This window comes from Mycobacterium sp. Soil_C_30, from assembly GCF_057656995.1.
This window is the reverse complement of record NZ_JBDGJH010000011.1, coordinates 115,344-172,718: the sequence shown is the minus strand read 5'-3', so window position 1 is coordinate 172,718 and position 57,375 is coordinate 115,344. Positions and strand designations below refer to the sequence as shown.

Sequence of the window (57,375 nt, the reverse complement as noted above, 5' to 3'; positions counted from 1 at the left end):
CAGCCGTTCGATCACCGCCGCCTCCGCCTGCGGTACCAGCGCGACTGATTTGGCCACGATGATGACGGCCAGCAGGACCAGAACGGCCAGCAGGACCAGGCCGGCGATCGCACCGTCCATAGCGGATTCTCCTTAGGTCAGGCGTTTTTCCAGACGACCGCGGTGGCACCGTCGATGTGCATGACGGTCACGTGGTCGCCGGGTTCGTAGACATCGTGGTCGTTGAGCGGGCGCGCGGTCCAGATCTCGCCTTCCAGCTTGACCTGACCTTCGTGCTGACTCACCCGGTCGAGTACCAGGGCGGACTTGCCCTCGAGGGCCGCCATTCCGGACTCAAGTGGGGGGCCTGAGGTGAAGCGCTTGCGCAAAGCCGGCCGGACGAGCACCAGCAAGAGGACCGACACGACGAGGAACACCACCCCGTCGGCCCAGATCGGCCAGTCGAACACCGCGGCCGAGCCCGCCGCGGCCAGCGCACCACCACCGAGCATCAGCAGGAACAGGTCACCGGTCAGCGCTTCGGCACCGGCTAGCCCCAAGGCGACGATGAGCCAGATCAGGGCCGCAGGCATACCGCCAGCCTACTGTCTCCGCCCCGACTTGCCCCGAACCTTGCGCGCAGAGATTCAGAACCCGCAAACCGCGGCCGGGCCCCGGGCGCCGCGCCGTCGCCGCTGCGGCGGGCCACCTCCCCGGCGAGCTATTACACTGCGTGCATCATGTGGTGCCCTAGTGTTTCTCTGGCGTTGTGGGCCAATGCCTGGCTTGCCGGCAAGGCCGCGCCCGACGATGTCCTCGATGCGTTATCCCAATGGGCGCCAACACATTCAGTGACGGCCTATGATTCCGTGGCGGCCGCCGGCACCGGACTGCCCTGGCCGGATGTGAACGACGCGGGCGCGGTCTCGATGCTGCAGACACTGCGCACCGCCGCCGGTGTCCGGACGGTCCCGCAACCCTCGCTCAGCCTGGCGCTGCCGGTGCCGGGTGATGTGCGCGGACTGCCCGCCGGTACGACGTTCCAGCGCGACGCCCTGGAAGCCGGCGAGGCGGTGATCGTGACGTCCGAACGCGGCACCCCGGTGGGGCTGGTGCCCGATTTCGAGTACGACGACACCGATGACGTGTTCAATTTCGGTGGCGACGACGACGGTTTCGACGAGAGCGCCGAACCGCGCCGGCTGGCCTGGACCGTGTACTCGCTACCCGCCCCGCCCGTGGCGCAGTACATCGATCTGGGCGAAGCCGAATACGAGCTGCGCTCCGCGGTGCGGGCGGCGGCAGATGCCCTGTCGGCGCTGCGGGCCGGGGGCACCGGAGTCGACATCGAGGATCCCCGCGGCATGGTCGAACAGCTGCTGGAGGCCGACCGCCACCACAGCGCACCCGACCACGCGCCCACCCGGGCGCTGCGCGTGCTGGACAACGCCGCCCATGTGGACGCCATCATGACCGTCAGCGCCGGCCTGATGCCCATCTCGACACAGTCGTCGTCGGAGGTTCAGATCGCCAGTGACGCCCTGCGCCCGCTGGGGCAGGTGGTGCGGTCAGCGCGACTGGCTGCGGTCAGCGCGATCCTGCATTCGGCGTGGGAGCACTGACCGGTTCGCAGGCGGGTGTGCAGAACGCCCCGTCGACGCTGCAGCCGTAACCCGGAACCGGATCGGAGCCAACGACTCTGGAGGGCTCGCGGCCCTGCCGCAGTTCGTCGACCAGATCGATCACCAGCTCGGCGAAGCGTTTCTGCGCGTTGGGTGTGCTGGCCCGCGCCAGCGCGATCCCCGCCTCGTCGGCCTGCTCCTTGAGCTCGTTGTCGAGGTCCCAGATCACCTCGATGTGGTCGGCGACGAACCCCACCGGGCACACGATCACCGCCTTGACGCCGCGGGACACCAATGCCTCGAGGTGATCGCCCACATCGGGCTCCAGCCACGGCACCTGCGGCGGGCCCGAGCGTGACTGCCACACCAGATCGAACTCGTCATGACCTGCGGCGGCGGCCACCAGGCGGGAGGCGTATCCGACCTGACGCTCGTAGAGGTCGGGGCCACAGCGGGATGCCGCGCGCAGCGGAATCGAATGCGCGGTGAACACCAGCCGGGCCTGCCCGCGCAGCGACGCGGGCAGGGTGGTGGCGGCCTCGGTGATGGCGTCGGCGAACATCGCGACGAAGAGCGGGTGGTCGAAGTACTGGCGTAGCTTCACCAGCTCGGGTGCGGACTCCCCGGCGGCGGCCCGGGCCCGGGCGATGTCCTCCTGGTACTGCGCGCACCCCGAGTAGCCGCCCCAGGCCGAGGTGGCGAACACCGCGGCTCGCCGAACACCGTTGTCGCGCATGGCTGCAACAGTGTCCTCGGCGAACGGCTCCCAGTTCCGGTTGCCGAAGTACACGGGCAGGTCGGTGACGGTGCGCAGCTGCTCGATCAGCGCCCGGTTGATGCCGTTGATCGGTGAGACACCACCGAAGTGGTAGTAGTGCTCCGCGACGGCCTCCAGGCGCTCGCGCGGGATGCCGCGGCCCCGGGTGACGTTCTCCAGGAAGGGCATCACCTGCTCCGGGCCCTCTGGACCACCGAAGGACAGGAGCAGCAGCGCGTCGAAGTCCATTCTCGGGTCCGATGTCAAAGGAGCTGGGTGTGTGCGCCGCCGTCGGCGTAGACCACAGTGCCCGTGGTGGCCGGCAGCCAGTCGGACAGCAGGGCGCACACCGTCTTGGCGACCGGCGTCGGGTCCTTCATGTTCCACCCGATCGGCGCGCGCTGATCCCAGCCCTCTTCCAGCAGCTTCATCTGGTCACCCGCTTCGGCGCCCAGCGCACCGCCCACGATGGCACTCATGGCCAGCGTCCGGATGGGGCCTGCGGCAACAAGATTCGAGCGCACACCGACCTTGCCCGCCTCCCGGGCCACGAACCGGTTGACCGACTCCAGTGCGCTCTTGGCCACCGTCATCCAGTTGTAGGCCGGCATCGCCCTGGTGGGGTCGAAGTCCATGCCCACGATGCCACCACCGGGGTTCATGATCGGCAGCACGGCCTTGGCCAGGGAGGCATACGAGTACGCGGAGATGTGGATGCCCTTGGCGACGTCCTCGTACGGGGCGTCGAAGAACGGGTTGATACCCATCCCGGTCTGCGGCATGAAGCCGATGGAGTGCACCACACCGTCGAGCTTGTTGCCCTCACCGATCTCGGCGGTGACGCGGTCGGCCAGCGAGTCGAGGTGCTCCTGGTTCTGCACGTCCAGTTCGATCAGCGGCGCCGGTTTGGGCAGCCGGTCGGCGATGCGCCGGATCAACTTCATCCGGTCGAACCCGGTGAGCACCAGTTCGGCACCCGCTTCCTGGGCGACCTTGGCGATGTAGAACGCGATCGAGCTGTCGGTGATGATCCCCGTGACGAGGATCCGCTTGCCTTCCAGAAAACCTGTCATGTGAAAGTCCTTATCTTTCGTTAGTGGCCCATGCCCATGCCGCCGTCGACCGGGATCACCGCGCCGGCGATGTAGCTCGCGTCCTCGGACGCCAGGAAGCTGACCGCGCCGGCCACCTCCTCGGCCGTGCCGACCCGCTTCGCCGGGATGAACTCCAGCGCCCCGGCCTGGATCCGCTCGTCCAGCGAGCGGGTCATCTCAGTGTCGATGTAGCCGGGGGCGACGACATTGGCGGTGACACCGGCCTTGGACAGTTCGCGGGAGATCGAGCGGGCCATGCCGATCAGACCGGCCTTGGCGGCCGCGTAGTTGGCCTGGTTGCCGATACCCCACATGCCCGAGACGGAGCCGATGTAGATGATCCGGCCGAACCGCTTGCGCTGCATGCTGCGCGACGCCCGCTGCGTCACCCGGAACGCGCCGGTGAGGTTGGCGTTGATGACCTCTTGAAAACGCTCCTCGGTCATCCGCATGAGGAACGCGTCCTTGGAGATACCGGCGTTGGACACCAGCACCTCGACAGGTCCCTGGTGCTCCTCGACTTCGGTGAAGGCGCGGTCGACCGCGGCGTTGTCGGTGACATCACATTCGACGGCGAACAGACCTTCGGGGGCACCGGAGCCGCGGTGGGTCACCGCCACCTTGTGCCCGTCGGCGGCCAGCCGCTGCGCGATCGCCAGGCCGATACCGCGGTTACCGCCGGTCACCAGCACGGATCGGGAGACGAAGGCGGGTTTGCCACCCGCCGGCTGACTTTCTGCGTCGGTCACCGCGATTTCGGTCATGGCGTCAACTTAACGTGTGTCGGTTCCATCGCCGAAATCGACGGTCAGCCCGGCAGTCGGCGGTTGATCACCAGTGCCGCCACCGCCGCCAGCGCCAGCGCCAGCGCACCGAGTCGCAGCCAGCCGACGCTGGCGTCACCCTTGATGGTCTCGTAGCCGATCTGCTCCTGCAGCGAGGTGAACACCTCTTTGAGCTGCTCCAGGCTGGACGCGGTGTAGGCGCTACCGCCGGAGAGATCGGCGATCTTCTTGAGCATCTCGTCGTCGACGGGCACCGGCTGGCGCTGGTCGTTGATCTCGACGTAGCCGTAGGGCGTGCCGAACGACACCGTGGAGATCGGCACACCCTGATCCTTGGCGGTGCGCGCGGCGGTGTAGGCGCCCTTGGGATTGTCCGGGTTCGACGGCACCGTCTCCTTGCCGTCGGACATCAGCACCACCCGCGCCGGCGGCGGCTCGTCACCGCCGCCGATGACGGCGCCGACGGTGGCGATGGACTGCAACGCGGTGAAGATGCCTTCACCGGTGGCTGTCCGGTCGGCCAGCTGCAATTTGTCGATGGCGTTCTTGGTGGCCTCGCGATTGGTGGTCGGCGAGGTCAACACCGTGGCGGTGCCCGCATAGGCGATCAGGCCCAGGTTGATACCCGGGGTGAGCTGATCGGCGAACTGTTTGGCGGCTTCCTGCGCGGCGGCCAGGCGGCTGGGCGCGACGTCGGTGGCCCGCATCGACTGGGACACGTCGATCACCAGCATCACCACGGCGCGGTTGCGCGGGATCCGGACGTCATGGGTGGGGCCGGCCATCGCGATGGTCAGCAGCGTCAGCGACATGATCAGCGCGATCGCAGGAAGATGCCGCCAGCGGGTGGGCCGCTTGGGCGCCACCGTCTCCAGCAGTTCCATGTTGGCGAACCGCAGGACCCGCTTCTCCCGGGCTCGCTGCACCACGACGTAGAACGCGACCAACGCCGCGATCACGATGAAGAACAGGAAGAACCAGGGGTGTTCGAAGCCGGACAGCGACATCGGTCCCAGGAGCGGCAACGTCATGAGTGGTCAGTCATCTCGTTTCGTATGTCAGAGCCCGGCCAGGGCACCCCGCCGCCGTGACGCGACGAATCGGACGATGTCGGCGATCCAGTCGCGGTCGGTGCGCAGTGTCATCAGCGGTGCGCCGCAGCGCCGCATGGTGCGCGCCACCTCGGCGCGGTGCGCGGCGGCGGCCTTGCCGAAGTCGTCGCGCAACTGGGCATCGATGGTGAATTCGCGGGTCACCCCGGATTCGGTGTCCTGCAGGATGACGTCGCCCACGTCCGGCAACTCCACGTCGCGGGGGTCCAGCACCTCGACACCGAGCACCTCGTGCCGGGCCGCGATGGCCCGCAGCTGGCGCATCCAGTTGATCGGGCCCAGGAAGTCGCTGATCACCACCGCCATCCCGCGCCGCCGCTCGGGCCGGCGCAGTGCGTCGATGGCCGCCGACAGGTCCCCGCGGACCCCCTGGGGTGCGCGGGGTGCGGTGGCGATGGCCCGCAGCAGGCTCTGCTCGTGCTGGCGCCCGGACAGGGCGGGTACCCGGATGATGCTGTCGCCGTTGGCGATGATGGCGCCCAGCCGGTTGCCGCCACCGCTGTTGAGATAGGTGATGGCCGCCGCCGCGGCGACCGCCAGGTCACGTTTCTCACAGCCGGTGGTGCCGAAATCCAGGCTGGCCGACATGTCGATCACCAGCCAGGTCTCGAGTTCCCGGTCGGCGATCATCTGGCGGACGTGCGGATGGGTGGTGCGCGCGGTCACCGACCAGTCCATCCGGCGCACGTCGTCGCCGGGCTGGTACATCCGCGACTCCCCCGGCTCCGAACCCGGTCCGGGGATGAGGCCGAGGTGGTCACCGTGCAGCACACCGTCGAGCTTGCGCTTGACGGTGAGCTCCAGCGTGCGCAGTGCCGCAGCGAGTTTCGGGTCGCCGATCTCGCCGCGCTGGAACGACGGCGGTGCGGCGGGGTTCGGCTCGGTCACCGACTGTTGGCCGCCACGGACGGCTGCGCCCCGGCAGGAACCGCGTTCTGCCCCATGGGCGGTACCGAATGCCCTTGCTGCGGAACGGCATTGACCTGCGGCAGCGCCACGGTCTGCAGGATCCGGTTGATCACCGTCTCCGGCGAGATCTCGTCGGCCAGCGCGTCGTAGGTGAGCACCAGCCGGTGCCGCAGCACGTCGGGGATGACCTCGATGACGTCCTGCGGGATCACGTAGTCGCGGCCCCGTACCAGCGCCAGGGCGCGGGCGGCGGCGATGATGCCCAGCGAGGCACGCGGTGAGGCGCCGAACGCGATCCAGGATTTCACGTCACCGAGGCCGAACTGCTCGGGGTGGCGCGTGGCGGTGATGACCCGAACCACGTAGTCGACCAGCGCGTGGTGCACGAAGTTGTTGGCCGCCAGGTCCTGCAGGCGCAGCAGGTCACCGGGATTGAGGATGCCCTTCGGCGTGGGCGGGGTGATGCCCATCCGGTAGATGATCTCGCGCTCTTCCTCCGGCGACGGGTAGTCGACGTTGATCTTGAACAGGAAGCGGTCGCGCTGCGCCTCGGGCAGCGGGTACACACCTTCGTTCTCGATCGGGTTCTGCGTGGCCATCACCAGGAACGGCTTGGGCAGCGGGTAGGTCTTGCCGCCGATGGAGATCTTGCGCTCGGCCATGACCTCCAGCAACGCGGACTGCACCTTGGCCGGTGCGCGGTTGATCTCGTCGGCCAGCAGGAAGTTGACCACGACGGGGCCCAGTTCGATGTCGAACTCCTCGCGGCCCTGGCGGTAGATGCGGGTACCGATGATGTCGGTGGGCACCAGGTCGGGAGTGAACTGGATACGCGCGAAGGTGCCGCCCACCACTTTGGCGAAGGTCTCGACGGCCAGGGTCTTGGCGACACCGGGCACACCTTCGAGCAGCACGTGCCCCTTGGCGAGCAGGCCCACCAGGATGCGCTCCACCAGCTGGTCCTGGCCGACGATGATGCGCTTGACCTCGAAGATGGCGCGTTCGAGGGTGTGCACCTCGGCGGCCAGGCCGTTCGGAGCGGGCTGCCCCGAAGACACAGCACCACCGGACGGCGGGGCCGCATGAGCGCCGGGCGCACTTCCCGGCGTGTAGTTGGGCGACCCACCTGGTGACGTCATCGACAATCCTCCACAGCTGATACATGAAAACGGTGCTACCGGCGGCGGTGCCCTTCAGCGGGCGACCGCGCTCGCCTCAACTATTCCAGGCACTTCGGATTACGTCGACGTGCCCACCGGCAAGCGCGGGCTCAGGACTCGATGATGCGGGCCAGGTACGGCTGCAAACCGGCGGTGCGCAGCGGGCTGACCTTGACCTGCCCGGCACTGCCGGAGGACTCCAGCATCTGGCCGTTGCCCAGGAAGATCGCCACGTGCTGGCTGCCGCCGGGGCCCCAGAACAGCAGATCGCCGCGCTTGGCTTGTGACTGCGGCACCTTGCGTCCGGTGTTGTACTGGTCGCCGGAGTACTTGGGGATCAGCACCCCGACGCCGGCGAAGGCGAACTGGGTGAACCCCGAGCAGTCGAAGCCGACGGTGCCCGCGCCGGAGTCCACGCCGGTGCTCGGGCCGGTCGGCTTACCGCCGCCCCAGGAGTACGGCACGCCGATCTGGGTGGCGCCGCGGCGGATGACGTATTCGATGGCCTGGGGGCCGCGAACCCGGCCCGGAGCGACGCCGGCGGGTGCGTCGCTGGGCGCCAGGCCGAGCTTCTGCAGGAAGCTGCGCCCGAGGTTCATGGTGGCTTCGGTGGCCTGCGCCGTGACCGCCAGCGAGGCGTTGGCGATGGCCAGCGGGTCACCCGGGGCGCCGGCGCTGATCAGTTTGGGCAGCGTGGGATCCCACTGCCCCGGATCCGGCTCCGCCGCCGCGGGTGTGGCCGCACCCACTGCGAGCAGAATCGCCACCGCCGCGGCCAACACCGGGCGGAGAAAACGAAAGAGCCACTGGCGCATGCTTTTTGAACCCAATTCAGAAACCCATCAGTATTCGATGTAGCGGACGACGTGGGGCGTCATACCGCTCGTACGCACCGGGGAGATCTTCACGTGTGAGCCGGTGTAGGGCGCCTCGATCATCTGCCCGTTGCCCAGGTAGATCGTGACGTGCTGGCTGCCGCCGGGGCCGTAGAAGATGACGTCACCGCGGCGCATCTGCGACGACGGGATCTTGCGGCCCATGTTGTACTGCGAACCGGAGTAGTGCGGCAGCTTGATACCGACACCGGCGAAGGCGTGCAGCACCAGACCGGAGCAGTCGAATCCCACAGTGCCTGCGCCGGAATCGATTCCGCGGCTGGCGCCGGCGGCGTTACCGCCGCCCCAGGAGTACGGCACCCCGATCTGTTTCATGGCGCGCTGGATGACGTACTCCGAGGCCTGCCGGCCGTAGACGCGGGGAATGACACCACCGTTGGTGATGCCGGTGTCCGCGGGCTTGAGGATGCCGAGCTTCTCCAGGAAGCCGCGGCCCAGATCCGCGGTCACCTGCGCCGAGGTGGCGCCGATCTTGAGCACTTCGTTGATGATCGCGATGGGGTCACCCGAGACGAATGCGCTGGGCACCATCGGCAGCGTCATGTCCCACTGGCTGGCGTCACCGAACGGCGGCGGCGTGGCCCCGGCCGGTGCCCGGTCCCAGTCCGCCGACGGCGCAGCGGCATTGGCGGGCGCCGGGTTCGACGCGGCGGCCTGCGGGCGGATGACGGCCGCGCTGCCCGCCGGCGCCGCAGCGACCCGGGCCTCGGCGAGTTTGGCCTGGGCGGCGTCGCGCTGGGCCCCGAGTTGCTGGATCTCGGACTGCTGTTCGGCGAACTTCTTCTGCGCCGCGGTGAGCGCGGCCACCGCGTTGTCCTGGCTGGCCTGCGCCGCGCCTGCGGCCTCGTCGGCTTTCTGTTTGGCCGACCGGGCCAGCGACTCCTGGTTGAGCTGTTCGGCGCGGGCGCGCTGGAGGTCGGCCATCACCTTCTGCGAGCTGAGCGCGAGGGTGTGTTCGGTGCTGGCGTTGGCGATGATCTCACCGGGATCCAGGGCGGTCAGGTACGACGCCGACGGACCGTTGACGTACGACGCGACGGCGAACTCGTCGAACTTGCGCTGCGCGTCGGCGATGGCGGCGTCGGCATCCCGCACGCCCTGCTGCTTCAGGTCCAGATCATGTTGTGCCGCAGCGACGTTGTCGCGGGCGGCCTGGACGTCGAGGATGGCCTTGTTGACCCCCTCTTGTTCGCTCTGCACCGAGGCACCGAGATCTTGCAGTCGCTGATTGGCCTCGGCGACGTCGGCGATGAGAGCGGCCAGGCTGCTGGGGGCGGGCGGCTCCGCATGCGCCAGGCCGGGCGTGCCGAGCAGCAGCGCCAGTGTCAGCAATGGAGATGCGCCGTGGATGGGTCTCATGCGACTCACGTCTCCTCATGGCTCAACTCGACCGGATCACCCTGCCGCAACACAGCAATCACTAGTCACTCGAAGCACACCTACAACAATAGGTGCCTCCAGAACCGTACGTCACAATTGTCCCTGAAGAAACTTTCGTTACAAATTACAGGAATGTAATTAGCGCGCTGTTATCGAACAGTGACAATTCGAGTTCGCCATAAAGGCGATGAAAGCTCAGAAATCGCTGGTAGAAGCGGTTTCGTCGGCCAATGCACGCTTCCCCTTTACCTGAAGGATGCGCGTCACAACAACGGCCAGGAATACCGCGCCGGTGAGCCCAATCGTGAGGCCAGTCCAGGGAAAGTCCGGGGTATTCAACTGGCTCACGAAATTCTGCGAGGACTGCACCGGGTTGCCGGTCTTGGCGAGGTCCTCACCGGCTTCCAGGGTCACCCTGTCGTACTCGCTGCTGTAGGTCCCGGCGAAGGAGGGACTCAGCACCAGCACCGTCGATCCGGGGTTGGCCTGACCGACCTCGGTGGCGATATCGCGCAGGGGTGTATCGATGTGCGGGTTGCGGTCGATCACGACGATCTTGAGATCGATTCCGTCCTGTTCGGCCTCCCGGACCACCTGTAGCAGCCCGGGTTCATCGGCCGGCGGGGCGCTCACGCCGTCGCGGGCCACGTCGGCCTGAACGGCGGGCATGTCGACTTCGGGGGGGATGAAGGCGGGGATGGTGGGCGGGCTGACAAAAGTGGGGATGGGCCCGACGAATGGCAGCACCTGAGGACCTTGATCCCAACCCGACATGTGCGCGTCAACCTTTCTCAGGCGCCAACGTTCACCCGCACGGTACGCGACGGTCATTCAACCCGGTGGCATCACGCGCCCGCCGCGACCAGACTGAGACCCACAGCCACGCCGGGTCCGGATGGATTACAGGACAAGCGTACTGTTAGAGTTGCAGCCGATCGCCGGCACAGCCCGCCGGCGAGGAAATCGAAACGCCGGGAGTTGACGTGACCAGCAAGAATTCATTCGCAGCGCATGACACCCTTGAGGTCGGTGACAAGAAGTACGAGATCTACCGCCTCGACGCGGTACCCGGCACCGAGAAACTCCCCTACAGCCTGAAGGTCCTGGCCGAGAATCTGCTGCGCACCGAAGACGGCGCCAACATCACCAAAGAACACATCGAGGCCATCGCCAACTGGGACGCCGACGCCGACCCCAGCATCGAGATCCAGTTCACCCCCGCCCGCGTGATCATGCAGGACTTCACCGGGGTGCCCTGTGTCGTCGACCTGGCCACCATGCGCGAGGCGGTCTCCGCCCTGGGCGGTGACCCCGAGAAGGTGAACCCGCTGGCGCCCGCCGAACTGGTCATCGACCACTCGGTGATCCTGGACGTCTTCGGCCGCGCCGACGCCTTCGAGCGCAACGTCGAACTCGAATACCAGCGCAACGGCGAGCGCTACCAGTTCCTGCGCTGGGGCCAGGGCGCGTTCGACGACTTCAAGGTCGTCCCCCCGGGCACCGGCATCGTGCACCAGGTCAACATCGAGTACCTGGCCCGCACCGTGATGGTCCGTGACGGGGTGGCCTACCCCGACACCTGTGTGGGCACCGACAGTCACACCACGATGGTCAACGGCCTCGGCGTCCTGGGCTGGGGCGTCGGCGGTATCGAGGCCGAGGCCGCCATGCTGGGCCAGCCGGTCTCGATGCTCATCCCCCGCGTCGTCGGCTTCAAACTGACCGGCGAGATCAAGCCGGGCGTCACCGCCACCGACGTCGTGCTCACCGTCACCGACATGCTGCGCAAGCACGGTGTGGTCGGCAAGTTCGTCGAGTTCTACGGAGCCGGCGTGGCCGAGGTGCCGCTGGCCAACCGCGCCACCCTGGGCAACATGAGCCCCGAATTCGGTTCCACCGCAGCGATGTTCCCCATCGACGAGGAGACCATCAACTACCTGCGGCTGACCGGGCGCACCGACGAGCAGCTCGCGCTGGTCGAGGCCTACGCCAAGGAACAGGGCATGTGGCACGACCCGGAGAAGGAACCCGTCTTCTCCGAGTACCTCGAGCTCGACCTGTCCACCGTGGTGCCGTCCATCTCCGGGCCGAAGCGCCCGCAGGACCGCATCGAGCTGACCGACGCCAAGAACGCCTTCCGCAAGGACATCCACAACTACGTCGAGGAGCACCACCCGGCGCCCGAGACCAAGCTCGACGAAGCCATCGACGAGTCCTTCCCGGCCAGCGACTCCGCGTCGCTGTCGTTCGCCGACGACGGCGCCGTCGATGTCCGGCCCTCGGCAGCCAACGGGTCGGAGGGCCGGCCGAGCAAGCCGGTGACCGTGCGCTCCGACGAGCGCGGCGAATTCGTGCTCGACCACGGCGCGGTGGTGGTCGCGGGCATCACGTCCTGCACCAACACCTCCAACCCGACGGTCATGCTCGGCGCCGCGCTGCTGGCCAAGAAGGCCGTCGACAAGGGCCTGACCACCAAACCGTGGGTCAAGACCAACATGGCCCCGGGATCGCAGGTCGTCACCGACTACTACAACAAGGCCGGCCTGTGGCCGTACCTGGAGAAGCTCGGCTACTACCTGGGCGGCTACGGCTGCACCACCTGCATCGGCAACACCGGGCCGCTGGCCGACGAGATCTCCGCGGCCATCAACGACAACGACCTGTCGGTGACGGCCGTGCTGTCGGGCAACCGCAACTTCGAAGGCCGCATCTCCCCCGACGTCAAGATGAACTACCTGGCCTCGCCGCCGTTGGTGATCGCCTACGGTCTCGCCGGCACCATGGACTTCGACTTCGAGTCCGATCCGCTGGGCCAGGACACCGAGGGCAACGACGTCTTCCTGAAGGACATCTGGCCCTCGGCCCAAGAGATCCAGGAGACCATCGCCAGCTCGATCGACCGGAAGATGTTCACCGACAGCTACGCCGACGTGTTCAAGGGCGATGACCGCTGGCGCTCGCTGCCGACGCCGGAGGGCAACACCTTCGAGTGGGACGAGAACTCGACCTACGTGCGCAAGGCGCCGTACTTCGACGGCATGCCCGCCGAGCCGGAGCCCGTCTCCGATATCAAGGGCGCCAGAGTGCTTGCGTTGCTGGGAGATTCGGTGACCACCGACCACATCTCCCCGGCCGGCGCCATCAAGAAGGGCACCCCCGCCGCGCAGTACCTCGAAGAGCACGGTGTCGAGCCCAAGGATTTCAACTCGCTGGGGTCGCGTCGCGGCAACCACGAGGTGATGATCCGCGGCACCTTCGCCAACATCCGGCTGAAGAACCAATTGCTCGACGATGTGTCCGGCGGCTACACCCGCGACTTCACCCAGCCGGACGGCCCCCAGGCCTTCATCTACGACGCCTCGCAGAACTACCAGAAGCAAGGCATCCCGCTGGTGGTGCTGGGCGGCAAGGAGTACGGGTCCGGTTCGTCGCGCGACTGGGCGGCCAAGGGCACCACGCTGCTGGGTGTGCGCGCGGTGATCACCGAGTCGTTCGAGCGCATCCACCGGTCCAACCTGATCGGCATGGGAGTCATCCCGCTGCAGTTCCCCGCCGGCGAGTCGGCGGCCTCGCTGAAGCTGGACGGCACCGAGACCTTCGACATCGAGGGCATCACGGAGCTCAACAACGGCAAGACGCCCAAGACGGTGCACGTGACGGCCACCAAGGAGGACGGTTCGAAGGTGGAGTTCGACGCGGTGGTCCGCATCGACACCCCCGGTGAGGCCGACTACTACCGCAACGGCGGCATCTTGCAGTACGTGCTGCGCAACATGCTGAAGACCAGCTAGCCAGACGCCGTAGATGCCGAGAGTCAGCGAGGACCATCTGGCGGCTCGCCGCCGCCAGATCCTCGACGGCGCCAGGCGGTGCTTCGCCGAATTTGGTTACGACAAAGCGACGGTGCGCCGCCTGGAGCAGTCGATCGGGTTGTCACGGGGGGCGATCTTTCACCATTTCCGCGACAAGGATTCGTTGTTCTTCGAGCTGGCACGCGAAGACGCCGAACGGATGGCCGAGGTGGCCTCCCGCGAGGGGCTGATCCAGGTGATGCGGGACATGTTGGCCACTCCGGAGCAATTCGACTGGCTGGCAACACGTTTGGAGATCGCGCGCAAGTTACGGCACGATCCGGCATTCAACCGCGGCTGGGCGGAGCGGTCGCATGAGTTGTCGGCGGCAACCACCGACCGGCTGCGCCGCCAGACCGAGGCCGGTCGGGTACGCGACGACGTCCCCAGCGACGTGCTGCACGTGTACCTCGACCTGGTGCTCGACGGGCTGGTGGCGCGACTGGCTTCCGGCGAGGACCCGAAACGGCTGTCCGCCGTGCTCGACCTGGTGGAGGCCTCCGTGCGCCACGCCAGCCCGGGGGCGGTCGACGGAAACCGGGCATCGCTGGGATAAGTGTAGTTAGGGCACCCTCACCGCAAACTCCGGGTGAGGGCGCCCCTCAGCTCACCCGACTGCGATGGTTGGGCCCGCCGCGACTGCGCATCGTGGTACCCGACTCGACCAGCATGCTGTGGATGGATCCGTACGATCGCCCGGTGGTGGCCGCCAGCGCGCGAATGCTCGCGCCTTTCTCGTATTCGAACCGAAGCTCGTCCAACAGTTGCTCGCGTGCCTTGTCTGTCTTCCGCATCGACGCCTCCCCCAGTAGATCAGGACCCCGACGACAGCTACAGAGTAGGAACCGCGACGCCGGATGTGGGGAGAATCACCGAAAATGGTCGACCGAAACCAGCGTCTGTCAGGCTAGTTCGATCAGTTCCCGGTACTCCGCGGACCAGAAATCCTCCGTGCCGTCGGGAAGCAGCACCACCCGTTGGGGGTTGAGAGCCTCGGCGGCGCCCGGATCGTGGGTCACCAGCACCACCGCGCCGACGTAGCTGCGAAGCGCGTCGAGCACCTGTTCGCGCGAAGCCGGGTCCAGGTTGTTGGTGGGCTCGTCGAGCAGGAGCACATTCGCGGTGGAGGCGACCAGCCCCGCGAGTGCCAGCCGGGTCTTCTCACCGCCGGACAGCGTGCCTGCCGGCTGGTCGAGCTGCGGGCCGGTGAACATGAACGCACCCAGCAAACCGCGGAGGTCTTGTTCGCCGGTATCGGGCGCGGCGTGGCGGATGTTCTCCCACACCGAAGCCTGGTCATCGAGAGTGTCGTGCTCCTGGGCGAAGTACCCGATCTTGAGGCCGTGCCCAGGCTCCAGGCCGCCCGCATCGGAGGTCTCGACCCCGGCGAGCATCCGCAGCAGCGTCGTCTTGCCCGCACCGTTGAGCCCGAGAATGACCACCCGGGAACCACGGTCGATCGCCAGATCCACTCCGGTGAACACCTCGAGTGAACCGTAGTTCTTCGTCAGCCCCTTGGCCACCAACGGTGTGCGCCCGCACGGCGCAGGTGTCGGGAACTTGATCCGGGCCACCTTGTCGGCCACGCGCTCGTCGTCGAGCTCGGCGATCATCCGCTCGGCCCGACGCAGCATGTTCTGCGCCGCAACGGCTTTCGTGGCTTTGGCGCCCATCTTGGCAGCCTGTGCGCGCAGCGCGGATGCCTTCTTCTCGGCGTTGGCGCGTTCCCGGCGCCGGCGTTGTTCGTCGGTGGCACGCGCATCGAGGTACTTCTGCCAGCCCATGTTGTAGACATCGGCTTCTCCGCGCACCGCGTCCAGGAACCACACGCGGTTCACCACATCGGCCAGCAGGTCGACGTCGTGGCTGATCACGATCAGTCCCCCGGGATGGTTCTTGAGGAAGTCGCGCAGCCAGACGATCGAGTCGGCGTCGAGGTGGTTGGTGGGTTCGTCGAGCAGCAACGTGGTGGCGTTACCGGAACCCGAGTCCGAGGCAGCAAACAGGATGCGCGCCAGCTCGACGCGCCGGCGCTGACCGCCGGACAGGGTTCGCAGCGGCTGGGTGAGCACCCGGTCCGGCAGACCCAGGCTGGCACAGATGCGGCCGGCCTCACTCTCGGCGGCGTACCCGCCGAGTGCGGCGAAGCGTTCCTCCAGTTGCCCGTAGCGGCGCACCGCCTTGTCGCGGGCGGCGTCGTCGGCCACCTCGGCCATCAACACCTGTTGTTTTTCCAGGTCTGACATCAGCTGATCGAGACCACGGGCGGACAGCACGCGGTCCCGGGCCAGCACATCGAGGTCGCCCTCTTTGGGGTCCTGCGGCAGGTAACCGATCTCCCCGGTGCGGGTCACGGTGCCCGCATACGGCTCGCCCTCACCGGCGAGGATGCGCAGCGTGGTGGTCTTGCCCGCCCCGTTTCGCCCGACCAGCCCGATCCGGTCACCCGGTTGGACCCGCAGCGCGGGCCCGTCGGCGGCCAACAGCGTGCGTGCGCCGGCCCGAACCTCCAGGTCCGTTGCGGTGATCACCGGTCAAACTCCTCGTCGCTGATGACACCTGCGGTGTCATTTGTCGTCGGTGAAGACCGGTGGACGCTGCTCGGCGCGCGCCGCTACCGCTTCTTCGAAGTTGGAGGTGAGCAGGCGAACGTAGAGCTGGCCCAGGCCTTCTGCCTGCATGTGCCCCTCTAGGGTACCGGCGTCCAGCCCACTCCATAGCGTGCGTTTGGTCAACTCAATTCCGGGCCGCGAGAACCCGGCGATCCGCTCGGCCATCTCGTAACAGGTGTCCAGCAGCTGACCGTCGGCGACCTGGCGCGATACCAGGCCGATCCGCTCGGCTTCGCCGGCGTCGACATCGCGGCCGGTCAGCATGAGTTCGAAGGCGCGCGAAGTGCCGATCGCCCGCGGCAACAGATAGGACAAGCCCAGCTCACTGGCCGTCAGACCGTTGTTGATCCCGGCGGCCCGGAAATATGCCGCCGCCCCCGCGACCCGGATGTCGCAGGCCAGCGCCAGGCACAGACCGCCGCCGATGGCCGCACCGTTGACCGCGGCGATCACCGGCTGGTGCAGGCGGCGCAACCCCAGGATCACGTCGTCGAGCACCTGCATGGACCGCAGCGCGAAACCGGGCCGCGTCAGCCCGTCGACGTGCGGGACACTGCCGGCGGACTTGTGGTCGGCGCCGGAGGAAAACCCACGACCGGCTCCGGTCAGCACCACCGCACGCACGCTGTTGTCGTGGGTGAGGTCGTCGAGCACCCGCTTCAGCGGCACCATGACATCGAAGGCCATGGAATTCATCCGCTCGGGGCGGTTCAGCGTCACCAAGGCGACGTGGTCGCGGGGCCGCTCGACGAGGACGAAGCTGTCACTGCTCACGGGATGGCACGTTAGTGCGTGTCATCCCGTCAGGACCGTCTTATTCGGCGGGGGTGTTGCCCTGCGCCGCGATGGCGGCGTCGACGTCGAAGTCCTTCACCTGCTGGATCAGGTCCTCCAGCGCCGCGGGCGGCAGGGCACCGGCCTGGTTGAACACCAGCTTGCCCTTCTTGAACGCCATCAGCGTGGGAATGGACCGGATCTGCGCGGCCGCGGCGAGCTGCTGCTCGGCCTCGGTGTCGACCTTCGCGTAGACGACGTCCGGATGCTGCTCCGACGACTTGGCGAAAGTAGGCGCGAACGACCGGCACGGGCCGCACCACGACGCCCAGAAGTCGACCAACACGATGTCGTTGTCGTTGATGGTGTCGTTGAACTCTTCGGCTGTGATATCTCGAGTTGCCACGTCGAGTTCAACGCGGTGTGGCATGGGTGTGTTCCCCGCACCCGACAAACCGGTCGGATCAGAGCTGGTAGACCTTCACCCAATCGATCGTCATCTCCATCGGAAAAACCGAGGTACCGTCCGGATCGCCGGTCCACGGGTTGCCGACCGCGTTGTTGAGGATCAGATAGTGCGGCCAGGCGCCCGAGAACGGGGTCCAGTCGCCGCCCAGCGCCTCGTACTGCTGCTGGGTGATGCTGCCGACCTCCTGCCCGTCGACGTGCCAGATGATCCGGTCCGCGTACCAATCGATCCCGTACTCGTGGAATCCCTGGGACAGGTCGACACCCATGTCCGCGTCGTTGCCGTGCAGCTTCACGTCGACGGTGTTGTTGCCCGCGGCCGGCCCGTGGATGTTGCCGGTCCAGTGCCTGCTGCCGTCCACACCGCCGAACCCAGGCAGTTCCACGATGTCGATCTCACCCTGGCGGGGCCAGTCGAACTCGTGCCCGGGTTCCAAACCGACCGTCCAGAACGCCGGCAGGCTGCCCTGGGTGTAGGGCATCTGGATGCGGGCCACGATGCGCTGTCCCACCGAAACCGAGGTCTTGCCGTAGGTGACCAGGCGGGTTGACGTGTAGTTGTTAGGCGCGCCCAGGCCGTCCGGTGCGGTCTCCTGCCGGGTCACGATGACGACGTGTCCTTCGTCGTTGAGGTACACGTTGCCGAAGTCGGTGTAGTACTGGTTCTCCCCGGCGGACTGGCCCCAGCGGCCGGTCTGCACGCCCCAGTACTTCAGCGCTTCCTCGATGCTGGTGAAGTTGGTTTCCCACACCAGCGGAAGGTCGCCGCTGTCCGGCAACTCCGGCTGCTCCGGTTCCTGCGGCTGACCCGGTTCTTCGGGTTGCGCGGGCTGCTGGCCGTCCCGATAGATCTGCGTACGAACGGTGAACCACCACGACTCGATGAAGCCCGGAACGTTGATCGGCAACAGCCGCGCGCTGGCCGGCGGCGGCGCCAGGCCGATCCACGTCATGATGTCGACCAGGATGGTGCCCACCGTGACCCGGCCCGAAACCAGCGAACCCTCGCCGGCCGCGGGAGTGGCCGCCGTGGTGGTGGCCGCCAGCGACTGCGGTGCCGACGCGGCTGGTGCGGAAGGTGCGGCCTCCACCGGCGCCTCCGTGGGTTTGGCCTGCGGCTCGGCGTCGGTGCCGGGGGTGATCACCGAGTCGGCGCGGGTCTGGCCATGGTTCCTGTCGTTCTTCGAGACCGGTTGCACCACAACCACGTCGGCCTCGGGTTCCGTTTCCCCGCCGGATTCTGCGGGATCGCCGTCGTCGGATGACGGACTCTCCGACGTCGGGTCGGGCTCGGCTTCTTCGTCGTCGGCTACTTCATCGTCTGCTTCAGCGCCGTCTTCAGCTTCGTCGTCTGCAGCTTCTTCGTCTTCGGCCGCTTCGTCTTCTTCGGCCGCTTCGTTGTCTTCGGCCGCTTCGTCGTCTTCGTCAGCGTCGTCCTCGGCCCCCGCGCTGGTCCGGCCGGGCTTGTCGTCGTCGTTGGGGTCGTCGGGCTTGTCATCGCCCTTGTCAGACGGCGCATCGGCCGACGATGACAGTGACGACGACACCGACGATGTCCGGCCCGAGTCGGTGCCATCGCCGGTGGTGGCGGCTGCGATACCCGCGCCGGCACTCAACGCGGCACCCAGCCCCGCTGTCACCACTCCCACGCCAAGCCAATAAGTGCACGGCAGCGGTTGGCCACGACGGCCTTGCCTGCGCTTCTTCGCGTTTGTTGTGGCGCGCGACCGACCAGCCATTGCAGTCAACCTCTGTTCGCGGACTACTGCGCGCAACTTCGCCGCCGGCGCCTCCGGACAGCCATCAACCCAACCACCACAAAGAGTTCGCTGGATCGACTGCCCGTATCGCGCCGGCCGGACCAAGCTGACCGCAGTGACGGGTAGTAGGAATGTCTTTCAAATACCGGACCGGGCCGCCGTTGAACCGGTCCTGTAGCAGGTGGAGCCGTCGCCCCACGGTTGTTTCTCTCGCCGTTGCCAGCGAGCGATGCGCAAGCAGAAATGTATAGGAGATTTTGCAGGTACGTTAGTTAAAACTCAAAGTTCATTTGCTCGTCGCCCGCGTTGCCAGACCACGCCACGGCCTCGCCATTCAAGGATCAGGTCCATTGTGTCTGCCCCATTACGAATTCAGCAGATGCGGTTCCATTTGCAGAAAGGCGTTGACCGCGCACCAAAACTGCATCTCCTGAGCAGTTTGCCAAGCGCTTGCACAGCGCACTCGCGTACCCCGCCGGCGTTTGCCGGCGGTCCGCCGACATTCGTGCGGCCGCCACCTGAGATCGGCCACCACCGTTCTGGCCATTATGAATTCAACGCGAAGAGGCGATTGATGGCGAAGGACGAGGACACTCCGCAAATTTGCCACAGTCCGTGGTCTGCGTCGGCGGCCCAGTTACCCGCCTCGGGTGGGTTGAGCCTCGGTTTCCGCCGCTCACCAGCGAAGATGTTGGCTGGATTGTCGTCGGCAAGTACTACGAGCCGAGGCAGATCAAGCCAGCTCGCCCGCGTGCTGCGTTACCCGCCTGTGGCGTAGAGCAAACACTGCGGCGGCGTGTCGCACGACAATCAGGGAGCGTGTCGCAGCCGCGCGAAGTCTGCCGGGGCCTCGGCCCAGGACAGTTCGGGGTGGATCAGACGGTGAAGCCGAGGGCGCGCAGTTGCTCGCGGCCGTCCTCGGTGATCTTGTCCGGACCCCACGGCGGGTTCCACACCCAGTTGATCTTGATGTCGTTGACCAGGCCGGCACCCACCAGGGCGGTGCGGGACTGGTCCTCGATGACGTCGGTCAGCGGGCAGGCCGCAGACGTGAGCGTCATGTCGATCAACGCCACCCTGCCGGAATCGGCCTCTTCGACGTTCAAGCCGTAGACCAGACCCAGATCGACGACGTTGATACCGAGTTCGGGGTCCACGACGTCGCGCATCGCCTCTTCGACGTCCGCGAGGAGCTCATCGTTGATCGGGGTGTCGCTCACGTCATCTTCTCCTCTTCGCGATCACTGGCCTGCGCCAACGCGTCCTTGAAAGCCAACCAGCCGAGCAGGGCGCATTTCACCCGAGCCGGGTACTTGGCCACGCCGGCGAAGGCGATTCCGTCGCCCAGCACGTCCTCGTCACCGTCGATCTTGCCGCGTGACGAGACCATCTCGGAGAACGCCGCCACGGTCTTCAGCGCATCCCCCACCGTCTGGCCGATCACCTGATCGGTGAGCACCGACGTCGCCGCCTGGCTGATCGAACAGCCCTGCCCGTCATACGAGATGTCGGCGACATGTTCCCCGTCAGACGACAGCGCCACCCGCAGTGTCACCTCGTCACCACACGTCGGGTTGACGTGACGCACCTCCGCGCCGAACGGTTCACGCAGACCGCGGTGATGCGGGTGCTTGTAATGATCCAGGATCACTTCCTGGTACATCTGTTCCAGCCTCATGCGAAGAACTCAACCGCCCGCTTGATACCCGACACCAGCCGGTCCACCTCGTCGAGGGTGTTGTACACCGCAAAGGACGCGCGCGCGGTCGCGGCGATGCCGAAGCGCCGGTGCAGCGGCCATGCGCAGTGGTGACCCACCCGCACCGCGACACCGTCGTCGTCGAGCACCTGCCCGACGTCGTGCGCGTGGATGCCGTCGACCACGAACGCCACGGGCGAGCCGCGCAGCTCCCCCGTCTGGGGGCCGATGATCCGCACGCCGGGGATCCCGGCCAGTCCGTCCAGCGCCGCGGCCACCAGGGCCTCCTCGTGCGCTTCCACCGCACTCATGCCAATGGCGTCGAGATAGCGTGCGGCAGCGGCCAATCCGACCACCTGCGAGGTCATCGGCGTGCCGGCCTCGAAGCGCTGCGGCGCCGGAGCGTAGGTGGTGGCTTCCATGGTCACCGTCTCGATCATCGACCCGCCGGTGATGAACGGCGGCAGCGCGCCCAGCAGTTCGCGCCGTCCGTAGAGGACGCCGATCCCGTTGGGGCCGAGCATCTTGTGACCGGAGAACGCTGCGAAGTCCACGTCGAGGGCGTGGAAGTCCACCGGTTGGTGCGGCACCGACTGGCAGGCGTCGAGCAGGGTCAGCGCACCGACAGCCTTGGCCCGGGCCACCAGTTCGGCGACCGGGGCGATGGCGCCGGTGACATTGGAGTGGTGCGTGAAGGTGACCAGCTTGACGTTGCCGTCGAGCTCCAACGAGTCCAGGTCGATGCGCCCGTCGTCGGTCACCGAGTACCACTTCAGGGTGGCGCCGGTGCGCCGGGCCAACTCCTGCCACGGAATCAGATTGGCGTGGTGCTCGAGTTCGGTGGTGACGATGACGTCCCCGGGGCCGATGGCACGCTCGAACCTGTTGTCTCCCAACGCGTACGACACCAGGTTGATCGACTCGGTGGCGTTCTTGGTGAACACCAGCTCGTCGTCGTCGGCCCCGACGAACGCGGCGATGTCGGCGCGGCCCTGCTCGTAGGCATCGGTGGACTCCTCCATCAGCTGGTGGGCCCCGCGGTGCACCGCGCCGTTGGAGTTCAACAGGAACTCCCGCTCGGCGTCGAGCACCTGCAGGGGTCGCTGCGAGGTGGCACCCGAATCGAGGTACGCCAGCTGGTTCCCGCCCCGCATGACGCGAGACAGGATCGGGAAGTCGGCTCTGATCCTGCTGAGATCAGCCGCAGTCAGAGGCGTGCCGACCGACGTCGTCATGGTTGCCTCCTAGGCCCCGGCGGCAGCCTGGGTGAATCGCACGTAACCGCTGGCTTCGAGTTCGTCGGCCAGTTCCGGACCACCGGACTCGACGATCCGGCCGCCGACGAACACATGCACGAACTGCGGCTGGATGTAGCGCAGGATGCGGGTGTAGTGCGTGATCAGCAGGACGCCACCGTTTTCGGTTTCCTTGTAGCGGTTCACACCTTCGCTGACCACCCGCAGCGCGTCGACGTCCAGACCCGAGTCGGTTTCGTCGAGGATCGCGATCTTCGGCTTGAGCAGACCGAGCTGCAGGATCTCATGGCGCTTCTTCTCACCGCCGGAGAAACCCTCGTTGACGCTGCGCTCCCCGAAGGCGGCGTCGATGTCGAGGTCGCTCATGGCGCCCTTGACCTCTTTGACCCAGTGCCGCAGCTTGGGCGCCTCACCCCGCACCGCGGTGGCCGCGGTCCGCAGGAAGTTCGACATCGACACGCCGGGTACCTCAACGGGGTACTGCATCGCCAGGAACAGTCCGGCCCGCGCGCGCTCGTCGACGCTCATCTCCAGCACGTCCTCACCGTCGAGGGTGATCGACCCCGAGGTGACGGTGTACTTGGGATGGCCCGCGATGGCGTACGACAGGGTGGACTTGCCGGATCCGTTGGGGCCCATGACGGCATGGGTCTCACCGGATTTCACGGTGAGGTCGACGCCCTTGAGAATGGGCACCTCGTCGTTTTCCGGGGTGAAGACCGATGCGTGCAGGTCCTTGATTTCCAGAGTGGTCATGGTTAGGCGGTTCTCGATTCCGTTATCGCTAGTTCTCGTTCGATGGCTTCGGTGAGGCGCTCGCGGACGGCGGGCACGGCGATCTTCGCGATGATCTCGTTGAAGAAGCCACGCACCACCAGCCGGCGGGCCTGGTTTTCGGGGATGCCCCGGGCGCGCAGGTAGAACAGCTGCTCATCGTCGAAACGTCCGGTGGCACTGGCGTGTCCGGCGCCGACGATCTCACCGGTCTCGATCTCCAGGTTGGGCACCGAGTCGGCGCGGGCGCCGTCGGTGAGCACCAGGTTGCGGTTCGCCTCGTAGGTGTCGGTGCCGGTGGCCTCGGCGCGGATCAGCACATCGCCGATCCACACGGTGTGGGCATCGGGCTTCTTGGAATCCGGATCCCCTTGCAGCGCACCCTTGTACAGCACATCGGACTTGCAGTTCGGGAACGCGTGATCGACCAACAGCCGCGACTCGAAGAACTGGCCGTCGTCGGCGAAGTACGTCCCCAGCAGCTTCGCGTCGCCGCCCGGGGCGGTGAAGCGGACAGTGGCCGATGTACGTACCACGTCACCGCCGAGGGTGACGTTGACGTGCCCCAGTACCGCGTCCTTGCCCAGCGTGGCGTGGTGCGCGCTGACGTGCACGGTGTCGTCGGCCCAGTCGGCGATCCAGATGACGCCCACCCCGGCGGAGTCACCGACGATGATCTCGACATTGTCGGCCAGGATTCCGCTGCCGCGCAGGTCCACCACCACGATGGCCCGCGACAGTTCCTCGACGCGGATCTGCAGATGACCGTAGGCCACCACGTCCGCGCCGGGCCCGTCGATGACGATCTCGATGGGCTCCTCGACCTCGGTGTCGCGTGCCACGGTGACCACCGTCGCCGACTCGAATGACGAGAATGCTTGTGCGGCAACGCGATCGGTAGGGGTACCGCCCTGGCCCAGACGTGGGTCGTCGCGCCCGACGGTCTCCACCGTCACGCCCGGATTCTCCGACACGGTGACGGTCGCATGACCGGAGGCTCCGCCGTGCGATCCTGCCGTGCCGTCGTGCAGGCCGCGCAGCCGCTTCAGCGGCGTGAACCGCCACAGCTCGTCACGGCCGCCGGGCACCTCGAAGGCGTTGACGTCGAACGAGGCGAACAACTCCCCCTTGTTCTTGACGATTCCCTCGACAGAGTTCGTGAGGTTTTGGGTCATTTAACCGACAGCACCTTCCATCTGCAGCTCGATGAGGCGGTTGAGCTCCAGCGCGTACTCCATCGGCAGTTCCTTGGCGATGGGCTCGACGAAGCCGCGCACCACCATGGCCATGGCCTCGTCCTCGGTCAGGCCGCGGCTCATCAGATAGAACATCTGGTCCTCGCTGACCTTGGAGACAGTGGCCTCGTGGCCCATCGTCACGTCGTCCTCGCGGATGTCGACGTAGGGGTAGGTGTCGGAGCGGCTGATCGTGTCCACCAACAGCGCATCACATTTCACGCTGGACCTGGAACCGTGGGCACCCTTGTTCACCTGCACCAGCCCGCGGTAGGAGGCGCGGCCACCGCCGCGAGCCACCGACTTGGAGATGATGTTGGACGACGTGTTGGGCGCCAGGTGCAGCATCTTGGCGCCGGTGTCCTGGTGCTGCCCCTCGCCGGCGAAGGCCACCGAGAGCACCTCACCCTTGGCATGCTCACCGGTCATCCACACGGCCGGGTACTTCATGGTGACCTTGGAGCCGATGTTGCCGTCGATCCACTCCATGGTGGCCCCGGCCTCGGCGCGGGCCCGCTTGGTCACCAGGTTGTAGACGTTGTTCGACCAGTTCTGGATGGTGGTGTACCGAACGCGCGCGCCGGGCTTGACGACGATCTCGACGACGGCCGAGTGCAGCGAGTCCGACTTGTAGATCGGCGCGGTACAACCCTCGACGTAGTGCACGTAGGAGTCCTCGTCGGCGATGATCAGCGTCCGCTCGAACTGGCCCATGTTCTCGGTGTTGATCCGGAAGTAGGCCTGCAGCGGGATGTCGACGTGCACACCCTTCGGCACGTAGATGAACGAACCGCCCGACCACACCGCGGTGTTGAGGGCGGAGAACTTGTTGTCGCCGGCCGGGATCACGGTGCCGAAGTACTGCTTGAACAGCTCCGGGTGTTCCTTGAGGGCGGTGTCGGTGTCCAGGAAGATGACACCCTGCTTCTCCAGATCCTCGCGGATGGAGTGGTAGACCACCTCGGACTCGTACTGCGCGGCGACGCCCGAGACGAGGCGCTGCTTCTCCGCTTCCGGGATGCCGAGCTTGTCGTAGGTGTTCTTGATGTCCGCGGGCAGGTCATCCCAGGTGGCCGCCTGCTTCTCGCTGGAGCGCACGAAGTACTTGATGTTGTCGAAGTCGATGCCGTCGAGCTGAGATCCCCAGTTGGGCATCGGCTTCTTGTCGAAGGTGCGCAGCGCCTTCAGGCGGACGTCGAGCATCCACTCGGGCTCGCTCTTCTTCGACGAGATGTCACGGACCACCGCTTCGGACAGCCCACGCTGGGCGCTGGCGCCTGCGACATCGGAGTCGGCCCAGCCGTAGCCGTACTTACCCAGCGAGGCGATGGTCTCCTCTTGGGTCAGTGGCGTCTCCGGTGTGAGTGTCATCGCGACACACTCCTTAGCTCTTTCGTTGGGCTTCGGCGCGGGCTGTGTGCCGAAGGTTGGTGCAGTGCGTGGTGGGGCGCTGGTCAGGTGCCCAGCGGAACGTGCGTGGTGCAGGCGCAGTCGCCGTTGACGATGGTCGCCAGTCGTTGCACATGAGTACCCAGTACCTCGGCCATGGCTTTCGCCTCTGCGTCACACAGTTCCGGGAACTCTTCGGCGACGTGCGATACGGGACAGTGGTGCTGGCAGATCTGTACACCGCGGGCGGCGCCACCGACCCGGGTGGTGGTGGTGACGTATCCAGCCTTGGTGAGCGCGCCGGCAATCCCTTCGGCGGCAGCTTCGACCTGCTGCTCGTCGTCCCCGGCCTTGGTGACCCCGGCGAGAATGCTGTCGATGCGCCGGCGGGCGAAGGTCTGCACGGCTTCGTCACCGCCGATCTCGCGCAGCTGCCGCATGGCGGCTGAGGCCAGGTCGTCGTAGGCGTGCTCCAGTTTGGCGCGGCCGGCAGGCGTGAGCCGGTAGCGTTTGGCGGGTCGGCCCCGGCCTTCCTGCTGCCAGGCGGCAGCGGCATTGGCTTCGGCGTCACCCGCGTCGATCAGTGCGTCGAGGTGACGACGCACCCCGGCCGCGGACAGACCGAGCCGGTCGCCGATCGCACTGGCGGTGATGGAACCCGACTCCAACAGCAGGCGGATGATCGCCTTCCTGGTGTGCCCGTCCTGAGTGGCCGGCATGGCGTCATGCGCACGCGGAACCTCAGAATGGATTTTCACAACACCAGTGTGACGCAATTACACAGGCCGGTCTAGCAAGGTAACCCTTAGCTCGTGGTCTGAATAGTCACACCCCAGTTCGGGAATAGGAGCTCCTTCACCTGCTCGTGCCTCGCAGCCTCGGACTCCGGCCCCACCCTCCGGCCGGAGCTCCTTCACCTGCTCGTGCCTCGCAGCCTCGGACTCCGGCCCCGATAGTCTGCTGTGGTGGCCGACCGTCGACGTTCGTGGAGTTCGTCGATCGCGCGTTGGCATGGCGACGAACGCCCCGTCGGCTCGCCGCTGAACGACGCCGAACTCGTCGCCATGCGCCGCACACGGCTCTTCGGGGCCACCGGCACCGTCCTGATGGCCATCGGTGCGCTCGGTGCGGGTGCGCGCCCCGTGGTGCAGGACCCGACGTTCGGGGTGCGGCTGCTCAACCTCCCGTCGCGCATCCAGACCGTCTCGCTGACCATGACCACCACCGGCGCGGTCATGATGGCGCTGGCGTGGCTGATGCTGGGCCGCTACGCCCTGGGCCGCCGGCGGATGTCGCGCAGCCAGCTCGACCGCACCCTGATGCTGTGGATGGTGCCGCTGCTGGTGGCACCACCGATGTACAGCAAGGACGTCTATTCGTATCTGGCGCAGAGCCAAATCGCCCGGATCGGCCAGGACCCCTACAGCGTCGGGCCGGCGCCGGGACTCGGGCTCGACCACGTGTTCACGCTGTCGGTGCCCAGTCTCTGGCGCGAAACACCCGCCCCCTATGGCCCCCTGTTCCTGTGGATCGGCGAAGGCATCTCGGCCCTGACCGGCGAGAACATCGTCTGGGCGGTGCTGTGTCACCGGCTGGTGGTGCTGCTCGGCGTGGGGTTGATCGTCTGGGCCACTCCGCGGCTGGCGCGGCGCTGCGGCGTCGCCGAGGTCTCGGCATTGTGGCTGGGGCCCACCAACCCGCTGCTGTTCATGCATCTGGTCGCCGGAATTCACAACGAGGCCCTGATGCTGGGGCTGATGCTGGCCGGCACCGAATTCGCGCTGCGGGGTATCGAAGGCACCCACCGGCTCATCCCCCAGCCGCTGCATTGGCCGCACGGCCGCGCCCAGTGGAGTGCGTGGGCCCCCCTGGGCATGCTCGTCGCCGGTACCGTGCTGATCGCCATGTCGTCCCAGGTGAAGCTGCCCTCGCTGCTGGCCCTTGGTTTCGTCGCGATGGCATTGGCCTGCAGGTGGGGCGGCACCATCAAGGCGTTCCTGATGGCCAGCTGCAGTCTGGGCGCAGTGTCCCTGGCGGTGATGGCGGTCATCGGTTGGGCCAGTGGTTTGGGGTTCGGCTGGTTGTTCACCCTCGGCACCGCCAACGTGGTGCGCAGCTGGATGTCCCCGCCGACACTGGTGGCCCTGGGCACCGGCCAGGTCGGCATCCTGCTCGGCCTCGGTGACCACACCACCGCCGTCCTCGGCCTGACCCGTGGCATCGGTGTGCTCATCATCACGGTGGTGGTCAGCTGGCTGCTGCTGTCGGTGCTCCGGGGCCGGCTGCATCCGGTCGGCGGTCTCGGTGTCGCGCTGGGCGCCACCGTGCTGCTGTTCCCCGTCGTGCAGCCCTGGTACCTGCTGTGGGCCATCATCCCGCTGGCGGCGTGGGCCACCCGCCCCGGCTTCCGGACCGCGGCCATCATCGCCACCCTGACCGTCGGCATCTTCGGCCCCACCGCCAACGGCGATCGGTTCGCCCTGTTCCAGATCGTCGATGCCACCCTGGCCAGCACGGTGATCGTGCTGATCCTGATCGGAATCACCTACCGGCGCCTGCCGTGGCGGGCCCTGCCGCCGCCGGTCACCGAAACCGACCCACCCGAGCCCGCCGACCCACGACCGACAGCGCCCAGCGGCACCACACCTCCACCGGCAGCACCCCGCGTCACGCCCGACGCCTACGCTGACTCTCCGTGAGCTCGACTGCACCCGTACCCCTGCGACTTCACGGGGTCACCAAACGCTACGGCGCGGTCACGGCCGTCTCCGGCCTGGACCTGGAGGTGCAGCCCGCCGAGGTGCTGGCCCTGTTGGGCCCCAACGGCGCGGGCAAGACCACCACCGTCGAGATGTGTGAGGGGTTCCTGCGGCCCGATGCGGGCAGCATCGAGGTACTCGGACTCGACCCGTTCACCGACAACGCACGGTTGCGGGCCCGCATCGGGGTGATGCTCCAGGGCGGCGGCGGGTACCCGGCCGCGCGCGCCGGCGAGATGCTGCATCTGGTGGCCGCCTACGCCGCCAACCCACTCGATCCGCAGTGGTTGCTCGACACCCTGGGCCTCACCGAGGCCGCACGCACCACTTACCGCCGGCTTTCCGGCGGACAGCAGCAGCGCCTGGCCCTGGCGTGCGCGTTGGTCGGGCGTCCCGAGCTGGTGTTCCTCGACGAACCGACAGCCGGGATGGACGCCCACGCCCGCCTGGTGGTCTGGGAGCTGATCGACGGCTTGCGCCGCGACGGCGTCACGGTCGTCCTGACCACCCACCAACTCAAAGAAGCCGAAGAGCTCGCCGACCGGCTGGTCATCATCGATCGCGGGGTGGCGGTCGCCGAAGGCACCCCGGCCGAACTGATGCGCTCCGGCACCGAGGACCAACTGCGTTTCACCGCGCCCCGCAAGCTCGACCTGGCCTTGCTGATCAGCGCCCTGCCCGAGAACTACCGGGCCGCTGAGATCGCCCCCGGTGAGTACCTGGTGGAGGGGCACATCGACCCGCAGGTACTGGCCACCGTGACGGCCTGGTGCGCGCGGCTGGATGTGCTGGCCACAGACATGCGGGTGGAGCAGCGCAGCCTCGAAGATGTGTTCCTGGATCTGACCGGACGGGAGTTGCGGTGAGCAAGGTCTTGTTTCCCGAGGGGACATTCACCCCGGACGCGCGGCCCAACACCGTGCAGAAGATGCTGGCCGCACAGTTCGGCCTCGAACTGAAGTTGTTGCTGCGCAACGGCGAACAGTTGCTGTTGACGATGTTCATCCCGATCACCTTGCTGGTGGGGCTGACGCTGTTGCCGCTGGGATCGTTCGGCGAGAACCGGGCGGCGACGTTTGTTCCCGCCATCATGGCGTTGGCCGTGATCTCCACCGCCTTCACCGGCCAGGCCATCGCCGTGGCGTTCGACCGGCGCTACGGAGCGCTGAAACGCCTGGGCGCCACCGCATTACCGGTGTGGGGCATCATCGTCGGCAAGTCGCTGGCGGTGGTGGCCGTCGTGTTCCTGCAGGCCATCATTCTCGGGGCGATCGGCCTGGCACTGGGCTGGCGGCCCAGCCCGGTCGGCCTGCTCGTCGGGGCGGTGATCATCGCCCTGGGCACCGCCGGGTTCGCCGCGCTGGGACTGCTGCTGGGCGGCACCTTGAAAGCCGAGATCGTGCTGGCGCTGGCCAACCTGCTGTGGTTCGTCTTCGCCGGACTCGGTGCACTGACGCTGGAGTCGGAGGCGGTTCCGAGCGCGGTTCACTGGGTGGCCCGCCTCACGCCGTCCGGCGCACTCACCGAGGCGCTGACGCAGGCCATGACGATGTCGGTGGACTGGTTCGGTATCGCGGTCCTGGCGGTATGGGGTGCGCTGGCCGCGGTGTGCGCGTTGCGGTGGTTCCGCTTCACGTGAGCGGCCGCTGCTAGATGAGCACCGTGCTCGGTGTCGACGGCTACAAATCGGGGTGGGTCGGCGTCGAGTTGCACGACGGGCGCTTTGTGGCCGCGCACATCCATCCGACGCTGGCCGGGGTACTGGCCGCGGTCCCCGGCGCCGACGCCGTGGGCGTGGACATGCCCCTGGGCCTGATGGCCGGCGAGGTGCGCGCCTCCGACCGGCTGGCGCAGCGTCTGCTTGCGGGCCGGTCCTCCAGCATCTTCGTGATGCCGCCGCGACCGGTTTTCGACGCACCGGATCACGCGACGGGAACCGCCCTGGCTGTCGCGCTGACGGGCAGAGGTATCAGCATCCAGGCGTGGGGACTGAAGGCCAAACTGTTGGAAGCCGAAGCCCTGCACGAGCTTTCGTTGCCGCTGTTCGAAGTACACCCCGAGCTGTCGTTTCGCCAGATGGGGCTGTTGCCCACCGACGGCAAGAAGAAGAGCTGGCGCGGCCAGCGAGCGCGGTTACGGATGCTGGCCACCCATGGCATCGATCTCCCCGAAGATCTGGGCCCCGTGGATGCGGTGCCCGCCGATGACGTGCTCGACGCTGCCGCGGCGGCCTGGAGCGCCCACCGCATCGCGGCCGGTACCGCGTTCTGTCTGCCGGATCCCCCACAGGTCAACGAGACGGGGCAGCAGCTGGCGATCTGGTGCTGAGCGTGGGCAACAGGAATTCCAGCTGGCCGACCTCCTCGATGTTGTGTTTTACCCAGGCGCGGACCATCTCGTCGGGGAACTTGCGGGCGAGCGCGTAGTTCACGGGCGTGAGCAGCGGCGATCGCGCGCCGATGTCCAACACGGTGACGTAGTGCGCCCCCGCGGCGAGATCCGCGCGGACATTGCCGTCGACATCATCCGGGAACTGGCTCAGAGCGTGCTGTGGCACCGGCTGCTGGTCACCGGTGACCCGATCGACGACGCGCTGGCGGTCCGACTCGTCAAGCAGATCCTGGTCCCGCTCGTTTCGGCTGGCCCAAACCCCTACTACAGCCGGTAGTTAGCCCTCACCTACTCTGTGAGCGTGTGGTTTCAGCGGCTGGTCGACCGGCTTCCCGCAGCAAGTCTGCGTACCCAGCGGATCATCGGTGCGCTGGTCATCCTGACCCAGGGCGGTATCGCCGTCACCGGCGCCATCGTCCGCGTCACCGCCTCGGGCCTCGGCTGCCCCACCTGGCCGCAGTGTTTCCCGGGCAGCTTCACCCCGATGCCGCACCCGGAAGTCGCCGGCATCCATCAGGCCGTCGAGTTCGGCAATCGCTTGCTGACGTTTGCGGTGGTGTTCACCGCCGCGGCGGCCGTCATCGCCGTGACCCGTGCCCACCGCCGCCGGGAGGTCAAGCTCTACGCCTGGCTCATGCCTGCTTCGACCGTGGTGCAGGCGATCATCGGCGGTATCACCGTCCTCACCGGCCTGCTGTGGTGGACCGTGGCGATCCACCTGCTGGCATCGATGCTGATGGTGTGGCTGTCGGTACTGCTCTTCGTCAAGATCGGCGAGCCCGACGACGGCATCCCCCGGCGCACCGCGCCCAGGCAACTGCGGCTGCTGACGGCACTGTCCGGTGTCACCCTGGCCGCGGTGCTGGTCAGCGGCACACTGGTCACCGGGGCCGGACCCCACGCCGGCGACAAGAGCATCGAACGGCCCGTCGCCCGCCTGCAGATCGAGATCACCACGCTGGTGCACGCGCACTCGTCGCTGCTGGTCGCCTATCTGGCGCTCGTCGTCGGCCTGGGTTTCGGGCTGTGGGCCGTCAACGCGCCCAGCGCCGTCATGCTCCGGCTCTACGTGCTGGTCGGCCTCATCGTCGCCCAGGGCCTCGTCGGGGCCATCCAGTTCTTCACCGGTGTACCCGCGGCCCTGGTGGCCGTGCACGTGGCGGGTGCCGGTGCATGTACCGCGGCGACAGCCGCGCTATGGGCGGCTCTGCGACAGCGGACCGAGACCGAAGCGCTCCAACGCTGATTCGACCTCGAGCGCGAACTGTCGCTGCGCCAGCTCACGCTCGGTAGGGCCCAGCTGCCGCCAACCCAGTGACGGCTCCACCAACTCCAACTCCAGCAGCAGCGGATCGTGGTGCCCGCCCAGCAGATCGACGCGGGCGTAGAGGAATTCCTTCGGTGTGCAGCCCAGGTGCGCAGCCGCGGCCGCCAGGGCGGCATGGCCCACCTCCCACAGCGCGACATCCGGCTCGGCCGGTTTCAGCGACTCCTCCGCGTAGGTGCCGGATTCGTCGAATACCGGCGTGTTCCCCGGCGGCGGCAGCATCGGGCCCTTGGTGAACGCGTGCGACTGCCGCCCGCCCAGAAAGACCAGTGCGGTCTCACCGTCCTCGACGCGCGGATCGTAGGGCTGCACCATCGCGGTGGCGCCACTTTCCTGCAAGGTGGCGGCATGGTCGCGGGCCGCGCAGTGATCGGTGAACCGTTGTGCGCCGCGGGAACCGGCACCCACCGCGGGTTTGACCACCACCTCCCCGGCCGGCAGGTGCACGATCTCCCCCGGGGCGAAGAACTCGGTCTCGACCACCGGGACACCGGCGACAGCCAGATCCTCGAGATAGGTCTTCTCGGTGTTCCACTGCACGACGTCCGGGGCATTCAGCAGGTGCGGCACCTGCGTCGTCCACGCCAGGAACTCGTCGAATCGTTCGGTGTAGTCCCAGGTGGCCCGCATGATCACCAGGTCGCTGTCCAGTGCCTGGGGGTCGTCCCAGGACAACCAGCGGGCGTGCAGGCCGCGGGCCCGCAGCGCCTCGACCAGACCGTCGTCGTCGCCGTCGCCGGTGATCAGCGCGGGGCACCCGGCCAGCACGATCCTGGGATGGAAGACATCAGGGCGTGCCAGCTTCATACGGACTTCACGCTCAAGGATGATAGTCACCATGCACGCGATCGAAGTTCCCGAAACCGGTGGTCCCGAAGTCCTGAGTTACGTCGAACGGCCGACGCCCACACCGGGCCCCGGCCAGGTGCTGATCAAGGCCGAAGCCATCGGCGTCAACTTCATCGACACCTATTTCCGGTCCGGTCTGTATCCGCGGGAGACGCCGTTCATCTCCGGGAGTGAGGTCTGCGGCACGGTCGAGGCCGTCGGCGACGACGTGGTGGCACTCAACGTGGGTGACCGGGTGGTCACCGACAAGGCGCTGGGCGCCTACGCCCAGTACACCGTGGCGCCGGCGGATTTCGTCGCCTACGTGCCCGACGGAGTGGCCCCCGACGCGGTGGCGTCCGCTCTGTTGAAGGGTATGACGGCGCATTACCTGCTCAAGTCGGTGTACGCGGTGCAGCCGCAGGACACCATCCTGGTGCATGCCGGGGCCGGCGGTGTGGGTCTCATCCTGACGCAGTGGGCCACCAGCTTCGGCACCCGCGTCATCACCACCGCCTCGACCCCGGAGAAAGCCGAGCTGTCGCGGCAGGCCGGGGCCATCGAAGTGCTCGATTACCCGGATGACCCGGCCGAGTTCGGCGCCAAGGTGCGTGAATTGACCGACGGCGCGGGTGTGGCGGCGGTGTACGACGGTGTGGGCAAGACGACGTTCGAGGCCAGCCTGGCCAGCCTGGCGATCCGCGGCACACTGGCATTGTTCGGCGCGGCCAGCGGACCCGTCCCGCCGGTGGACCCGCAGCGGCTCAACACCGCGGGCTCGGTTTTCCTGACCCGGCCCAATCTCGGGCACTACACCCGCACCGCGGACGAGTTCGCCTGGCGGGCGGGTGAGCTGCTCGATGCCATCAAGTCCGGGGCGATCACCATCAACGTCAGCGCGCACTATCCGCTGGAGAACGCCGAGCAAGCCCATCGCGATCTGCAGGGCCGCAAAACCGTCGGCTCAATCGTCCTGGTGCCCTAGCTCCTGCGATTTGGGCGCGCTCACAACCGCTCAGCGGTTGTGAGCGCGCCCAAATCCCTCTAGAAGACGGTCGGCAGCGCGATCGCCGAGTCGATGGCCAGCGCGCAGAACACCACGGCCAGGTAGTTGTTCGACTGCAGGAACAACCGCAGGGGTTTGACGGGCTCACCGCGGCGCACGCCGGCATACAGCTGGTGGGCCATCACCAGGAACCACACCCCGGCCAGCACAGCCACGCCGGTGTACAGCCAGCCGGTGGCAGGCACCAGCGCCAGCGTGGCCAGCACGGTCAGCCAGGTGTAGATCAGGATCTGCAGCGTCACGTGTTTCTCGGTGGCCACCGACGGCAACATCGGCACCCCGGCGGCGGCGTAGTCGTCCTTGTAGCGCATCGCCAGCGCCCAGGTGTGCGGCGGCGTCCAGAAGAAGATGACGGCGAACATCACCAGGGCGGGCCACTGGATGGTCCCGGTGACCGCCGACCAGCCGATCATCACCGGCATGCAGCCGGCGGCCCCACCCCACACCACGTTCTGCGAGGTGCGGCGCTTGAGCAGCAGGGTGTAGACGAAGACGTAGAAGGCGATGGTCACCACCGCGAGCACGCCCGAGAGCAGGTTGGAAGTCCCCCACAGCCAGAAGAAGGAGCCGACCGAGAGCACCAGCCCGAACACCAGCGCATGCCGGGTGGGCACCGTCGCCCTGGCCAGCGGGCGCCGGGCTGTGCGTTTCATCACCTTGTCGATGTCGGCGTCGGCGACGCAGTTCAGCGTGTTGGCGCCTGCCGCGGCGAGCATGCCGCCCACCAGCGTGTTCAGAATCAGCAGCGGGTCCACGGTGCCGCGGTCGGCCAGCAGCATCGCGGGAATGGCCGTGACGAGCAACAGCTCGATGACGCGCGGCTTGGTCAACGCGACATAGGCCAGCAACGTGTTGCGAATCCGCTTCGGTGCGCCACCGCTTTTCGGGTTGCCCGAGCTGAGGTGGCGCTCGCGAATGCTCACGCAGTCAACTCCTCATCCTCGGCCGTGGTCCTGACGCGAGAATCACGGCCACCTCGCAGCATCTACTACAGACGATGGTAGACCGCCGACACAGCGATGGATTACCGCAGGGTCGATTCCGCGTTACCCACCGTAACGGGAGAACGAACACTCTCCGAATGCAGCCTGCGATGAGCGAACCGGGAGCACTAGGGTTGGATAGTGCGGCCTGCCAACCAGACACGCCACCAAGGAGTGAGCTTGTGACCACCGTCGAAGAAATCGCGACGCTGACCGAACCCCACCACCCCGACGACTGGACCGACGTCGATTCGTTGGCAGTCGACACCGTGCGTGTGCTGGCCGCCGACGCGGTGCAGAAGGTCGGCAACGGGCACCCCGGAACCGCGATGAGCCTGGCCCCGCTGGCCTACACGCTGTTCCAGCGCCAGATGCGCCACGACCCCAGCGACGTGCACTGGCTGGGCCGCGACCGGTTCATCCTGTCCTGCGGGCATTCCAGCCTGACGCTGTACCTGCAGCTCTACATCGGCGGCTTCGGCCTCGAACTCCCCGACATCGAGTCGCTGCGCACGTTCAAGTCCAAGACCCCGGGCCATCCCGAGTTCCGCCACACCAAGGGCGTGGAGATCACCACCGGCCCGCTGGGCCAGGGCCTGGCCTCGGCGGTGGGCATGGCGATGGCTGCCCGGTACGAGCGTGGTCTTTTCGACCCCGATGCCCCGGCCGGTGAGAGCCCGTTCGACCACTTCATCTACGTCATCGCCTCCGACGGTGACATCGAAGAAGGCGTGACCAGCGAGGCGTCCTCGCTGGCGGGCGTCCAGCAACTGGGCAACCTGATCGTCTTCTACGACAAGAACCACATCTCCATCGAGCACGACACCGACATCGCGCTGAGCGAGGACGTCGCCGCCCGTTACCGCGCCTACGGCTGGCACGTCCAGGAAGTCGACGGCGGTGAGAACGTCGTCGGTATCGAAGCCGCCATCGCCGAGGCCAAGAAGGTGACCGACAAGCCGTCGTTCATCGCGGTGCGCACCATCATCGGCTATCCCGCACCCACCAAGATGAACACCGGCGGGGTGCACGGTTCCGCACTCGGGGACGACGAGGTGGCCGCCACCAAGAAGATCCTCGGCTTCGACCCTGACAAGACCTTCGAGGTCCGCCCCGAGGTCATCGAACACACCCGCAAGCTCGTCGAGCGCGGTAAGGAAGCCCACGAGAAGTGGCAGACCGACTTCGACGCGTGGGCCGAGCGCGAGCCGGAGCGCAAGAAGCTGCTGGACCGGCTCACCGCCGAGGAACTGCCCGAGGGCTGGGACGCCGACATCACCTACTGGGAGCCGGGCTCCAAGGCCGTGGCCACCCGCGCCGCGTTCGGTCAGGTGCTCAACGACGTCGCTCCCAAGCTTCCCGAGCTGTGGGGCGGCTCCGCCGACCTGGCCGGCTCCAACAACACCACCATCAAGGGGGTGAAGTCGTTCGGCCCGCCGTCGATCTCGACCGAGGACTTCTCCGCCGATTGGTACGGCCGGGTGCTGCACTTCGGCATCCGTGAGCACGCCATGGGCTCCATCCTGTCGGGCATCGTGCTGCACGGCCCCACCCGCGCGTTCGGTGGCACGTTCCTGCAGTTCTCCGACTACATGCGGCCCGCGGTGCGCCTGGCCTCGCTGATGGACATCGACACCATCTACATCTGGACGCACGACTCGATCGGCCTGGGCGAGGACGGCCCCACCCACCAGCCCATCGAACATCTGGCCGCCCTGCGCGCCATCCCGAACCTGTCGGTGGTGCGCCCCGGTGACCCGAACGAGACCGCCTACGCCTGGCACAGCATCATCGCGCGCGGCAACGGCAGCGGCCCGGTTGGTTTCATCCTGACCCGCCAGGGCATCCCGGTGCTGGAGGGCACCAGCGCCGAAGGCGTTGCCAAGGGCGGTTATGTGCTCGGCGGTGGCGACGCCACCGACGCCGACGTCATCCTCATCGGCACCGGCTCAGAGCTGCAGCTGGCCGTGGAGGCCAAGAAGCTGTTGGCCGAGAAGGACATCGAGGCCGCCGTGGTGTCGATGCCCTGTGTGGAGTGGTTCGAAAGCCAGCCCAAGGAGTATCGCGACTCGGTGCTCCCGCCGAACGTCTCGGCACGTGTCGCGGTCGAAGCCGCGGTGGCGCAGAGCTGGTACAAGCTGGTCGGCGACACCGGCGAGATCGTCTCGATCGAGCACTACGGCGAGTCGGCCGACGACAAGACACTGTTCCGCGAGTTCGGGTTCACCCCGGAAGCCGTCGCCGCCGCAGCGGAACGCACGATCAACAACTAACGACTGAAGGCAGAACCATGACTCAGAACCAGAACCTGGCGGCGCTGTCCGCCGCCGGTGTGTCCGTATGGCTCGACGACCTGTCCCGGGAGCGACTGCAGACCGGCAATCTGCAGGAGCTGATCGACACCAAGAGCGTCGTCGGCGTCACCACCAACCCGTCGATCTTCCAGGCCGCGCTGTCCAAGGGCGACGCCTACGACGCCCAGGTCAAGGAGCTGGCCGACCGCGGCGCCGATGTGGATGCCACCATCCGCACCGTCACCACCGACGACGTGCGCAATGCCTGCGACGTGCTGGCCAAGCAGTACGAGCAGTCCGGCGGCGTCGACGGCCGGGTGTCCATCGAGGTGGACCCCCGCCTGGCCCATGACACCGACAAGACGATCCTGCAGGCCATCGAACTGTGGAAGATCGTCGACCGGCCCAACGTGCTGATCAAGATCCCCGCCACCGAGGCCGGTATCCCGGCGATCACCGCGGTACTTGCCGAGGGCATCTCCGTCAACGTCACCCTGATCTTCTCCGTCGAGCGGCACCGTGCCGTCATGGACGCCTACCTCGCCGGCCTGGAGAAGGCCAAGGAAGCCGGCCACGATCTGTCGAAGATCCATTCGGTCGCGTCGTTCTTCGTCTCCCGCGTCGACACCGAGATCGACAAGCGCCTCGAAGCCATCGGAACCGAGGAGGCGTTGGCCCTGCGCGGTCAGGCCGGTGTCGCCAACGCCCGTCTGGCCTACGCCGCCTACGAAGAGGTGTTCGTCGGCGGTTCCCGCTTCGAAGCGCTCAAGGCCGACGGCGCCCGGGTGCAGCGTCCGCTCTGGGCGTCCACCGGCGTGAAGAACCCGGACTACTCCGACACCCTGTACGTCACCGAGCTGGTGGCCCCCAACACCGTTAACACCATGCCCGAGAAGACCCTCGACGCGGTGGCCGACCACGGGGTCGTCACCGGTGACACCGTCACCGGCACCGCGGCGGCGGCGCAGGAAGTCTTCGACAAGGTTGCGGCCATCGGCATCGACCTCACCGACGTCTTCCTGGTTCTCGAGAACGAGGGCGTCGACAAGTTCGAGAAGTCGTGGCAGGAGTTGATCGAGGCCACCCAGGGCCAGCTCGACGAGAAGAAATGACCGAGACCGGCAGCGTTCCTACTGACTGGGTGAACCCGCTGCGGGACAAGCGCGACAAGCGCATGCCCCGCATCGCGGGGCCCTGCAGCGTGGTGATCTTCGGGGTCACCGGTGACCTGGCCCGCAAGAAGTTGATGCCGGCGATCTACGACCTGGCCAACCGGGGCCTGCTGCCGCCGACGTTCGCGTTGGTGGGCTTCGCCCGGCGGGACTGGGCCGACGAGGATTTCGCCCAAGTCGTCTACGACGCGGTGAAAAAGCACGCCCGCACCCCCTTCCGTCAGGAGGTGTGGGATCGGCTGGCCGAGGGATTCCGGTTCGTCCAGGGCACTTTCGACGATGACGCGTCGTTCGAGCGACTTGCCGAAACGCTGAGCAAGCTCGACGTGGAGCGCGGTACCCGCGGCAACCACGCCTTCTACCTGTCGATCCCGCCGGATGCGTTCCCGGTGGTGTGTGAGCAGTTGTCGAAGACCGGGCTGGCCAAGAAGTCGAACGACGGCTGGAGCCGCGTCGTCATCGAAAAACCCTTCGGTCACGACCTGGCCAGCGCTGAGGCGCTCAACGCCACCGTCAACAGCGTGTTTCCCGAGTCGTCGGTGTTCCGCATCGATCACTACCTCGGCAAGGAGACGGTGCAGAACATCCTGGCGTTGCGGTTCGCCAACGAGATGTTCGAGCCGATCTGGAACGCCCACTACGTCGACCACGTGCAGATCACCATGGCCGAGGACATCGGATTGGGTGGGCGCGCAGGATATTACGACGGAATCGGCGCCGCCCGCGACGTCATCCAGAACCACCTGCTGCAGTTGCTGGCGCTCACCGCGATGGAGGAGCCGGTCAGCTTCCAGCCCGATGAGTTGCAGGCCGAGAAGATCAAGGTCCTGTCCGCCACCCGGCTGGCCGAACCGCTGGATCAGACCACCTCGCGCGGCCAGTACGCCGCCGGCTGGCAGGGCGGCCAGAAGGTGGTGGGACTGCTCGACGAGGAGGGCTTCTCCAAGACCTCGACCACCGAGACGTTCGCCGCCATCACCCTGGACATCGACACCCGCCGCTGGGCTGGGGTGCCGTTCTACCTGCGCACCGGAAAGCGGTTGGGGCGCAGGGTCACCGAGATCGCGTTGGTGTTCAAGCGGGCGCCGCACCTTCCGTTCGACGCCACCATGACCGAGGAGCTCGGCAAGAACGCGTTGGTCATCCGGGTGCAGCCCGACGAGGGCATCACGTTGCGGTTCGGTTCCAAGGTTCCGGGTAACAACATGGAAGTCCGTGACGTGAACATGGACTTCTCCTATGGTGCCGCGTTCGCCGAGGAATCCCCCGAGGCCTATGAACGGTTGATCCTGGACGTGCTGCTCGGTGAGCCGTCGCTGTTCCCTGTCAACGAAGAAGTCGAATTGGCCTGGAAGATCCTGGATCCCGCGTTGCAGAACTGGGAGTCCCACGGGGCGCCCGAGCCATACGAGTCGGGTACCTGGGGCCCGGATTCGGCGGACGAGATGATGCGGCGCAGCGGCCGAGAATGGAGACGGCCCTAGATGATCGTCGATCTGCCTGACACCAGCACCGACCTGATCAACAAGAAGATCATCGGCCTCCGCGAAGAGGGCGGCGCGGTCACCATGGGCCGCGTGCTGACCCTGGTCATCGCGCCCGATACCGAGGCGGTGCTCGAGGATTCCATCGAGGCGGCCAACGCCGCCAGCCACGAACATCCGTGCCGCATCATCGTCGTCATTCCGGGTGACCGGCTGTCGACCGAGGCCCGGTTGGACGCCCAGATCCGGGTCGGCGGTGACGCCGGTGCCGGTGAGGTGGTGGTGCTGCGACTGTCCGGCCCGCTGGCCAACCACGCCAGCAGCGTCGTGCTGCCCTTCCTGCTGCCCGACACCCCGGTGGTCGCGTGGTGGCCCGATATCGCTCCCCCGGTGCCTGCCCAGGATCCGTTGGGCAAGTTGGCGATCCGGCGTATCACCGATGCCACCAACGGCACCGACCCGCTCGAGGCCATCAAGTCCCGGGCCCAGGGTTACACCGCCGGTGACACCGATCTGGCGTGGAGCCGGATCACCTACTGGCGGGCGCTGCTCACCGCGGCCATCGACCAGTCGCCGTATGAACCCATCGAGTCCGCGGTGGTCTCGGGTCTGCAGAACGAACCCGCGCTCGACGTCCTGGCCGGTTGGCTGGCCAGCCGTATCGACGGGCCGGTGCGCCGGGAGGTGGGTGAATTGAAGGTCGAGCTGGTTCGCGCCACCGAGACCATCACGCTGAGCCGTCCACAGGAGGGTCGCACCGCGACGCTGACCCGGACGGCTCGGCCCGACGCGCTGGTACCGCTGGCCCGCCGCGAGACCCGGGAGTGCCTGGCCGAAGACCTGCGCCGGCTGGACTCCGACGAGATCTACTTCGAAGCGCTGCAGGGGATCGACAAGGTGCAATACGCATGAGCAAGACAGTCGTCGAAACCTACAACGACGCCGACGAATTGGTGGCGGCCGCCGGTAACCGGCTGATCGCCGCGATCACGGCCGCCGTCAACGAGCGCGGGCAGGCTTCCATCGCCCTGACCGGTGGAGGGACCGGTATCGGACTCCTGAAGCAGGTCCGCGCCAAAGGCGACGGCATCGACTGGTCGGCGGTGCACATCTTCTGGGGCGACGAGCGTTACGTGCCGGAGTCGGACGACGAGCGCAACGACAAGCAGGCCCGCGAGGCGCTGCTGGACCACATCGACATCCCGGACCGCAACGTGCACGCGATGCCCGCCTCCGACGGCGAATTCGGTCCGGACATCGACGCGGCCGCGCTGGCCTACGAGCAGGTGTTGGCCGCCAACGCCCCCGAGGGCGAGCCCACCCCGGTTTTTGACGTGCACCTGCTCGGCATGGGCCCGGAAGGGCACGTCAACTCGCTGTTCCCGCACACCGTCGCCGCCGCGGAGAAGTCCCGGTTCGTGGTCGGGGTCGAGGACTGCCCCAAGCCACCGCCGCGGCGCATCACGCTCACCTTCCCGGCGGTGGTGCGGTCGCGCGAGGTGTGGTTGGTGGTCTCCGGTGGCGGTAAGGCCGACGCCGTGGCCGCGGCCGTCGGCGGGGCCGATCCCCTGGAATGGCCGGCCGCCGGTGCCGTCGGCACCGAGAAGACGGTGTGGCTGCTCGACTCCGACGCGGCCGCCACCATCGCCGACTGAGTGTGGCGGCCGTCATAATGGCGGCATGGCAGACAAAGACGTCACGGCATCGGGGAAACCACGGCCGGCTCAGCAGCGCCTGCGGACGCTCGCGCAGGCAGCGCTGAATGCCGACGTCACGGTCGGTCAGGTGGACACCCTGCTCGCGGGTCTCACCGAGACGCTCGAGGACCTCAACAACTCCACCGACAATCTCGACGCCACCATGGAACGCTTCAACGCCACCATCAGCCGCATCGACGAACTCGCCCCCCGGCTGTTGTCGATGGTCGACCGGCTGGAGGCCATCGTGGACCGGGTGGAGCGGATCGTCGGTGTCGGCGAGGCGGTGGTCTCGCCCATCTCGGCGACGGAGAATGCGGTGCGTGGTGTGGTCAACGCCGTGCGCAGCCGTGCGGGTCTGTAGCGACCGATGAACTTCTGCTACCGAAAAGGCGTAGCAGCCCACCGTTGATCTGCACCGCCGGCCGACGGATGCTGTGCCTTGTCGAAAGGCGGTATCCCATGGCCGAATTCACCTACACCACCACCCGGCTCGGAAAGTTGTACCAGGGTGATCCGCTTCCGGTGGTGATGGAGGCCACCACCTACTACCCCGCGGGCGCAGTGACATTCGGGCTGGAGGGCCGGGCGCTGTACGAGGACGGCGGTGACGCACCGTGGGCCGGCGGCCCCACCCTCCATGTGTTCGACACCGCCTCCGGTCTGGAACACCTGCGGTTCGACGCCTTCCCCGGCGAAGAGCACTACCACTACCTGACTCCGGGTGTGCAGAACCACTGGGTCGGTTTCGACACCGTGGCCGATGGACCGTTTGTGGACTGGATCCTCGAGCGGGTCAGGAACAAACTTCCCGAGCTGCTGAGGTTCGCCGGTGCCACCGCGCTCGCCGACGAGGTCGACCGCGACGTCATCGCCGCCGTTCTCGACGACGTGGAGGCGCATCTGCGCAGCCGTGATCTCCAGCTCGCCGAGGTGGGCGCAAGGGACAAGCCGACAGCGAGGGCGAACACGCTAACGTAAGGGCCGATGAGTTTCTCGTATGCCGCCGTTGTGGAGACGATTCAGCTCAACACACGGCTGGTCCGGATCACTCTCGAGGTAGAAGATCCTGACGTGCTGGACGTGAAACCGGCCGCCGATTCCGCGGTGGGTGTGTACTTCCCCGGTTCCGACGAAGGCCGCAACTATTCGGCGCGGTTTCAGGACGGCGCCCGCATCGACCTCGACATCTTTCTTCACGAGCCCGGTTTGCACTCCGCAGGTCCCGGCACCACCTGGGCATCGGGCACCAGACCGGGTGACCGGGTGGGCGTTGATCATGCCCGTTCGTGGTATCGCCCACCGGCCGACACCGACTGGCAGCTGCTGATCACCGACCTGTCCGGGCTGCCGGCCACCGCGCGCATCATCGAGGCACTGCCCGCCGATGTACCCGCCGTCGCGATAGTCGAAGTGGCCGACGACGACGACCTGACCTACCTGCCGGCCCGGCCGAACGTCACCGTCATCGCCACCGTCGGCACCGGAAACGGCCATGCACCAAGCCTTCTGGCCGAACTGACCCGCGATGTCGAGCTGCCCGCGGGCCGCGGTTACTGCTGGTTCGCCGGGGAGGCCGCGCAGTCCCGGGCGGTCCGCAAGTACGTCCGCGGTCTGGGCTGGACCATCGACCAGTTCGACATCACCGGTTACTGGCGGTTGGACTCCGAGACCTGGGATCAGAAGTTCGCCGCAGTTCAGGACGACGTGCTGGCGGTCTACGAGAAGGCCCTGGCCGACGGCAAAGGCGACAAGGTGGCCTCCGAGGAATTCGACGAGGCGCTCGAGCGGGTTGGTTTGTAGCGCTTGTGATCGCGCAGGCACCGGCACGCACGCCGCCCCCGTCGGCGGCGCGCTACCTGACCGGCAAAGCCAGAATGGCCGGGTTCCTTACTGCGGTGGCCGTACTGGGCGGGATGTGTGTGGTCAGTCTGGCGATCGGCACCGAGAACGTCGCACTGTCCACCGTGTGGCAGGCCGTCACGGATTACCGCGACGTCGGCGACCAGTGGATCGTGCACGATCTGCGCATCCCCCGCACCGTGCTCGCGCTGCTGGTCGGGCTGGCACTCGGACTGGCGGGCACCCTGATCCAAGCGGTCGGCCGGAACCCGCTCGCCGATACCGAGATCCTCGGAATCAACTCCGGTGCAGCCCTTTTTGTGGTCGGTGCCATCGCCTTCCTCGGCGTGCGCGGCGTGATGGGCTACATCTGGTTCGCCTTCGCCGGGGCCCTGTTCGCCATGGTCCTGGTGTACCTCGTCGGGATGACGGGCCGGTCCACGGTGACGCCGGTGCGCGTGCTGCTTGCCGGGGTGGCGATCGCCGCGGTGCTCGACGGTATCGGATTCGCGGTGCGGCTGCGCCATCCGCGGGCGTTCGACAACATGCGCTTCTGGGACGCCGGTGCGCTGGACGGCCGTGCTCTCGACGTGTCGGCGGCCATCGCGCCATTCATCGTCGCCGGGGTGATCCTGTGTGTGGTGGTGGGGCGTTCACTCAATGTCACCGCACTCGGTGAGGACCTGGCCAAGAGCATGGGCGGCAACGTGGTTCGCACGCAGGTGCTCAGTCTGATCGCGGTCACCCTGCTGGCGGGTGCGGCCACCGCGGGCGCGGGGCCCATCGGTTTCGTCGGGCTGATGGTGCCGCACGCCGTGCGCCGGTTCACCGGACCGGATTGGCGCTGGATCCTGGCCTACGCCGTGGTGGTGGCACCGGCGCTGCTGTTGGCCGCCGACATCGTGGGACGTGTGGTCATCCGTCCGGCCGAGCTGCCCGCAGGCATCGTGACGGCGTTCATCGGTGCACCGGTGCTGATCTGGCTGGTGCGCAAGCGTGGGGCGGATCGCACATGACCGCCCTCGATTTCGGCAAGCGCCAGTTCGTGATTCGCCTCGCAGGCACGTCGGCGCGGATGTCCTGGCGAGCGGTGCTCGTCGTGTCGGCGCTGGCGGCCGGCGCGCTGGTGATCGCCGTGCTGGCCATCGGGATCGGCAAGTACGCCATCGAACCGGCTGATGTGCTGGGCGTGCTGGCAGGTACCAACACCTCGTTCGACCGGGTGGTGGTGTTGGAGTGGCGGATGCCGCGGATGTTGATGGCACTGTTGATCGGGGCCGCGCTCGGGGTGTCCGGCGCGATCTTCCAAGCGCTGACCCGTAATCCGTTGGGCAGTCCCGACATCATCGGCATCAACTTCGGCGCCTACACCGGCGCGCTGGTGGTCATCGCGACCGTCGGCGTGGGTTACTTCGCGGTGGCAGCCGGCGCACTGGTCGGTGCGCTGGCCACGGCCGTGCTGGTGTACGCGCTGTCGTATCGCAACGGCCTGGCCGGTTATCGGCTGATCGTGGTCGGCATCGGTGTCAGCGCCGTGCTGAACTCGGTCAACCAGTGGATCGTCATCAAACTCGATTTCCACACTGCGGTCACCGCGTCGGTGTGGCAACAGGGCACGCTCACCGGGCTGAGTTGGACGCAGGTGGTGCCGATGGCGATCTGCCTGGCCGTCATCACCGTGGTCCTGGTCGCGCTGGGTCCTCAGCTTCCGGTCCTGCAGCTCGGCGACGACGCCGCCGGCGCCCTCGGCGTGCGCACCGAACCAACCCGGCTGGCTTACCTGGGTGTGGGCGTCGCACTGGTCGCACTGGCCTGTGCGGCAGCCGGTCCCATCACGTTCATCGCGTTGGCGGCCCCGCAGATCGCCCGTCGGCTCACCGCGACACCCGGCGTGGGTCTGGTGCCCTCGGCCGCGATGGGGGCGGTGCTGCTGCTGATCGGCGACGTCATCGCCCAGCGTCTGTTGCCCGGCAATGAACTTCCGGTCGGCGCCGTCACGGTGTCACTCGGCGGTGCCTACCTGATCTCCCTCCTCATCACCCAGGCAAGGAAACGATGAGCAACTCCCGGCTGCGCACCGAGCAGCTCACCATCGGCTACGACGGAAAGACGGTGATCACCGACCTGACGGTCGACATCCCGGACGGCCGGGTCACCGCGATCGTCGGGCCCAACGCGTGCGGCAAGTCAACGCTGCTGCGCGGTCTGGCGCGGTTGCTGAAACCGTCTTCCGGGCAGGTGATCCTGGACGGCGCCGATATCAACGGCCTGCACACCAAGGAGGTGGCCCGGCGGCTCGGCCTGCTCCCCCAGACCTCCATCGCACCCGAAGGCATCACCGTGGCCGATCTGGTGTCCCGCGGCCGTTTTCCGCATCAGAAGGTGTTGCGCCAGTGGGCCCGTGAGGACGCCGACGCGGTGGCCGAGGCCATGCGCGCCACCGCCGTCGAGGAGTTGTCGGGGCGCCTGGTCGATGAACTGTCCGGCGGCCAGCGCCAGCGGGTGTGGGTGGCGATGGTGCTGGCCCAGGAGACGCCATTGGTGCTGCTCGACGAGCCCACCACCTACCTCGACATCGCCCACCAGGTCGAGCTGCTGGATCTGTTCGCCAAGCTCAACCGCGAACAGGACCGCACCGTGGTGGCGGTGTTGCACGACCTCAACCACGCCTGCCGCTACGCCGACCACATCATCGCCATGAAGGCGGGAACTATTGTGGCCCAAGGCGATCCGACGGACGTCATCACCGAGGACCTGGTGGGCGAGGTCTACGGCCTGGCCTGCCAGATCATCGACGACCCGCAGACGGGGACGCCGCTGGTGGTTCCCAGGGCGTCACCTCATCTGCGGATGCGGCGGTGATGCTCAGGCGTTGGCCAGATCCTGCACCGGCCGGCCGTTCAAGGCGTTGGCCAGCTGCGGGGTCAGCACATCGAGGGCGTACAGCAGCGCATCGGGACCGCTATAGGTCAGTGCCCCACTGAGGTTCGACTCGAAGGTGGTGTAGAGCGTGCGGTCCTCGGTCACCACCGGCAGCCGCGCGAACGCCGGCGAAGCCACCATCTGCTCCTTGGTGGCGCCGTTGACGAACAGCACGTCGCGGTTGAGCAGGTCCAGCTTCTCCTCGCTGACATCACCGTCGATCTCCTGGGTCGCGAAACCCAGTGCGGTGAACAGCGATCGGCGCGGGTCGTTCTCCGGCAGCAGCCAGTGCCCGCCGCTTTCCGGGCCGAAATCCACCACCAGTGTCTTGCCGGCGAATTCGGGGTTGGCGGTCTTGGCCTCATCGATGCGGCCCTGCACCTTGTCGACCAATTCCTTGGCCTGGTCTTCTTTACCGAGTGCCTTGCCGGTGGTCAGCAGCTGCACATCCCACGGGGTTTCCTCGTCGGCGTAGTCGGCCGACTGGATCACCGTCGGCGCGATCTGGGAGAGCCGGTCGTAGGTCTGCTGGTCGATGGTCTCGTAGATGGCGAAGATGACGTCCGGCTTCTCCGCGGCGATCGCTTCGAAGTCGATCTCGTCGGCGCCCCAGGTGGGGATCGGCTTGTCGCCGGTGGCGGCCTTCACCCACGGGTAGTCGTTGTACTCCTCGAAGAACTCGCGGCTGGCGACGGGAACGACGCCGAACGGAAGAACGAAGTCCTGGTCGGTCCACCCCACGGTCACCACCCGGGCCGGGTTGGCCGGGACGACCGTCTCGCCGAACTTGTGGCTGATGGTGACACCTTCGGGCGCCGCTTCGCCACCGGACTGGCCGCTGTCCGACGAACTACATCCGCTGATCAGGCCGATCAGCAGTATCAGACCGGCAATCCAGCGCAGCGCGCCGGGCCCCCCGCTTCTCACGTTCAAGACCTACTCCTTCAACCTAGCGCCATTGCACTAGGGATGTTAGAGCAGCCTAACCAAATGACAACCCCTATGTCTCACAGCAAGTTGACAGGAAAGGGCTGTGGCGCAACTACTTTGACGCACCTGTCAACGGTTACCCGCTGTTGCGCAGGGCGGTGGCCAACCCGCTCATGGTGAGCAGAATGCCGCGCTGCACCCGTTCGTCGGTGGCTCCGGATCGGTACTGTCGCAGCAGTTCGACCTGCAGATGGTTCAGCGGTTCCAGGTACGGGAACCGGTTGAACACCGAACGCGCCAGCGCCGGATTGTCGGCCAGCAGGTCGTCGTGACCCGTGATCGCCTTGTGCATGGCGATGGTGCGCTGGTGCTCAGCAGCGATCTTGTCGAACACCCGGTGCCGCAGCGCCTCGTCCTCGACCAACTCGGAGTAGCGCGACGCCAGGCCCATGTCCGATTTGGCCAGCACCTGCGCCATGTTGGACAGCACGGTGCGGAAGAACGGCCAGCGCCGGTAGAAGTCCTGCAGGACTTCCAGCCGTCCGTCACCCTGGGCGATCCAGTCGGCGAACGCGGTGCCGGTTCCGTACCACCCGGGCAGCATCACCCGTGACTGGCTCCAGGCCAGCACCCACGGGATGGCCCGCAGATCGGAGATCGAGGTGGTGGGTTTACGCGAGGTGGGCCGGCTGCCGATGTTCAGCGCGCCGATCTCGCTGACCGGTGTCGACGCCTTGAAGTACTCCACGAAGCCCGGTGTCTCATGGACCAATTCGGCATAAGCGCGTTGAGCGCGGGCCGCCAGGTCGTCGAGCACCTCATAGGCCGCCTCGGCGGCGTCACCGAGGCCTTCGATGTCCAGCAGCGTCGACTCCAGCGTCGCGGCCACCAGGGTCTCCAGGTTCCGGTGCGCGATCCGGGGCTCGGCGTACTTGGCGGCGATGATCTCGCCCTGCTCGGTGATCCGCAGCGAGCCACGCACCGCACCGGGCGGCTGCGCCAGGATGGCGTCATAGCTGGGCCCCCCACCACGACCGACGGTGCCGCCACGGCCGTGGAACAACCGCATCCGGATCCCGGTCTTGGCCGCCATCTCCACGAGGTCGAGCTCCGCGCGGTACAGCGCCCAGTTCGCGGCGAGATACCCGCCGTCCTTGTTGGAGTCCGAGTAGCCGAGCATGACCTCCTGGCTCTCGCCGCGGGCGTGCACCATCGCGCGGTAGAGCGGGATGTCGAGGACCGCCTCCATGATGGCGGCGCCGTGCTGCAGATCGTCGATGGTCTCGAACAGCGGCACGATGCCGACGGGGCTGTACGGCGACTCCTCTGAGGCGTCCAGCAGGCCGGCTTCCTTCAGCAGCAGCGCGGCCTCGAGCATGTCCGACACCGACTGGCACATCGAGATGATGTAGTTGGGCACCGCGCTGGGACCGAAGACCGCAACCGCCCGCGCCGCGGCCCGCACGATGTCGAGTTCCTTGCGCGCCAGTTCCGACAACTCGGCATGCTCGCCGGTCAGCGGTCGTCGTGTGCTCAGCTCACTCACCAGCAGCGCCACCCGCTCCTGCTCGGGAAGTGATGCATAGTCAGGGTGCACCCCGGCCCAGGCCAGCAGTTCGGCGACCACCTCTTCGTGCACCTCGGAGTTCTGCCGCATGTCCAGCCCCGACAGATGGAAGCCGAAGACGTGCACCGCCTCGCGGAGCCGGGCCAGCCGGTCGTCGGCGAGCAGGGCGCTGCCGTGGGCGCGCAACGACGCGTCCACGGTGTCCAGGTCGGCCACCAACTCGGCGGGGTTGTCGTAGCGGTCGAGCCCGATGTCCAGCAGATGTTCCGGTTGCCGGTCCAGCACCTCGGCGGCGGTGGCGGTGAGCCGGGCGTGGATCACCCGCAACGCCCGCCGGTACGGTTCGTCGGCGCGCGCCGGTTCGTGACACATATCGGCCAGGGCAGCGAGCTCAGGGCTGATCTCGACCAGCCGCGCCGACATGGAGAGTTCTTCCTCGAGCGCCGTCAACTCGGTGAAGTAGTGCGCGAATGCCGTGTAGGCCGCGCTGCCGGTGGCCAGCCGCACCACCTCGGCCGTGACGTTCGGATTGCCGTCGCGGTCACCGCCGATCCACGACCCCGGCCGCAGAATCGGTGCGGGCAGCAGGTCGGCCTCGGGCCAGCGGGCGCGCAGCGCCTGGCGCACCTCGGCGTTCACCTTGGGGATCACATCGAAGAACGCCGCCGGGTAGTACCGCAGCCCGGTTTCGATCTCGTCCTGGATCTTGAGCCGGGACAACCGGATCAGTGCGGTCTGCCAGAGCATGAGGATCTGCCTGCGCAGTTCGACGTCGATCGGCGCGCCGTCGGCCGTGGACGTCAGCCCGGCGGCGTGCAGGCGCATCAGCTCGGTGATGCGGTGCTGGGTGTCGAAGATGGTGCGGCGCCGCGTCTCGGTGGGGTGCGCGGTGATCACCGGCGATACCAGCGCGCCGGTCAACGCGTCGGCCACCGTTGCCGCGTCCAGCTCGGCGGCATCGAGTTTCAGGTAGGTGGCGGCCAGGCTGCTGTTCTGCGGCGGCTCCCCCGCCGCCACGTGGATTGCCCGCCGGCGCTCCCGGTGGATGTCCTCGGCGACGTTGGCCAGCAGCGCGAAATGGGTGAAGGCGCGGATCACCGGGATGGCTTTCTTGGCCTCGATCCCGTCGAACATCTGCGCCAGCTCTGCGCGGTCGATCTCCGAGCGGCGCACCCGGAACGACTCCACCCGGGCCCGCTCGACGAGATCGAAGATCTCGTCGCCGTTCTGGTCGCGCACCGTGTCGCCGAGCATCGCGCCGAGCAGGCGGATGTCCTCTCGCATCGGTTCGGTGGCCTCCCGTCCGACCTGGGTGCGGCGTACCGCGCCGATCGGTTCCAGTGCGGTGTCGGAAGGTTCAACCATGGCCACGATTATCGACGACACGACGTAGGTGCGCCCGCCGGCGTTCGCCGGTGACCGAGCGCGCCCCTACACACCTGGTTGTGGATGAGTTTCAGACTGTGGACAACTCGGCGGTTTGGCAGTTCGGCACGGCTCGGGCGTCGGCGCCCGCTGGCATGATCGAACGCATGTTCGATGATTTGCCAGATCGCGCCGGTCTCGCCGACGCCGCCTCTGCGGTGGCGGCGATCCAGAGCTATGTGCGCGCCGAGGCGTTCATGGCGGCCCGGGTGCGGCAGGCGGTGGCGGTACTGATGCGCATCCGGGAGGCTGAAGCCTCCGAGGAGCGCCAACGCTGGGTGGTCGATGCGTGGGCCTCCACCAGCCACGAAGTCGGTTTGGCCGCGGGGATCAGCGCACGCCGCGCGTCGGGAGTAATGCGTCAGGCGCATGCCCTGTCGGTTCGATTCCCCCGGCTCGGCACCCTGCTGCAGGACGGGGTCATCAACGCCCGGGTGGCCGCGATCATCGTCTGGCGCACCGGGTTGGTCGACAACACAGCCGTCGCCGCCAAGATCGACGCCGCCCTGGCCGAACGCGCCGAAGGATTCGGGGTGCTCTCCGATGACGATCTGGAACTGGCCATCGACGCGGTGATCGAAGAACACGATCCCGCCGCCTCGCGCCGCTACCGGGACGCCGCCAAGAATCTGGATGTGCAGTTCGGCAAACTCGACGACGCCGCCGGCACCCGCAGCGTGCACGGCCGGGTGTCGGCGGTAGCGGCTGAAACGGCGCGGCAGGTGTTGGCCGCATTGGTGGCCACGGTGTGCAAGCAGGACCCGCGCTCCCAGGGGCAGTTGCGGGCAGCGGCGTTCGAAGCGCATTTCGCCGGTCAGAATCGGTTGATGTGCCAGTGCGGCACCCCGGACTGCCCGGCCGCCGATGCCAACTATCGCAATGTGAGCAATGTCGTCATCCATGTGCTCGCCGATCCCGACACCGTGCTGGCCGCCCTTGAAGAAGCCGCCGACTACGCCGCGAGTCAGCCACCCCTACCCACCGATGCCGCTGCGGAGGCCGCCGACACTGCCGATCCGTTCGCGTGGCTGACCGCCACGCCCGAACCGAACGACGGTGACGAGGAACCACCGTGGGTCACAGCCCAAACCCGTGCTGCGATCGCTAACGACGAACGCGACCACCCAGACTCCACTGCACCTCAACCCTCAGACCGCGGCCCCGCCGCGGTCGGAAACGGGCCGCCTGCAACATCTTCGGACGCGGCGGATGCTCAGCGTCAACCGGACGGCCACCCGCCACCCCCACCGCAACCCGAACCATCACCGAGGCGGTGGTGTCGGGCGGCGGTCATGCTCGGCGCCCGCGAGGTGATTCCGACGCCGTTGCTGGCCGAGCTGATTCGCAAGGGCGCCAGACTGGAAGCCCTGCCAACTCCCGCGGACGCGAGCGAGGGTGGCCGTTATCCATCTCCAAAGTTGCGGCGCTGGCTGCTGTGCCGCGATATGACCTGCCGGATGCCCGGCTGCTCCCGACCGGCCGAGTACGCCGATGTCGACCACACCATCTCCCACCCAGCCGGGCCCACCCACCCGTCCAACCTGAAGTGCTACTGCCGCCTCTGCCATCTGTTGAAAACCTTCTGGGACGGCCCCGACGGCTGGCGCGAGGTCCAGCATCCCGACGGCAGCATCACCGTGATCGCCCCAACGGGCCACACCCATATCGGCCACCCCACCAGCCGACTCCTCTTCCCCGGCTGGGACACCACCACCGCCGAACTACCACCGTCGTCAGCGCCATCGCCGAAGGCCACCAACCGCGGACTGAAGATGCCCAAACGCAGCCGCACCCGCGCCGAAGACAACGCTCAACGCATCAAAGCCGAACGAGAACGCAACGCCGCCCGCCGCCACGCCGAACGTGAACCCAACACCAAAGAAGACCGGCCCCCACCGTGACGGTAGCGCCGATGGGTCGCAACGGTGAGTCATGCCTGCGGCGCACAGCTACCCGTTGTCGAAGGTGGTCGGTCACCAAAGCAAAACGCCGCCGAATGGTGCTCCCATTCGACGGCGCTTTGAAAGGCTGGTTTAGCCGTACTTGATCTGCAGGCCCACACCGATGATGGAGACCACCCAGATGCCGGTCACGAACAGCGTGAGCCGGTCGAGGTTCTTCTCCACCACCGTCGAACCGGACAGGCTGGACTGCACACCGCCACCGAACAGCGTCGACAGGCCGCCACCCTTGGCACGGTGCAGCAGCACCAACAGCACCACCAGCAGGCTGGTGACGATGAGGACGATCTGCAGGGCCAATTCCATGGTGGTCACCTTACATGGTGGGGATTTGGAGGTGAAAACCGCCGGTCAACGGGCAATTACGCTGCCTACGGCAGGGGTCCGCCCGCGGCACCGTCTCCACGCCGCGTCTCGAACGCTGCCTACGGCAGGGGTCCGCCCGCGGCACCATCTCCACGCCGCGTCTCGAACGCTGCCTACGGCAGGGGTCCGCCCGCGGCGATTGCCGACAGCGTGGCGAACTGCTCACCGTCCAGCGAGGCGCCGCCCACCAGGGCACCGTCCACGTCCTTCTGCGCGACGATCTCGCCGACGTTCTTGGCGTTGACCGAACCGCCGTAGAGCACGCGCACGCTGTCCGCGATCTCCGCAGAGCTGAGCTCCACGAGTTCCTTACGGATGGCGGCGCAGACTTCCTGGGCGTCGGCGGCGCTGGCCACCCGGCCGGTGCCGATGGCCCACACGGGCTCATAGGCGATGACCACCGACGCGATCTGCTCGGCGGACAGCCCAGCCAGCGACGCCTTCAACTGCGCGACGTTGTAGTCGACGTGGTTTCCGGCCTCGCGAACGTCCAAGCCCTCGCCGATGCAGACGATCGGGGTCAGGCCGTGCTTCAGCGCGGCCGCAGCCTTGGCGGCCACCAGCGCGTCGTCCTCATGGTGGTACGTGCGCCGCTCGGAGTGCCCGACGACGACGAACGTGCACCCGAGCTTGGCCAGGAACGCGCCGCTGATCTCGCCGGTGTAGGCACCCGAGTCATGCTGCGACACATCCTGGCCGCCGTAGGTCAGCCGCAGTTTGTCCCCGTCCACCAGCGTCTGCACGCTGCGCAGATCGGTGAACGGCGGAATGACGGTGACGTCGACTTTGTCGAAGTACTTGTCCGGCAACGAGAATGCGATCTTCTGCACCAGAGCGATGGCCTCGAAGTGGTTGAGGTTCATCTTCCAGTTGCCGGCTATCAACGGCTTACGGGCCATGAATCTAAGACTCCAGTACTTGGATGCCGGGCAGGTCTTTGCCCTCGAGGTATTCCAGCGACGCCCCGCCGCCGGTGGAGATGTGGGAGAAGCCGTCCTCGGGCAGGCCGAGTTGGCGCACCGCGGCAGCCGAATCGCCGCCGCCGACAACGCTAAACGCACCTTTACGGGTGGCCGCGATGATCGCCTCGGCGACGCCCTTGGTGCCCGCCGCGAACGCCGGGAACTCGAACACACCCATCGGTCCGTTCCAGAACACGGTCTTGGCGTTGGACAGCAGGGCGGTGAAACGCTTCACCGACTCCGGGCCGATGTCCAGCCCTATCTTCCCGTCGGGAATCCGGTCGGCGGCCACGGTCTCCGGCGGCGAATCCGCGGCGAACTTCTCCGCCACCACGATGTCGACCGGCAGGTGGATCACGTCGCCGTAGTCCTCGAGCAGTTTGCGGCAGGTGTCGATCATCTCTTCCTGCAGAAGTGAACTGCCCACCGAAACCCCTTGCGCGGCAAGGAAGGTGAAGCACATGCCACCGCCGATGATGAGACTGTCGGCCTTGGTGGCCAGATTCTCGATCACCGCGAGCTTGTCGGAGACCTTGGAGCCGCCCAGCACCACGGCGTACGGGCGCTCGGTCGAACTGGTCAGCTGCCGCAGCACCTCGACCTCGGTGGCCACCAGGCGACCGGCGTAGTGCGGCAGCACCGTCGCGACGTCGTACACCGACGCCTGCTTGCGGTGCACCACACCGAAACCGTCGGAGACGAAAGCCGCCGGATTTCCGCCCGGGTCATCCACCAGTTCGGCCAACGCCTTGGCCAGCTTGAGCCGCTCGCTGTCGTCCTTACTGGTCTCACGCGGATCGAAGCGGATGTTCTCCAGCAACAACACGTCGCCGTCGGTCAGGCCTTCGGCGCGGGCCAACGCGTCGGTGCCCACCACATCGGCGGCCAGCTGCACGTGCCGGCCCAGCCGCTCGCCGAGTGCGGCAGCCACCGGCGCCAGCGAGAACTTCGGATCCGGCTCGCCTTTCGGACGCCCCAGGTGGGCCGTCACGATCACTTTGGCGCCCGCGTCCGACAACGCTTTCAGCGTGGGTGCCGAAGCGATGATCCGGCCCGGATCGGTAATCTGACCGTTGTCGTCGAGGGGGACGTTGAGGTCGGAGCGCACCAGCACGCCCCGACCTTCGACGCCCTCGGCCAGCAGGTCGTCAAGCGTCTTGACGGCCATCTACAGCGACTTACCGACCAGGCCGACCAGGTCGACGAGGCGGTTGGAGTAGCCCCATTCATTGTCGTACCAGGAGACGACCTTGGCCTGGTTGTCGATCACCTTGGTCAGGCCGGAGTCGAACAGCGAGCTGTGCGGGTCGGTGACGATATCGCTAGAGACGATGGGGGCGTCGTAGTACTTCAGGATGCCCTTGAGCGGTCCCTCGGCGGCCGCGGAGAACGCGGCGTTGATCTCGTCGACGGTCGCGGACTTCGAGAGTTCCGCGGTCAGGTCGGTCACCGAACCCGTGGGGATCGGCACCCGCAGCGCGTAGCCGTCGAGCTTGCCCTTGAGCTCCGGCAGCACCAGGCCGATGGCCTTGGCGGCGCCGGTGGAGGTCGGGACGATGTTGACGGCGGCGGCGCGGGCGCGACGCAGATCCTTGTGCGGCCCGTCCTGCAGGTTCTGGTCCTGGGTGTAGGCGTGGATCGTGGTCATCAGACCCTTGACGATGCCGAACTCGTCGTTGAGCACCTTGGCCAGGGGGCCGAGGCAGTTCGTGGTGCACGAGGCGTTGGAGATGATGTTCTGGCTGCCGTCGTACTTGTCGTCGTTGACGCCCAGCACGATGGTGATGTCCTCGTCGCTGGCCGGCGCCGAGATGATGACCTTCTTGGCACCCGCGTCGAGGTGGCCCTGCGCCTTGGCGCGGGCGGTGAAGATGCCGGTGGACTCGACCACGACGTCGACACCCAGGTCGCCCCACGGCAGCGCCGCCGGTCCTTCTTTGACCTCGAGCGCCTTGAGCTTGTGGTCGCCGACGACGATGGTGTCATCACCTTCGAGGCTGACGTCGTACGGCAGCCGGCCCAGGATGGAGTCGAACTTCAGCAGGTGGGCCAGTGTGGCGTTGTCGGTGAGATCGTTGACCGCGATGATCTCGATGTCGGTGTTCTTGCCCTCCGCCTTCTGCGCGTCGAGTGCGCGGAAGAAGTTGCGTCCGATACGGCCGAAGCCATTCACGCCTACCCGGATGGTCACTTGTCTCTCCCTAGGTCCGCTTCGTGTAGTGCTCGGCAGTCAGCCTAGTAGTGCGCCAACATCGCTGTGCGAGTTGGTCGCCTAGAAGCCGGCGTAGTTTGACGCCGGCGAAAGTGATCCCCCCGACAAAGCCGGGTATCCGCCCCCTGTGATCGTCGCGAGGGTGGACATATCCAATCCGGACAAAGAGCTGTTCACGGACGGCATCACCAAGCTCGGCCTGGCCAAGTACTACCAGTCTGTGGCCGCCACAATGGTGCCCTACCTGGCCGAACGCCCCATCAGCATGCAGCGCTTCCCGGACGGGATCTCGGCTTCGGGCTTCTATGAGAAGAAGGCGCCGGCGCATTTCCCGCCGTGGATCGACACGATCAAAGTCGAGACCGCCGACGATGTGCAGTGCCAGGTGGTGATCAACGATCAGCGCTCACTGGTCTATCTGGCCGACCAGGCTTGTATCACCGTGCACACGTGGCTCAGCCGGGCACGCGCGTTGGACTCCCCCGATCAGCTGATGTTCGACCTGGACCCGTCGACCGACGACGTCGATGCGGTGCGGCGGGCCACCGCCATGACCGGTGAGCTGCTGGACCAACTCGGGTTGACGTCATTCGTCAAGACCACCGGATCACGCGGGTACCACGTCGTGGTGCCGCTGCGTCAGCGTGAGAGTTTCGACGAGACGCGGGCATTCGCGCGTGACGTGGCCGACGTGCTGGTGCAGCGGGCACCCGATCTGCTGACCACCGAACAACGCAAGGCGGAGCGCGGCGACAAGGTGTACATCGACATCGCCCGCAACGGTTACGGCCAGACCGCGGTACCTCCGTACGCGGTGCGGGCCCGGCCGGGCGCACCGGTGTCCACACCCATCGAGTGGTACGAACTCGACCGGGTGAACCCAGATGAATTCACCATCAACACGATCCTGAACAGGTTGTCGCGCCGAGGTGATGCCTGGCACGGAATGCGCCGCCGCGCCCACGGATTGGACCGGGCCCGCGACAAGCTGGCCCGCCTGCAGACCTAACTGTCTTCAAGCAGGTCGGGGGTGACCGCCGACTCGGTGTCGGGGATACCGTCCTGCTTTGCTTTTCGGTCAGCCATCGACAGCAAGCGCCGAATACGGCCTGCCACAGCGTCTTTCGTCATCGGCGGATCAGCCAGTCGGCCCAGCTCCTCCAACGAGGCCTGCCGGTGCTCGACGCGCAGCTTGCCTGCCGACGCCAGATGGCTCGGCACCGAATCACCCAGGATCTGCAGCGCGCGCTCCACTCGGGCCGCCGCCGCCACCGCAGCGCGCGCCGAACGACGCAGGTTGGCGTCATCGAAGTTCGCCAACCGGTTGGCCGTGGCGCGCACCTCCCGGCGCATGCGGCGCTCTTCCCACGTCAGCCGGGTGTCCTGCGCCCCCATCCGGGTGAGCAGAGCGCCGATGGCTTCGCCGTCGCGGACCACCACCCGGTCGGCCCCCCGCACCTCGCGCGCTTTGGCGCTGACGCCGAGGCGTCGCGCGGCGCCGACGAGGGCCAGCGCCGCCTCCGGACCCGGGCAGCTGACCTCCAGGGCCGACGACCGGCCGGGCTCGGTCAGCGACCCGTGCGCCAGGAACGCGCCGCGCCATGCCGCTTCGGCGTCGGCGACGCTGCCACCCACCACTTGAGCGGGCAGGCCGCGCACGGGGCGGCCCCGCAGG

At 67.2% G+C, this 57,375-nt stretch carries 55 protein-coding genes (2 of these 55 running past the window's edge); 23 read left to right on the top strand and 32 right to left on the bottom strand.

Features of this window, described 5'->3' with window-relative positions:
• Both AC3A6P_RS21100 and AC3A6P_RS21095 read right to left on the bottom strand, forming a co-directional pair.
• A protein-coding gene (locus tag AC3A6P_RS21100) for an SPFH domain-containing protein (protein ID WP_487693680.1) crosses the window boundary here: on the bottom strand, positions 1–120 show its 5' end (the start). The gene continues 1,101 nt to the left of window position 1, outside the view; 120 of the gene's 1,221 nt are visible here — the first part of the coding sequence; its start codon is at positions 118–120; the stop codon falls past the left edge of the window.
• Between the two features lie 17 nt (positions 121–137).
• Positions 138–572, bottom strand: coding sequence for an NfeD family protein (locus tag AC3A6P_RS21095; protein ID WP_487693679.1), 435 nt, complete (start codon positions 570–572; stop codon positions 138–140).
• Positions 573–719: 147 nt separating this feature from the next.
• Here AC3A6P_RS21095 and AC3A6P_RS21090 point away from each other — a divergent pair, with 147 nt between their 5' ends.
• Complete coding sequence (locus AC3A6P_RS21090) at positions 720–1,601, top strand: hypothetical protein (protein WP_487693678.1); 882 nt, start codon at positions 720–722, stop codon at positions 1,599–1,601.
• Here the strand turns inward: AC3A6P_RS21090 and AC3A6P_RS21085 are convergent.
• The 9 genes from AC3A6P_RS21085 to AC3A6P_RS21045 all read right to left on the bottom strand — a co-directional run bounded on the left by AC3A6P_RS21085 (position 1,567) and on the right by AC3A6P_RS21045 (position 10,468).
• Positions 1,567–2,607: a ferrochelatase gene (locus AC3A6P_RS21085; protein ID WP_487693676.1), complete on the bottom strand. Its 1,041-nt coding sequence runs from the start codon at positions 2,605–2,607 to the stop codon at positions 1,567–1,569. The two genes, AC3A6P_RS21090 and AC3A6P_RS21085, sit on opposite strands and share 35 nt — an antisense overlap.
• A gap of 14 nt (positions 2,608–2,621) precedes the next feature.
• A complete protein-coding gene (gene inhA / locus AC3A6P_RS21080) occupies positions 2,622–3,431 on the bottom strand; it encodes an NADH-dependent enoyl-ACP reductase InhA (protein ID WP_487693675.1) in 810 nt (269 codons plus the stop codon).
• A 20-nt stretch (positions 3,432–3,451) separates the two neighbouring features.
• Positions 3,452–4,216 (bottom strand): 3-oxoacyl-ACP reductase FabG1, encoded by a 765-nt coding sequence (gene fabG1, locus AC3A6P_RS21075; RefSeq protein ID WP_487693674.1) that lies wholly within the window; start codon positions 4,214–4,216, stop codon positions 3,452–3,454.
• A gap of 44 nt (positions 4,217–4,260) precedes the next feature.
• Positions 4,261–5,268 (bottom strand): VWA domain-containing protein, encoded by a 1,008-nt coding sequence (locus AC3A6P_RS21070; protein WP_487693673.1) that lies wholly within the window; start codon positions 5,266–5,268, stop codon positions 4,261–4,263.
• 27 nt (positions 5,269–5,295) lie between these two features.
• On the bottom strand, positions 5,296–6,237 hold the full coding sequence (locus AC3A6P_RS21065; protein ID WP_487693671.1) for a DUF58 domain-containing protein: 942 nt from the start codon (positions 6,235–6,237) through the stop codon (positions 5,296–5,298).
• The gene (gene moxR1 / locus AC3A6P_RS21060) at positions 6,234–7,397 is read right to left on the bottom strand and encodes a chaperone MoxR1 (RefSeq protein ID WP_487693670.1); all 1,164 of its coding nucleotides are present in this window, start codon (positions 7,395–7,397) and stop codon (positions 6,234–6,236) included. The genes AC3A6P_RS21065 and moxR1 overlap by 4 nt, the downstream gene beginning before the upstream one ends.
• 131 nt (positions 7,398–7,528) lie before the next feature.
• Positions 7,529–8,233, bottom strand: a complete 705-nt coding sequence (gene ripB, locus AC3A6P_RS21055) for an NlpC/P60 family peptidoglycan endopeptidase RipB (protein ID WP_487693669.1) — start codon at positions 8,231–8,233, stop codon at positions 7,529–7,531.
• 27 nt (positions 8,234–8,260) lie between these two features.
• Complete coding sequence (gene ripA, locus AC3A6P_RS21050) at positions 8,261–9,673, bottom strand: NlpC/P60 family peptidoglycan endopeptidase RipA (protein WP_487693668.1); 1,413 nt, start codon at positions 9,671–9,673, stop codon at positions 8,261–8,263.
• A gap of 216 nt (positions 9,674–9,889) precedes the next feature.
• On the bottom strand, positions 9,890–10,468 hold the full coding sequence (locus tag AC3A6P_RS21045; RefSeq protein ID WP_487693724.1) for an Rv1476 family membrane protein: 579 nt from the start codon (positions 10,466–10,468) through the stop codon (positions 9,890–9,892).
• 209 nt (positions 10,469–10,677) lie between these two features.
• On the opposite strand from AC3A6P_RS21045, the gene AC3A6P_RS21040 reads away from it, so the two are divergent.
• Together AC3A6P_RS21040 and AC3A6P_RS21035 are read left to right on the top strand one after the other, a co-directional pair.
• Positions 10,678–13,485: an aconitate hydratase gene (locus tag AC3A6P_RS21040; protein ID WP_487693666.1), complete on the top strand. Its 2,808-nt coding sequence runs from the start codon at positions 10,678–10,680 to the stop codon at positions 13,483–13,485.
• A gap of 13 nt (positions 13,486–13,498) precedes the next feature.
• On the top strand, positions 13,499–14,101 hold the full coding sequence (locus AC3A6P_RS21035; protein ID WP_487693665.1) for a TetR/AcrR family transcriptional regulator: 603 nt from the start codon (positions 13,499–13,501) through the stop codon (positions 14,099–14,101).
• Between the two features lie 46 nt (positions 14,102–14,147).
• Here AC3A6P_RS21035 and AC3A6P_RS21030 read toward each other — a convergent pair whose 3' ends face one another.
• The 12 genes from AC3A6P_RS21030 to AC3A6P_RS20975 all read right to left on the bottom strand — a co-directional run bounded on the left by AC3A6P_RS21030 (position 14,148) and on the right by AC3A6P_RS20975 (position 26,231).
• A complete protein-coding gene (locus AC3A6P_RS21030) occupies positions 14,148–14,339 on the bottom strand; it encodes a helix-turn-helix domain-containing protein (protein WP_487693664.1) in 192 nt (63 codons plus the stop codon).
• 108 nt (positions 14,340–14,447) lie between these two features.
• A complete protein-coding gene (locus AC3A6P_RS21025) occupies positions 14,448–16,076 on the bottom strand; it encodes an ABC-F family ATP-binding cassette domain-containing protein (RefSeq protein WP_487693663.1) in 1,629 nt (542 codons plus the stop codon).
• Positions 16,077–16,112: 36 nt separating this feature from the next.
• Positions 16,113–16,931: an enoyl-CoA hydratase gene (locus tag AC3A6P_RS21020; protein ID WP_487693662.1), complete on the bottom strand. Its 819-nt coding sequence runs from the start codon at positions 16,929–16,931 to the stop codon at positions 16,113–16,115.
• Positions 16,932–16,971: 40 nt separating this feature from the next.
• Positions 16,972–17,337 carry a thioredoxin gene (gene trxA / locus AC3A6P_RS21015; protein WP_487693723.1) on the bottom strand — a complete coding sequence of 122 codons (366 nt, stop codon included), beginning with the start codon at positions 17,335–17,337 and terminating at the stop codon, positions 16,972–16,974.
• A gap of 58 nt (positions 17,338–17,395) precedes the next feature.
• Positions 17,396–19,048, bottom strand: coding sequence for a glycoside hydrolase family 16 protein (locus AC3A6P_RS21010; RefSeq protein WP_487693661.1), 1,653 nt, complete (start codon positions 19,046–19,048; stop codon positions 17,396–17,398).
• 986 nt (positions 19,049–20,034) lie between these two features.
• On the bottom strand, positions 20,035–20,379 hold the full coding sequence (locus AC3A6P_RS21005; protein ID WP_487693659.1) for a metal-sulfur cluster assembly factor: 345 nt from the start codon (positions 20,377–20,379) through the stop codon (positions 20,035–20,037).
• Positions 20,376–20,837 carry a Fe-S cluster assembly sulfur transfer protein SufU gene (gene sufU, locus AC3A6P_RS21000; RefSeq protein ID WP_487693658.1) on the bottom strand — a complete coding sequence of 154 codons (462 nt, stop codon included), beginning with the start codon at positions 20,835–20,837 and terminating at the stop codon, positions 20,376–20,378. Before sufU ends, AC3A6P_RS21005 begins: the two co-directional genes overlap by 4 nt.
• Positions 20,834–22,093, bottom strand: a complete 1,260-nt coding sequence (locus AC3A6P_RS20995) for a cysteine desulfurase (protein ID WP_487693656.1) — start codon at positions 22,091–22,093, stop codon at positions 20,834–20,836. The genes sufU and AC3A6P_RS20995 overlap by 4 nt, the downstream gene beginning before the upstream one ends.
• Before the next feature lie 9 nt (positions 22,094–22,102).
• A complete protein-coding gene (gene sufC, locus AC3A6P_RS20990) occupies positions 22,103–22,870 on the bottom strand; it encodes a Fe-S cluster assembly ATPase SufC (protein WP_487693655.1) in 768 nt (255 codons plus the stop codon).
• A 2-nt stretch (positions 22,871–22,872) separates the two neighbouring features.
• Positions 22,873–24,063: a Fe-S cluster assembly protein SufD gene (gene sufD, locus AC3A6P_RS20985; RefSeq protein WP_487693654.1), complete on the bottom strand. Its 1,191-nt coding sequence runs from the start codon at positions 24,061–24,063 to the stop codon at positions 22,873–22,875.
• Positions 24,064–25,494 (bottom strand): Fe-S cluster assembly protein SufB, encoded by a 1,431-nt coding sequence (sufB, locus tag AC3A6P_RS20980; protein WP_487693653.1) that lies wholly within the window; start codon positions 25,492–25,494, stop codon positions 24,064–24,066. It abuts the gene before it with no gap.
• Positions 25,495–25,577: 83 nt separating this feature from the next.
• Positions 25,578–26,231 (bottom strand): helix-turn-helix transcriptional regulator, encoded by a 654-nt coding sequence (locus tag AC3A6P_RS20975; protein ID WP_487693722.1) that lies wholly within the window; start codon positions 26,229–26,231, stop codon positions 25,578–25,580.
• A gap of 246 nt (positions 26,232–26,477) precedes the next feature.
• Here AC3A6P_RS20975 and mptB point away from each other — a divergent pair, with 246 nt between their 5' ends.
• The 6 genes from mptB to AC3A6P_RS20945 all read left to right on the top strand — a co-directional run bounded on the left by mptB (position 26,478) and on the right by AC3A6P_RS20945 (position 31,908).
• Positions 26,478–28,211, top strand: coding sequence for a polyprenol phosphomannose-dependent alpha 1,6 mannosyltransferase MptB (gene mptB, locus AC3A6P_RS20970; protein ID WP_487693652.1), 1,734 nt, complete (start codon positions 26,478–26,480; stop codon positions 28,209–28,211).
• Positions 28,208–29,137 carry an ABC transporter ATP-binding protein gene (locus tag AC3A6P_RS20965; protein WP_487693651.1) on the top strand — a complete coding sequence of 310 codons (930 nt, stop codon included), beginning with the start codon at positions 28,208–28,210 and terminating at the stop codon, positions 29,135–29,137. Before mptB ends, AC3A6P_RS20965 begins: the two co-directional genes overlap by 4 nt.
• A complete protein-coding gene (locus AC3A6P_RS20960) occupies positions 29,134–29,910 on the top strand; it encodes an ABC transporter permease (protein WP_487693650.1) in 777 nt (258 codons plus the stop codon). Before AC3A6P_RS20965 ends, AC3A6P_RS20960 begins: the two co-directional genes overlap by 4 nt.
• A gap of 14 nt (positions 29,911–29,924) precedes the next feature.
• A complete protein-coding gene (locus AC3A6P_RS20955) occupies positions 29,925–30,599 on the top strand; it encodes a DUF429 domain-containing protein (protein ID WP_487693649.1) in 675 nt (224 codons plus the stop codon).
• A 151-nt stretch (positions 30,600–30,750) separates the two neighbouring features.
• Positions 30,751–30,939: a TetR-like C-terminal domain-containing protein gene (locus AC3A6P_RS20950; RefSeq protein ID WP_487693647.1), complete on the top strand. Its 189-nt coding sequence runs from the start codon at positions 30,751–30,753 to the stop codon at positions 30,937–30,939.
• A gap of 24 nt (positions 30,940–30,963) precedes the next feature.
• Positions 30,964–31,908: a COX15/CtaA family protein gene (locus tag AC3A6P_RS20945; protein ID WP_487693646.1), complete on the top strand. Its 945-nt coding sequence runs from the start codon at positions 30,964–30,966 to the stop codon at positions 31,906–31,908.
• Here AC3A6P_RS20945 and AC3A6P_RS20940 read toward each other — a convergent pair.
• Complete coding sequence (locus tag AC3A6P_RS20940; RefSeq protein WP_487693644.1) at positions 31,858–32,796, bottom strand: ATP-grasp domain-containing protein; 939 nt, start codon at positions 32,794–32,796, stop codon at positions 31,858–31,860. The two genes, AC3A6P_RS20945 and AC3A6P_RS20940, sit on opposite strands and share 51 nt — an antisense overlap.
• A gap of 31 nt (positions 32,797–32,827) precedes the next feature.
• Between AC3A6P_RS20940 and AC3A6P_RS20935 the strand changes: the two genes are divergently transcribed.
• The gene (locus AC3A6P_RS20935; protein ID WP_487693643.1) at positions 32,828–33,802 is read left to right on the top strand and encodes a quinone oxidoreductase family protein; all 975 of its coding nucleotides are present in this window, start codon (positions 32,828–32,830) and stop codon (positions 33,800–33,802) included.
• Positions 33,803–33,861: 59 nt separating this feature from the next.
• Here the strand turns inward: AC3A6P_RS20935 and AC3A6P_RS20930 are convergent, their stop codons facing one another.
• A complete protein-coding gene (locus AC3A6P_RS20930; protein WP_487693641.1) occupies positions 33,862–34,806 on the bottom strand; it encodes a heme o synthase in 945 nt (314 codons plus the stop codon).
• A gap of 242 nt (positions 34,807–35,048) precedes the next feature.
• On the opposite strand from AC3A6P_RS20930, the gene tkt reads away from it, so the two are divergent.
• From tkt to AC3A6P_RS20875, 11 genes are all read left to right on the top strand, one after another.
• Complete coding sequence (gene tkt / locus AC3A6P_RS20925) at positions 35,049–37,139, top strand: transketolase (protein WP_487693640.1); 2,091 nt, start codon at positions 35,049–35,051, stop codon at positions 37,137–37,139.
• A gap of 17 nt (positions 37,140–37,156) precedes the next feature.
• The gene (tal, locus tag AC3A6P_RS20920) at positions 37,157–38,272 is read left to right on the top strand and encodes a transaldolase (protein ID WP_487693639.1); all 1,116 of its coding nucleotides are present in this window, start codon (positions 37,157–37,159) and stop codon (positions 38,270–38,272) included.
• The gene (gene zwf, locus AC3A6P_RS20915; RefSeq protein ID WP_487693637.1) at positions 38,269–39,816 is read left to right on the top strand and encodes a glucose-6-phosphate dehydrogenase; all 1,548 of its coding nucleotides are present in this window, start codon (positions 38,269–38,271) and stop codon (positions 39,814–39,816) included. Before tal ends, zwf begins: the two co-directional genes overlap by 4 nt.
• Positions 39,817–40,728, top strand: a complete 912-nt coding sequence (opcA, locus tag AC3A6P_RS20910; RefSeq protein WP_487693636.1) for a glucose-6-phosphate dehydrogenase assembly protein OpcA — start codon at positions 39,817–39,819, stop codon at positions 40,726–40,728.
• Positions 40,725–41,471: a 6-phosphogluconolactonase gene (gene pgl, locus AC3A6P_RS20905; RefSeq protein ID WP_487693634.1), complete on the top strand. Its 747-nt coding sequence runs from the start codon at positions 40,725–40,727 to the stop codon at positions 41,469–41,471. The genes opcA and pgl overlap by 4 nt, the downstream gene beginning before the upstream one ends.
• 25 nt (positions 41,472–41,496) lie before the next feature.
• Positions 41,497–41,877: an ATPase gene (locus tag AC3A6P_RS20900; RefSeq protein ID WP_487693633.1), complete on the top strand. Its 381-nt coding sequence runs from the start codon at positions 41,497–41,499 to the stop codon at positions 41,875–41,877.
• Positions 41,878–41,975: 98 nt separating this feature from the next.
• Positions 41,976–42,494, top strand: a complete 519-nt coding sequence (locus AC3A6P_RS20895) for a DUF7700 domain-containing protein (protein ID WP_487693632.1) — start codon at positions 41,976–41,978, stop codon at positions 42,492–42,494.
• Between the two features lie 6 nt (positions 42,495–42,500).
• Complete coding sequence (locus tag AC3A6P_RS20890; RefSeq protein WP_487693631.1) at positions 42,501–43,316, top strand: siderophore-interacting protein; 816 nt, start codon at positions 42,501–42,503, stop codon at positions 43,314–43,316.
• A 5-nt stretch (positions 43,317–43,321) separates the two neighbouring features.
• The gene (locus AC3A6P_RS20885) at positions 43,322–44,371 is read left to right on the top strand and encodes an iron chelate uptake ABC transporter family permease subunit (RefSeq protein ID WP_487693630.1); all 1,050 of its coding nucleotides are present in this window, start codon (positions 43,322–43,324) and stop codon (positions 44,369–44,371) included.
• Positions 44,368–45,414, top strand: coding sequence for a FecCD family ABC transporter permease (locus AC3A6P_RS20880; protein ID WP_487693629.1), 1,047 nt, complete (start codon positions 44,368–44,370; stop codon positions 45,412–45,414). The genes AC3A6P_RS20885 and AC3A6P_RS20880 overlap by 4 nt, the downstream gene beginning before the upstream one ends.
• Entirely contained in the window at positions 45,411–46,217 is an 807-nt protein-coding gene (locus AC3A6P_RS20875; protein ID WP_487693628.1) for an ABC transporter ATP-binding protein, read from the top strand. Before AC3A6P_RS20880 ends, AC3A6P_RS20875 begins: the two co-directional genes overlap by 4 nt.
• Before the next feature lie 3 nt (positions 46,218–46,220).
• On the opposite strand, the gene AC3A6P_RS20870 is transcribed toward AC3A6P_RS20875, so the two are convergent.
• Positions 46,221–47,141 (bottom strand): ABC transporter substrate-binding protein, encoded by a 921-nt coding sequence (locus AC3A6P_RS20870; protein WP_487693720.1) that lies wholly within the window; start codon positions 47,139–47,141, stop codon positions 46,221–46,223.
• A gap of 202 nt (positions 47,142–47,343) precedes the next feature.
• On the bottom strand, positions 47,344–50,139 hold the full coding sequence (ppc, locus tag AC3A6P_RS20865; RefSeq protein WP_487693626.1) for a phosphoenolpyruvate carboxylase: 2,796 nt from the start codon (positions 50,137–50,139) through the stop codon (positions 47,344–47,346).
• Positions 50,140–50,306: 167 nt separating this feature from the next.
• Between ppc and AC3A6P_RS20860 the strand changes: the two genes are divergently transcribed.
• Positions 50,307–52,100: an HNH endonuclease signature motif containing protein gene (locus AC3A6P_RS20860; protein WP_487693625.1), complete on the top strand. Its 1,794-nt coding sequence runs from the start codon at positions 50,307–50,309 to the stop codon at positions 52,098–52,100.
• A 132-nt stretch (positions 52,101–52,232) separates the two neighbouring features.
• Here the strand turns inward: AC3A6P_RS20860 and secG are convergent, their stop codons facing one another.
• The 4 genes from secG to gap all read right to left on the bottom strand — a co-directional run bounded on the left by secG (position 52,233) and on the right by gap (position 55,679).
• Positions 52,233–52,466 (bottom strand): preprotein translocase subunit SecG, encoded by a 234-nt coding sequence (gene secG / locus AC3A6P_RS20855; protein ID WP_068916689.1) that lies wholly within the window; start codon positions 52,464–52,466, stop codon positions 52,233–52,235.
• A 173-nt stretch (positions 52,467–52,639) separates the two neighbouring features.
• Positions 52,640–53,425 (bottom strand): triose-phosphate isomerase, encoded by a 786-nt coding sequence (gene tpiA / locus AC3A6P_RS20850; protein WP_487693624.1) that lies wholly within the window; start codon positions 53,423–53,425, stop codon positions 52,640–52,642.
• A gap of 4 nt (positions 53,426–53,429) precedes the next feature.
• Positions 53,430–54,656 (bottom strand): phosphoglycerate kinase, encoded by a 1,227-nt coding sequence (locus tag AC3A6P_RS20845; protein WP_487693623.1) that lies wholly within the window; start codon positions 54,654–54,656, stop codon positions 53,430–53,432.
• Positions 54,657–55,679, bottom strand: coding sequence for a type I glyceraldehyde-3-phosphate dehydrogenase (gene gap / locus AC3A6P_RS20840; protein WP_487693622.1), 1,023 nt, complete (start codon positions 55,677–55,679; stop codon positions 54,657–54,659).
• Positions 55,680–55,842: 163 nt separating this feature from the next.
• Between gap and ligD the strand changes: the two genes are divergently transcribed.
• A complete protein-coding gene (gene ligD / locus AC3A6P_RS20835) occupies positions 55,843–56,709 on the top strand; it encodes a non-homologous end-joining DNA ligase (protein ID WP_487693621.1) in 867 nt (288 codons plus the stop codon).
• Here ligD and whiA read toward each other — a convergent pair.
• Positions 56,706–57,375: the 3' portion of a DNA-binding protein WhiA gene (whiA, locus tag AC3A6P_RS20830; protein ID WP_487693719.1), read on the bottom strand. The gene runs 308 nt beyond the window's last position; the window shows 670 of its 978 coding nt (coding positions 309–978); its start codon lies beyond the right edge, outside the window; its stop codon occupies positions 56,706–56,708. The genes ligD and whiA overlap by 4 nt on opposite strands.

Excerpts from the sequence above, each read along its gene's own strand:
- AC3A6P_RS21095 (WP_487693679.1), bottom strand. The coding sequence starts at position 572 with ATGCCTGCGGCCCTGATCTGGCTCATCGTCGCCTTGGGGCTAGCCGGT.
- AC3A6P_RS21090 (WP_487693678.1), top strand. The coding sequence starts at position 720 with ATGTGGTGCCCTAGTGTTTCTCTGGCGTTGTGGGCCAATGCCTGGCTT.
- AC3A6P_RS21085 (WP_487693676.1), bottom strand. The coding sequence starts at position 2,607 with ATGGACTTCGACGCGCTGCTGCTCCTGTCCTTCGGTGGTCCAGAGGGC.
- inhA (WP_487693675.1), bottom strand. The coding sequence starts at position 3,431 with ATGACAGGTTTTCTGGAAGGCAAGCGGATCCTCGTCACGGGGATCATC.
- fabG1 (WP_487693674.1), bottom strand. The coding sequence starts at position 4,216 with ATGACCGAAATCGCGGTGACCGACGCAGAAAGTCAGCCGGCGGGTGGC.
- AC3A6P_RS21070 (WP_487693673.1), bottom strand. The coding sequence starts at position 5,268 with ATGACGTTGCCGCTCCTGGGACCGATGTCGCTGTCCGGCTTCGAACAC.
- moxR1 (WP_487693670.1), bottom strand. The coding sequence starts at position 7,397 with ATGACGTCACCAGGTGGGTCGCCCAACTACACGCCGGGAAGTGCGCCC.
- ripB (WP_487693669.1), bottom strand. The coding sequence starts at position 8,233 with ATGCGCCAGTGGCTCTTTCGTTTTCTCCGCCCGGTGTTGGCCGCGGCG.
- ripA (WP_487693668.1), bottom strand. The coding sequence starts at position 9,673 with ATGAGACCCATCCACGGCGCATCTCCATTGCTGACACTGGCGCTGCTG.
- AC3A6P_RS21045 (WP_487693724.1), bottom strand. The coding sequence starts at position 10,468 with ATGTCGGGTTGGGATCAAGGTCCTCAGGTGCTGCCATTCGTCGGGCCC.
- AC3A6P_RS21035 (WP_487693665.1), top strand. The coding sequence starts at position 13,499 with ATGCCGAGAGTCAGCGAGGACCATCTGGCGGCTCGCCGCCGCCAGATC.
- AC3A6P_RS21030 (WP_487693664.1), bottom strand. The coding sequence starts at position 14,339 with ATGCGGAAGACAGACAAGGCACGCGAGCAACTGTTGGACGAGCTTCGG.
- sufU (WP_487693658.1), bottom strand. The coding sequence starts at position 20,837 with ATGAGGCTGGAACAGATGTACCAGGAAGTGATCCTGGATCATTACAAG.
- AC3A6P_RS20995 (WP_487693656.1), bottom strand. The coding sequence starts at position 22,093 with ATGACGACGTCGGTCGGCACGCCTCTGACTGCGGCTGATCTCAGCAGG.
- sufC (WP_487693655.1), bottom strand. The coding sequence starts at position 22,870 with ATGACCACTCTGGAAATCAAGGACCTGCACGCATCGGTCTTCACCCCG.
- sufD (WP_487693654.1), bottom strand. The coding sequence starts at position 24,063 with ATGACCCAAAACCTCACGAACTCTGTCGAGGGAATCGTCAAGAACAAG.
- sufB (WP_487693653.1), bottom strand. The coding sequence starts at position 25,494 with ATGACACTCACACCGGAGACGCCACTGACCCAAGAGGAGACCATCGCC.
- AC3A6P_RS20975 (WP_487693722.1), bottom strand. The coding sequence starts at position 26,231 with ATGCCGGCCACTCAGGACGGGCACACCAGGAAGGCGATCATCCGCCTG.
- AC3A6P_RS20955 (WP_487693649.1), top strand. The coding sequence starts at position 29,925 with ATGAGCACCGTGCTCGGTGTCGACGGCTACAAATCGGGGTGGGTCGGC.
- AC3A6P_RS20940 (WP_487693644.1), bottom strand. The coding sequence starts at position 32,796 with ATGAAGCTGGCACGCCCTGATGTCTTCCATCCCAGGATCGTGCTGGCC.
- AC3A6P_RS20935 (WP_487693643.1), top strand. The coding sequence starts at position 32,828 with ATGCACGCGATCGAAGTTCCCGAAACCGGTGGTCCCGAAGTCCTGAGT.
- tal (WP_487693639.1), top strand. The coding sequence starts at position 37,157 with ATGACTCAGAACCAGAACCTGGCGGCGCTGTCCGCCGCCGGTGTGTCC.
- zwf (WP_487693637.1), top strand. The coding sequence starts at position 38,269 with ATGACCGAGACCGGCAGCGTTCCTACTGACTGGGTGAACCCGCTGCGG.
- opcA (WP_487693636.1), top strand. The coding sequence starts at position 39,817 with ATGATCGTCGATCTGCCTGACACCAGCACCGACCTGATCAACAAGAAG.
- pgl (WP_487693634.1), top strand. The coding sequence starts at position 40,725 with ATGAGCAAGACAGTCGTCGAAACCTACAACGACGCCGACGAATTGGTG.
- AC3A6P_RS20900 (WP_487693633.1), top strand. The coding sequence starts at position 41,497 with ATGGCAGACAAAGACGTCACGGCATCGGGGAAACCACGGCCGGCTCAG.
- AC3A6P_RS20895 (WP_487693632.1), top strand. The coding sequence starts at position 41,976 with ATGGCCGAATTCACCTACACCACCACCCGGCTCGGAAAGTTGTACCAG.
- AC3A6P_RS20890 (WP_487693631.1), top strand. The coding sequence starts at position 42,501 with ATGAGTTTCTCGTATGCCGCCGTTGTGGAGACGATTCAGCTCAACACA.
- AC3A6P_RS20880 (WP_487693629.1), top strand. The coding sequence starts at position 44,368 with ATGACCGCCCTCGATTTCGGCAAGCGCCAGTTCGTGATTCGCCTCGCA.
- AC3A6P_RS20875 (WP_487693628.1), top strand. The coding sequence starts at position 45,411 with ATGAGCAACTCCCGGCTGCGCACCGAGCAGCTCACCATCGGCTACGAC.
- ppc (WP_487693626.1), bottom strand. The coding sequence starts at position 50,139 with ATGGTTGAACCTTCCGACACCGCACTGGAACCGATCGGCGCGGTACGC.
- AC3A6P_RS20860 (WP_487693625.1), top strand. The coding sequence starts at position 50,307 with ATGTTCGATGATTTGCCAGATCGCGCCGGTCTCGCCGACGCCGCCTCT.
- secG (WP_068916689.1), bottom strand. The coding sequence starts at position 52,466 with ATGGAATTGGCCCTGCAGATCGTCCTCATCGTCACCAGCCTGCTGGTG.
- tpiA (WP_487693624.1), bottom strand. The coding sequence starts at position 53,425 with ATGGCCCGTAAGCCGTTGATAGCCGGCAACTGGAAGATGAACCTCAAC.
- AC3A6P_RS20845 (WP_487693623.1), bottom strand. The coding sequence starts at position 54,656 with ATGGCCGTCAAGACGCTTGACGACCTGCTGGCCGAGGGCGTCGAAGGT.